Source organism: Janthinobacterium salmonicoloratum, assembly GCF_051380845.1.
GTDB lineage: Bacteria > Pseudomonadota > Gammaproteobacteria > Burkholderiales > Burkholderiaceae_D > Janthinobacterium > Janthinobacterium lividum_F.
Genome location: NZ_JBNYXV010000004.1, coordinates 283,746 through 339,205, shown reverse-complemented (window position 1 = coordinate 339,205; position 55,460 = coordinate 283,746). Strand labels below are relative to the sequence as shown.

55 protein-coding genes (2 of these 55 cut by a window edge) are annotated in these 55,460 nt (G+C 62.4%); 30 read left to right on the top strand and 25 right to left on the bottom strand.

The window, feature by feature from the left end; translation table 11 throughout:
* The 4 genes from ACQ4WY_RS21195 to ACQ4WY_RS21180 form a co-directional block, all read right to left on the bottom strand.
* A protein-coding gene (locus ACQ4WY_RS21195; RefSeq protein ID WP_436505762.1) for a formylglycine-generating enzyme family protein crosses the window boundary here: on the bottom strand, positions 1-830 show its 5' portion. The gene continues 196 nt to the left of window position 1, outside the view; only the first 830 of its 1,026 coding nucleotides appear in the window; the start codon lies at positions 828-830; the stop codon falls past the left edge of the window.
* Complete coding sequence (locus ACQ4WY_RS21190) at positions 827-2,833, bottom strand: arylsulfatase (RefSeq protein ID WP_436505761.1); 2,007 nt, start codon at positions 2,831-2,833, stop codon at positions 827-829. The genes ACQ4WY_RS21195 and ACQ4WY_RS21190 overlap by 4 nt, the downstream gene beginning before the upstream one ends.
* Positions 2,834-2,848: 15 nt before the next feature.
* Positions 2,849-5,026, bottom strand: coding sequence for a TonB-dependent siderophore receptor (locus tag ACQ4WY_RS21185; protein ID WP_436505760.1), 2,178 nt, complete (start codon positions 5,024-5,026; stop codon positions 2,849-2,851).
* Between the two features lie 340 nt (positions 5,027-5,366).
* Positions 5,367-6,365 carry an LLM class flavin-dependent oxidoreductase gene (locus tag ACQ4WY_RS21180; RefSeq protein ID WP_436505759.1) on the bottom strand — a complete coding sequence of 333 codons (999 nt, stop codon included), beginning with the start codon at positions 6,363-6,365 and terminating at the stop codon, positions 5,367-5,369.
* 785 nt (positions 6,366-7,150) lie between these two features.
* Here ACQ4WY_RS21180 and ACQ4WY_RS21175 point away from each other — a divergent pair.
* Positions 7,151-8,278: a M24 family metallopeptidase gene (locus ACQ4WY_RS21175; RefSeq protein ID WP_436505758.1), complete on the top strand. Its 1,128-nt coding sequence runs from the start codon at positions 7,151-7,153 to the stop codon at positions 8,276-8,278.
* Between the two features lie 179 nt (positions 8,279-8,457).
* Entirely contained in the window at positions 8,458-8,745 is a 288-nt protein-coding gene (locus ACQ4WY_RS21170; protein WP_436505757.1) for a hypothetical protein, read from the top strand.
* A 21-nt stretch (positions 8,746-8,766) separates the two neighbouring features.
* On the opposite strand, the gene ACQ4WY_RS21165 is transcribed toward ACQ4WY_RS21170, so the two are convergent.
* From ACQ4WY_RS21165 to ACQ4WY_RS21145, 5 genes are all read right to left on the bottom strand, one after another.
* Complete coding sequence (locus ACQ4WY_RS21165) at positions 8,767-9,192, bottom strand: VanZ family protein (protein ID WP_436505756.1); 426 nt, start codon at positions 9,190-9,192, stop codon at positions 8,767-8,769.
* A 549-nt stretch (positions 9,193-9,741) separates the two neighbouring features.
* A complete protein-coding gene (locus tag ACQ4WY_RS21160) occupies positions 9,742-10,506 on the bottom strand; it encodes an SDR family NAD(P)-dependent oxidoreductase (RefSeq protein ID WP_436505755.1) in 765 nt (254 codons plus the stop codon).
* An 87-nt stretch (positions 10,507-10,593) separates the two neighbouring features.
* Positions 10,594-11,115: a TPM domain-containing protein gene (locus tag ACQ4WY_RS21155; RefSeq protein WP_436505754.1), complete on the bottom strand. Its 522-nt coding sequence runs from the start codon at positions 11,113-11,115 to the stop codon at positions 10,594-10,596.
* Entirely contained in the window at positions 11,115-11,948 is an 834-nt protein-coding gene (locus ACQ4WY_RS21150; RefSeq protein ID WP_436505753.1) for a TPM domain-containing protein, read from the bottom strand. The genes ACQ4WY_RS21155 and ACQ4WY_RS21150 overlap by 1 nt, the downstream gene beginning before the upstream one ends.
* Position 11,949: 1 nt before the next feature.
* Positions 11,950-12,564 (bottom strand): LemA family protein, encoded by a 615-nt coding sequence (locus ACQ4WY_RS21145; protein WP_436505752.1) that lies wholly within the window; start codon positions 12,562-12,564, stop codon positions 11,950-11,952.
* 167 nt (positions 12,565-12,731) lie between these two features.
* On the opposite strand from ACQ4WY_RS21145, the gene pyrF reads away from it, so the two are divergent.
* Positions 12,732-13,556, top strand: coding sequence for an orotidine-5'-phosphate decarboxylase (gene pyrF, locus ACQ4WY_RS21140; RefSeq protein WP_353658617.1), 825 nt, complete (start codon positions 12,732-12,734; stop codon positions 13,554-13,556).
* Positions 13,557-13,599: 43 nt separating this feature from the next.
* Here the strand turns inward: pyrF and sbcB are convergent, their stop codons facing one another.
* Positions 13,600-15,048, bottom strand: coding sequence for an exodeoxyribonuclease I (gene sbcB, locus ACQ4WY_RS21135; protein ID WP_436505751.1), 1,449 nt, complete (start codon positions 15,046-15,048; stop codon positions 13,600-13,602).
* Positions 15,049-15,194: 146 nt separating this feature from the next.
* On the opposite strand from sbcB, the gene ACQ4WY_RS21130 reads away from it, so the two are divergent.
* Positions 15,195-15,824 (top strand): DUF5610 domain-containing protein, encoded by a 630-nt coding sequence (locus ACQ4WY_RS21130; RefSeq protein WP_436505750.1) that lies wholly within the window; start codon positions 15,195-15,197, stop codon positions 15,822-15,824.
* 1 nt (position 15,825) lies between these two features.
* Here ACQ4WY_RS21130 and ACQ4WY_RS21125 read toward each other — a convergent pair whose 3' ends face one another.
* The 5 genes from ACQ4WY_RS21125 to ACQ4WY_RS21105 form a co-directional block, all read right to left on the bottom strand.
* Positions 15,826-16,791: a GGDEF domain-containing protein gene (locus ACQ4WY_RS21125; RefSeq protein WP_436505749.1), complete on the bottom strand. Its 966-nt coding sequence runs from the start codon at positions 16,789-16,791 to the stop codon at positions 15,826-15,828.
* A 259-nt stretch (positions 16,792-17,050) separates the two neighbouring features.
* Positions 17,051-17,428 (bottom strand): HPF/RaiA family ribosome-associated protein, encoded by a 378-nt coding sequence (locus ACQ4WY_RS21120; RefSeq protein WP_436505748.1) that lies wholly within the window; start codon positions 17,426-17,428, stop codon positions 17,051-17,053.
* A 201-nt stretch (positions 17,429-17,629) separates the two neighbouring features.
* A complete protein-coding gene (locus ACQ4WY_RS21115) occupies positions 17,630-18,295 on the bottom strand; it encodes a DUF1345 domain-containing protein (RefSeq protein WP_436505746.1) in 666 nt (221 codons plus the stop codon).
* A 38-nt stretch (positions 18,296-18,333) separates the two neighbouring features.
* A complete protein-coding gene (locus tag ACQ4WY_RS21110) occupies positions 18,334-19,584 on the bottom strand; it encodes an MFS transporter (RefSeq protein WP_436505744.1) in 1,251 nt (416 codons plus the stop codon).
* Between the two features lie 83 nt (positions 19,585-19,667).
* The gene (locus ACQ4WY_RS21105; protein WP_436505743.1) at positions 19,668-20,693 is read right to left on the bottom strand and encodes a CDP-6-deoxy-delta-3,4-glucoseen reductase; all 1,026 of its coding nucleotides are present in this window, start codon (positions 20,691-20,693) and stop codon (positions 19,668-19,670) included.
* Positions 20,694-20,705: 12 nt separating this feature from the next.
* Here ACQ4WY_RS21105 and ACQ4WY_RS21100 point away from each other — a divergent pair, with 12 nt between their 5' ends.
* The 4 genes from ACQ4WY_RS21100 to ACQ4WY_RS21085 all read left to right on the top strand — a co-directional run bounded on the left by ACQ4WY_RS21100 (position 20,706) and on the right by ACQ4WY_RS21085 (position 22,933).
* Positions 20,706-21,623, top strand: a complete 918-nt coding sequence (locus ACQ4WY_RS21100) for an SDR family oxidoreductase (protein WP_436505741.1) — start codon at positions 20,706-20,708, stop codon at positions 21,621-21,623.
* 83 nt (positions 21,624-21,706) lie between these two features.
* Positions 21,707-21,967: a hypothetical protein gene (locus ACQ4WY_RS21095; RefSeq protein WP_070257479.1), complete on the top strand. Its 261-nt coding sequence runs from the start codon at positions 21,707-21,709 to the stop codon at positions 21,965-21,967.
* 214 nt (positions 21,968-22,181) lie between these two features.
* Complete coding sequence (locus ACQ4WY_RS21090) at positions 22,182-22,451, top strand: hypothetical protein (RefSeq protein WP_436505739.1); 270 nt, start codon at positions 22,182-22,184, stop codon at positions 22,449-22,451.
* A gap of 242 nt (positions 22,452-22,693) precedes the next feature.
* Positions 22,694-22,933 carry a hypothetical protein gene (locus tag ACQ4WY_RS21085; protein ID WP_029496207.1) on the top strand — a complete coding sequence of 80 codons (240 nt, stop codon included), beginning with the start codon at positions 22,694-22,696 and terminating at the stop codon, positions 22,931-22,933.
* 87 nt (positions 22,934-23,020) lie between these two features.
* Here the strand turns inward: ACQ4WY_RS21085 and ACQ4WY_RS21080 are convergent, their stop codons facing one another.
* The 3 genes from ACQ4WY_RS21080 to ACQ4WY_RS21070 form a co-directional block, all read right to left on the bottom strand.
* Positions 23,021-23,794 (bottom strand): glycine-rich domain-containing protein, encoded by a 774-nt coding sequence (locus ACQ4WY_RS21080; protein ID WP_436505737.1) that lies wholly within the window; start codon positions 23,792-23,794, stop codon positions 23,021-23,023.
* Between the two features lie 187 nt (positions 23,795-23,981).
* On the bottom strand, positions 23,982-25,829 hold the full coding sequence (locus ACQ4WY_RS21075) for a CHASE domain-containing protein (protein ID WP_436505736.1): 1,848 nt from the start codon (positions 25,827-25,829) through the stop codon (positions 23,982-23,984).
* A 200-nt stretch (positions 25,830-26,029) separates the two neighbouring features.
* Positions 26,030-27,796 carry a glutamine--tRNA ligase/YqeY domain fusion protein gene (locus ACQ4WY_RS21070; protein ID WP_436505734.1) on the bottom strand — a complete coding sequence of 589 codons (1,767 nt, stop codon included), beginning with the start codon at positions 27,794-27,796 and terminating at the stop codon, positions 26,030-26,032.
* 162 nt (positions 27,797-27,958) lie between these two features.
* On the opposite strand from ACQ4WY_RS21070, the gene ACQ4WY_RS21065 reads away from it, so the two are divergent.
* The 4 genes from ACQ4WY_RS21065 (at position 27,959) to ACQ4WY_RS21050 (ending at position 30,543) form a co-directional block, all read left to right on the top strand.
* Positions 27,959-28,252 carry a DnaJ domain-containing protein gene (locus ACQ4WY_RS21065; RefSeq protein ID WP_096234166.1) on the top strand — a complete coding sequence of 98 codons (294 nt, stop codon included), beginning with the start codon at positions 27,959-27,961 and terminating at the stop codon, positions 28,250-28,252.
* 105 nt (positions 28,253-28,357) lie between these two features.
* Complete coding sequence (locus ACQ4WY_RS21060) at positions 28,358-28,870, top strand: hypothetical protein (protein ID WP_436505732.1); 513 nt, start codon at positions 28,358-28,360, stop codon at positions 28,868-28,870.
* Entirely contained in the window at positions 28,860-29,651 is a 792-nt protein-coding gene (locus ACQ4WY_RS21055; RefSeq protein WP_353658604.1) for a hypothetical protein, read from the top strand. The genes ACQ4WY_RS21060 and ACQ4WY_RS21055 overlap by 11 nt, the downstream gene beginning before the upstream one ends.
* A 19-nt stretch (positions 29,652-29,670) precedes the next feature.
* Entirely contained in the window at positions 29,671-30,543 is an 873-nt protein-coding gene (locus ACQ4WY_RS21050; RefSeq protein ID WP_436505730.1) for a hypothetical protein, read from the top strand.
* A 30-nt stretch (positions 30,544-30,573) separates the two neighbouring features.
* Here the strand turns inward: ACQ4WY_RS21050 and ACQ4WY_RS21045 are convergent, their stop codons facing one another.
* On the bottom strand, positions 30,574-31,476 hold the full coding sequence (locus tag ACQ4WY_RS21045) for a LysR substrate-binding domain-containing protein (protein WP_436505728.1): 903 nt from the start codon (positions 31,474-31,476) through the stop codon (positions 30,574-30,576).
* A 109-nt stretch (positions 31,477-31,585) separates the two neighbouring features.
* Here ACQ4WY_RS21045 and ACQ4WY_RS21040 point away from each other — a divergent pair, with 109 nt between their 5' ends.
* The gene (locus ACQ4WY_RS21040; protein WP_436505726.1) at positions 31,586-32,860 is read left to right on the top strand and encodes an MFS transporter; all 1,275 of its coding nucleotides are present in this window, start codon (positions 31,586-31,588) and stop codon (positions 32,858-32,860) included.
* Positions 32,861-32,865: 5 nt separating this feature from the next.
* Here the strand turns inward: ACQ4WY_RS21040 and ACQ4WY_RS21035 are convergent, their stop codons facing one another.
* A complete protein-coding gene (locus ACQ4WY_RS21035) occupies positions 32,866-33,513 on the bottom strand; it encodes a hypothetical protein (RefSeq protein WP_436505725.1) in 648 nt (215 codons plus the stop codon).
* 167 nt (positions 33,514-33,680) lie between these two features.
* On the opposite strand from ACQ4WY_RS21035, the gene ACQ4WY_RS21030 reads away from it, so the two are divergent.
* Positions 33,681-34,007 (top strand): hypothetical protein, encoded by a 327-nt coding sequence (locus ACQ4WY_RS21030; protein ID WP_353658598.1) that lies wholly within the window; start codon positions 33,681-33,683, stop codon positions 34,005-34,007.
* A 19-nt stretch (positions 34,008-34,026) separates the two neighbouring features.
* On the opposite strand, the gene ACQ4WY_RS21025 is transcribed toward ACQ4WY_RS21030, so the two are convergent.
* Both ACQ4WY_RS21025 and ACQ4WY_RS21020 read right to left on the bottom strand, forming a co-directional pair.
* Positions 34,027-34,896 carry a LytR/AlgR family response regulator transcription factor gene (locus ACQ4WY_RS21025; protein ID WP_436505723.1) on the bottom strand — a complete coding sequence of 290 codons (870 nt, stop codon included), beginning with the start codon at positions 34,894-34,896 and terminating at the stop codon, positions 34,027-34,029.
* On the bottom strand, positions 34,893-36,008 hold the full coding sequence (locus ACQ4WY_RS21020; RefSeq protein WP_436505721.1) for a sensor histidine kinase: 1,116 nt from the start codon (positions 36,006-36,008) through the stop codon (positions 34,893-34,895). Before ACQ4WY_RS21020 ends, ACQ4WY_RS21025 begins: the two co-directional genes overlap by 4 nt.
* 199 nt (positions 36,009-36,207) lie before the next feature.
* Between ACQ4WY_RS21020 and ugpQ the strand changes: the two genes are divergently transcribed.
* Positions 36,208-36,948: a glycerophosphodiester phosphodiesterase gene (gene ugpQ / locus ACQ4WY_RS21015; RefSeq protein ID WP_436505719.1), complete on the top strand. Its 741-nt coding sequence runs from the start codon at positions 36,208-36,210 to the stop codon at positions 36,946-36,948.
* A 100-nt stretch (positions 36,949-37,048) separates the two neighbouring features.
* Here ugpQ and ACQ4WY_RS21010 read toward each other — a convergent pair whose 3' ends face one another.
* A complete protein-coding gene (locus ACQ4WY_RS21010; protein ID WP_436505717.1) occupies positions 37,049-39,100 on the bottom strand; it encodes a TonB-dependent receptor domain-containing protein in 2,052 nt (683 codons plus the stop codon).
* Between the two features lie 157 nt (positions 39,101-39,257).
* On the opposite strand from ACQ4WY_RS21010, the gene ACQ4WY_RS21005 reads away from it, so the two are divergent.
* The 6 genes from ACQ4WY_RS21005 to ACQ4WY_RS20980 all read left to right on the top strand — a co-directional run bounded on the left by ACQ4WY_RS21005 (position 39,258) and on the right by ACQ4WY_RS20980 (position 46,777).
* A complete protein-coding gene (locus tag ACQ4WY_RS21005) occupies positions 39,258-39,716 on the top strand; it encodes a Fur family transcriptional regulator (RefSeq protein ID WP_436505715.1) in 459 nt (152 codons plus the stop codon).
* A 121-nt stretch (positions 39,717-39,837) separates the two neighbouring features.
* Complete coding sequence (alaS, locus tag ACQ4WY_RS21000) at positions 39,838-42,450, top strand: alanine--tRNA ligase (protein WP_436505713.1); 2,613 nt, start codon at positions 39,838-39,840, stop codon at positions 42,448-42,450.
* 235 nt (positions 42,451-42,685) lie between these two features.
* The gene (locus ACQ4WY_RS20995; protein ID WP_010395510.1) at positions 42,686-42,913 is read left to right on the top strand and encodes a sulfurtransferase TusA family protein; all 228 of its coding nucleotides are present in this window, start codon (positions 42,686-42,688) and stop codon (positions 42,911-42,913) included.
* 256 nt (positions 42,914-43,169) lie between these two features.
* Positions 43,170-43,919, top strand: coding sequence for an electron transfer flavoprotein subunit beta/FixA family protein (locus ACQ4WY_RS20990; protein WP_099379460.1), 750 nt, complete (start codon positions 43,170-43,172; stop codon positions 43,917-43,919).
* A 42-nt stretch (positions 43,920-43,961) separates the two neighbouring features.
* Positions 43,962-44,894, top strand: coding sequence for an electron transfer flavoprotein subunit alpha/FixB family protein (locus tag ACQ4WY_RS20985; protein WP_436505711.1), 933 nt, complete (start codon positions 43,962-43,964; stop codon positions 44,892-44,894).
* A 92-nt stretch (positions 44,895-44,986) separates the two neighbouring features.
* On the top strand, positions 44,987-46,777 hold the full coding sequence (locus ACQ4WY_RS20980) for an acyl-CoA dehydrogenase (RefSeq protein WP_436505709.1): 1,791 nt from the start codon (positions 44,987-44,989) through the stop codon (positions 46,775-46,777).
* Between the two features lie 183 nt (positions 46,778-46,960).
* Here the strand turns inward: ACQ4WY_RS20980 and ACQ4WY_RS20975 are convergent, their stop codons facing one another.
* Positions 46,961-47,587, bottom strand: coding sequence for a glycine zipper 2TM domain-containing protein (locus ACQ4WY_RS20975; RefSeq protein WP_353658590.1), 627 nt, complete (start codon positions 47,585-47,587; stop codon positions 46,961-46,963).
* A 136-nt stretch (positions 47,588-47,723) separates the two neighbouring features.
* Positions 47,724-48,158 (bottom strand): NINE protein, encoded by a 435-nt coding sequence (locus tag ACQ4WY_RS20970; protein ID WP_436505708.1) that lies wholly within the window; start codon positions 48,156-48,158, stop codon positions 47,724-47,726.
* 277 nt (positions 48,159-48,435) lie between these two features.
* Here ACQ4WY_RS20970 and rpsP point away from each other — a divergent pair, with 277 nt between their 5' ends.
* From rpsP to ACQ4WY_RS20925, 9 genes are all read left to right on the top strand, one after another.
* Positions 48,436-48,687: a 30S ribosomal protein S16 gene (gene rpsP, locus ACQ4WY_RS20965; RefSeq protein WP_010395524.1), complete on the top strand. Its 252-nt coding sequence runs from the start codon at positions 48,436-48,438 to the stop codon at positions 48,685-48,687.
* 13 nt (positions 48,688-48,700) lie between these two features.
* Entirely contained in the window at positions 48,701-49,258 is a 558-nt protein-coding gene (gene rimM / locus ACQ4WY_RS20960; protein ID WP_058051091.1) for a ribosome maturation factor RimM, read from the top strand.
* A gap of 50 nt (positions 49,259-49,308) precedes the next feature.
* Complete coding sequence (trmD, locus tag ACQ4WY_RS20955) at positions 49,309-50,055, top strand: tRNA (guanosine(37)-N1)-methyltransferase TrmD (RefSeq protein WP_035825412.1); 747 nt, start codon at positions 49,309-49,311, stop codon at positions 50,053-50,055.
* A gap of 132 nt (positions 50,056-50,187) precedes the next feature.
* Positions 50,188-50,571 (top strand): 50S ribosomal protein L19, encoded by a 384-nt coding sequence (gene rplS, locus ACQ4WY_RS20950; protein WP_010395528.1) that lies wholly within the window; start codon positions 50,188-50,190, stop codon positions 50,569-50,571.
* A gap of 77 nt (positions 50,572-50,648) precedes the next feature.
* Positions 50,649-51,308 carry a CoA pyrophosphatase gene (locus ACQ4WY_RS20945; RefSeq protein ID WP_436505706.1) on the top strand — a complete coding sequence of 220 codons (660 nt, stop codon included), beginning with the start codon at positions 50,649-50,651 and terminating at the stop codon, positions 51,306-51,308.
* A 97-nt stretch (positions 51,309-51,405) separates the two neighbouring features.
* Positions 51,406-52,365, top strand: coding sequence for a CobD/CbiB family protein (locus ACQ4WY_RS20940; RefSeq protein WP_353658586.1), 960 nt, complete (start codon positions 51,406-51,408; stop codon positions 52,363-52,365).
* A gap of 225 nt (positions 52,366-52,590) precedes the next feature.
* Complete coding sequence (locus ACQ4WY_RS20935) at positions 52,591-52,926, top strand: DUF3579 domain-containing protein (RefSeq protein ID WP_029496213.1); 336 nt, start codon at positions 52,591-52,593, stop codon at positions 52,924-52,926.
* Positions 52,927-53,199: 273 nt separating this feature from the next.
* Positions 53,200-54,018: an AraC family transcriptional regulator gene (locus ACQ4WY_RS20930; protein ID WP_436505704.1), complete on the top strand. Its 819-nt coding sequence runs from the start codon at positions 53,200-53,202 to the stop codon at positions 54,016-54,018.
* 2 nt (positions 54,019-54,020) lie between these two features.
* Positions 54,021-55,460, top strand: the 5' portion of a protein-coding gene (locus ACQ4WY_RS20925) for a nitrilase-related carbon-nitrogen hydrolase (RefSeq protein WP_436505703.1). The gene runs 27 nt beyond the window's last position; the window shows 1,440 of its 1,467 coding nt (coding positions 1-1,440); it begins with the start codon at positions 54,021-54,023; its stop codon lies off the right edge, out of view.

Here is a 55,460-nt window from a genome sequence, read left to right as displayed (position 1 = left end):
CCATTCGCGTGCGCCTGGTGCGCGCCGCTGTAGGCGTCGCGCGTCCATTCCCAGGCATTGCCGATCATGTCATACAAGGCAAAGGCGTTGGCCTGATAGCAGCCGACGGGCGCCAGGCCCGCGTGATGGTCTTGCTGTGTATTGAGCAGCGGAAAGGCGCCTTGCCAGTAATTGGCCGTGGGTTGGCGCTGGCTGTCGACGGGCGCCTTGTCCAGCTCGGCGTCGCTGCGGCCCGCCTTGGCCGCGTATTCCCATTCCGCTTCAGTGGGCAGGTCGCGCCCGAGCCAGCGCGCATAGGCCAGCGCATCGGCTTGCGTCACCATGGTGACGGGCGTGTTGCCTGCCGGCGCGCCAGATGCCGGACCGGTGGGATGGCGCCAGTCGGCGCCCTTCACATACGTCCACCATGCGTAGGGCCGCCGGGCCAGTTCTTCCTGCGTGGGCTGGTGGAAGACGACGGCGCCGCCTTCCTGCTCTGCCTGCGTAACGTAAGCGGTGGCCTGCACGAAGGCGGCGAACTGGGCGTTGCTCACTTCCGTCTGGTCCATCCAGAAGCCGGCCACTGCCTGCGACGCGCTGGCCGGGCGCTCATCGGCGTAGCCTTGCCGGCTGCCGAGGGTAAAGTTGCCCGATGGTATCCAGGCCATGCCCGCCTGTTTCTGGCGGCCCCAGCCTGCAGGCAAGCCCGTGCCGGCCGCGCACAGCGCTTCGCTGCCCAGCGCCGCGGGCACGGGCCGAGCGGCGGCCTGAGCGGCAGGCAGCCGGTCGCAGCCGGTCAGTGGCAGGCTGGCCAGCAGCATGGCAGCCAGGCAGACGGCACGCAGCCTCATGGGCGGCCCGCCGCGGCGGCCTTGCCATCCTTGGGTTCGGTGGGGAACTTGATGCCATAGAAGCCGCCCGGACGCAGCGGTTCGACGCCGCCCACTTGCTGCATATAGGTCTTCCATTGCGCCACCAGTTGCGCCGTCAGTGCCGCATGCTGGCCCGCCACGTCATGGTTTTCACCGCGGTCCGTGTGCAGGTCGAACAGTTGCCAGGCGCCGGAGACGGGGCCTTGCGGCGGTTCCGCCCAGACGGCTTTCCAGCGGCCATCGGCGCTGAACAAATAGGCGCGGCCATACGACTCGTCGCCGAACGGCGCCGTGTGCACGGGACCGGCGTGGCGTTCCTGCAGCAGCGGCAGCAGCGACTTGCCCGTGATGGGGTAGACATGGCGCGCGCCATACACGACCTTGCCCAGGTTGCGGTCGCGTCCCGTCTTCGCATCGATGTCGGCCGGCGCCGGCTGCGAGGGTGCGGTGATGCCGGCCAGGTCGAGGAAGGTGGCCGTGTTGTCGGTAACGAAGGTAAACGCGTGCAGCGGCGTGGCGCCCTGCTGCTGGCCCGGCAGGCGCACGATCAGCGGCGTCGAAACCCCGCCTTCGTGGAAATTGCCCTTGACGTTGCGAAACGGCGCCGCGCTCACCTCGGCCCAGCGCAAGCCGTATTGCAGGCGCTGCGCGCTGGCCTTGCCATTGTCGCGGCCCAGTTGCGCATAGGCTTCGGGCTGGGCGTTGGCCTCGTCGGTGAGTTTCGGATCGTCGCCGCCATTGATGGGCCAGCCTTCGGCACCGTTATCGGACTGGAACATGATGAAGGTATTCTCGTACTCGCCGATATCCTTCAAATGCTGGATCAGCAGGCCGATGTTGTGGTCGAGGTTATCCACCATGCCCGCGTAGATTTCCATGTAGCGCGCCTGGGCTTTCTTCTCTAGCGGCGTCAGGCTGCTCCAGCGTTTGTTGACATTGCCGGGGCCATGGTCGACATAGCCCAGTTCCGCGCCATGGTTGGCGTTCACGTAGCGCGCCTGTGGCGTGTCGTTGTTGGCGCTGGCCGGCGTGCGCGTGGGCAGGTCGGGCACGCCGCCGAACGGCGTGAAGTCGGCGGGGATGATGCCCAGCGCCTTCATGCGCGCGATGCGCGCGGCGCGCACCACCTCGTAGCCCTGGTCATAGCGGCCCTTGTACTTGCTCAGATAGGGTTCCGGCACTTGCAATGGCCAGTGTGGCGAGGTGTAGGCGGCGTAGGCAAAGAAGGGCTTGCCATCGCCGCGCCGGGAATCGATGTAGCTGATCAGCTTTTGTGTATAGAAATCGGTGGAGTAAAACGCTTCCGGGCTGCCGCCCTGCGTGCTGGGCTCGCCGGGGCGCACATAGCGGCCATCTTCCGTGTAGTTGCGCGAATCGGCCGGCTCGTGGCCGAAGTGATTGCGCGCTGCGCCAGGCAACAGGGCGTAGCTGCGCTCGAAACCCCACTGGTCGGGTGTCTTGCCCTGGTCGGCGGCGCCGCCGGCGATACTGGAACCCAGGTGCCATTTGCCGGCCATGTAGGTATGGTAGCCGCCATCCTTGAGCAACTGCGCCAGCGACAGGGCGCTGTCGTTCAGGTAGCCTTCGTAGCCGGGCAAGCCGCGTCGCTCGTCGCGCGGCGCGCCCATCGTGCCTTCGCCCACCAGGTGGTGGTCGGTGCCGGAAATGAGCATCGAGCGCGTGATGGCGCAGACGGTGCCCGTATGGTGGTTGGTCAGCAGGCGCCCGCCGCGCGCCAGGGCGTCGAGGTTGGGCGTCTCGATCTCGCCGCCAAAGGCGCCGATGTCGGAATAGCCGAGGTCATCGGCCATGATGTAGAGGATGTTCGGCCTTTTCGCCACCGGCGCGGCGGGCGTGGCGAGAATGGTGGTGGGCGTCACGTCCAGCGCGCCATACGCGCTGAACGTGGCGGCCAGGCTGCTCAGGGCCAGGATGGCGCCGATCTTGCGGCCGTGGCGGCGGGGGAGAGGGGGAGTGGTCATCTCAGTTTTCCTTGATTAAAGATCGATGCGGGCGTTCAGCGAAATGGTGCGCGGCGCACCGGGCTGCAGGGCGTTCGAGCCGGTGGAATTCCAGTAGGCGCGGTTGGCCAGGTTGCTGATTTCCAGGCGGTAACTGACGGCGTTTTCGCCCAGGCGGCTGCGATAGGCGCCGCCCGCGCTGGCCAGGGTGACGGCCGGCACGCTCCAGGCATTGGCGCTGTTGGCTGACTGCGCGCCCACATAGCTGGCGTTGGCATGCAGCGACAGGCCGGGCACGGCGCGCACCTTGGCGATTACACCCAGCGCCGCCTGGAAGCGCGGCGTGCTTTCGATGCGGTTGCCGACGATGGCGGGACTGGTGGCCTGGTAGGTGGCGTCGAGCCAGGTGGCGCCGGCCGTCGCTTCGAAGTCGCGCGTGAGGTCAGCGCGACCGTTGAGCTCCAGCCCCTGGTAGCGCAGTTCGCCGCCCTGCACGTAAATGCCTTGGCTGTTGCTGCTGTAGTCGGCGTATGCGGCGCCGCGCTTGATGCGGAACAAGGCGGCGCTGGCGCCCCATTTCGCGTGATCGGCCTTCAGACCGAATTCCACCTGCCGGCTTTTCAGCGGGGACAGCACGGTATTCGCATTCGCGTAGACATTCGATACGGTGCCGCCGTCTTCCAGCGCTTCCACGTAATTGCCGTACACGGTCAGCGTGTTCGTAGGCTGGTACAGCAGGGCCACGGTGGGCGTCAGGGGTTTCTTGTGATAGTTGCTGGTGCGCGCGCCGCTGGCGGCGAAGTTGTTGTTCTCGTAGTCCATGTAGCGCAAGCCCGCCAGCAGCGACCAGTGCGGCGCGAATGCCACCGTGTCGCTGAGGAAGACCGATTTCTGCGTGTAGTCGGAAATGGTGTAGAAGGCCCGGCGGTTGACGTTCGAGGTATCGACCAGCACGGGTGGCGCCTGGTACAGATTGCCCGTGGTCTTGCCGCTGAAAATGCTCAGCGACGGCGTCACGTTGAGCGTGCGGTCCAGCGTCTGATAATTGAAGCCGGCGGCGATCTTGTGCACGATGGCGCCTGTGTGGAAGGTGCCTTCGAGCATGCCTTGCAGTGAGTCATACGTCAGCGTCGGTGCGTAGAACGGGTTCAGGCGGTTGCTGTAGCCGCCCGATTGGCTCGTCAGGTACAGCGTTTCATAGGAACTGTCGATGCGCTTTTCCGTATGGCCATAGCTGACATTGGCTTGCCAGTCGCTATTGATCTTCCACGCCAGCGCCGTGCTGGCCAGCCACATGGTCGAGTCATAATAGGTGCTGGCATAGGCGCCCAGGTCGCGCTTGCCGCTGACGGGAGCGGGCAGGGCGCTGCGCACGGGAAACACGGCCAGCGACATGGTCGGCACGCCGCCTTGCAAGTCGCGCTCCTGGTACAGCAGCTGTGCGCTCCAGGTCAGGCCGGGCTGCAGGCGCGCATCGACGGCCAGCGCGCCCGCCTTGCGGCGCAGATAGGCGCCGTTGTATGTTTCGCCCTGTTCGTGCGACAGGTTGACGCGGTAGCCATAGCGGCCATCCTCGCCCGCGCGGCCGCCCGCATCGATATGCTGGCTGAACACGCCGCTGTCCGTGTAGCCGATGTCGGCGCTGAACAGGGCCTGCTCGACAGGCTTTTTCGAAGCGTAATTGATGATGCCGCCCGGCGCGCTGAAGCCGTACAAAAACCCCGTGGCGCCTTTCAGCAGCTGCACCGATTCGAACATTTCCAGCGGCAGTTCGACGCCATACATCTGGAAGGGCTGGCCATCGATCTTGTAGCCGTTGGTGAAATCGAGGGTCAGGCCGCGCACGCTGACGGCGTAGGCGCTTTGCGTGAAGGTGCCGCCTTTCGACGCCACCGAGGCGTCGCCGGCAAACAGCGTGCCCAGGCTCTTGATCTGCCGGTCCTCGATCTGCGCGCTGCTGACCTGGGCTGTGGAAAACGGCGTTTCCAGGTCCGAGCGCGCACCGAGGGCACCCGCTGCCAGCCGTTCCGCCGGGGCGCGGTCGCCGTTCACGGTGATGACGGCGACTGGGCCAGCCGCGGCTGCAGCGGCGGCCGATTCCGCCGCCGCGTCTGCCGTATCGCCTGCCGCCTGCGCCTGCAGGCCCGCACCCAGCATCAGGGTGGTGAAGAGGCTCAGTGTCCGGTAGCCTTGCGCTGCCTGTCGTTGCTTCATTGCGTCTGCTTTCATGAAAAGGGCTGTCAGGTCATGCGGACAGGCGTGTCGCGGCCTGGCCGGCGTGGCCATGGAAAATGGAGAGGGTGATGCTGCGTGGTGCCCGGTGCGGGTAGCAGGGGCGGAGATTCAGTGCGCCGCCAGGGCGCGCCATGGCGGTCCAGCCGTGGTAACGGCTGTTTCAACGAGAAACATCATAGAGGCCGCCTTATGCCGATGGAACGACTGATTTCGTATAAGGTAAGCCGCTAAATGTTGCAGGCAAAAAAAATCCCGGCGATCGTTGCCGATGGCCGGGAAAAGGGTATAGGGGGATATACCGAGGGAGAAAACCTTGCAGTTACTGTTGCTGCGCCAGCTCCGCATGCACCTGCGCCGTGATTTCATACGAGCGCAGACGGTGCTGGTGCTCAAAGATCTGCGAGGTGATCATCAGCTCGTCTGCGCCCGTCTCGGCGATGAAGGCGGCCATCTTGGCCTTGATGGTCTCCGGCGCGCCGATGGCCGTGCAGGACAGGACGGAATCGAGCATGGCGCGTTCCTGCGGCCCCAGCTGTTCCAGATAGCCGGGCACGGGCGGCTGCAAGCGCGACGGGCGGCCCGTGCGCAAGTTGACGAACGCTTGTTGCATCGACGTGGCGCGCAGGTGCGCCTCCGCATCCGTGTCGGCGGCAAACACATTGAAGCCCAGCATCACGTACGGTTTGGCCAGCTGCTTTGATGGCTTGAAATGTTCGAGGTAATAGGCCACGGCTTGCATCATCATTTGCGGCGCGAAGTGCGAGGCAAACGCATACGGCAAGCCCAAGTGGGCGGCCAGCTGGGCGCCGAACAGGCTCGACCCCAGTATCCACACGGGCACTTTCGCGCCTTTGCCGGGCACGGCCAGCACGCGCTGGCGCGGCTCGTCGGACATATAGTCGATCAATTCCAGCACGTCTTGCGGAAACTGTTCCGCGTCGGACTGCAGGTCGCGGCGCAGGGCGCGCGCCGTCGTCTGGTCGGAGCCGGGCGCGCGGCCCAGGCCCAGGTCGATGCGGCCCGGATGCAGCGCTTCCAGGGTGCCGAACTGTTCCGCAATGACCAGCGGCGAGTGGTTCGGCAGCATCACGCCGCCGGCGCCCACGCGGATGGTTTTCGTGCCGGCCGCCACATGGGCGATGACGACGGCCGTGGCGGCGCTGGCGATGCCGGGCATGCCGTGGTGTTCGGCCAGCCAGTAGCGCTGGTAGCCCCAGCGTTCGCCGTGCTGCGCCAGGTCGAGCGTGTTCTTGAACGACTGGCTGGCGTCGCTGCCTTCGGCGATGGGGGCCAGGTCGAGTATGGAAAATGGAATCATGGTAGCGATATCGGGACGTGGTGGAAAATCACAATGGACGATTTGTCTATCCCCTGACGCTGGCAGGGTCACCCATGACAGCATGGCGGGGAAGACAGGCTGTGCACATGATAATGCGAATCGGGAATTTGCGTACTGATCGGTAAAAAACTCATGCCGATTGGAAATCGGTGCGCCCTTCAGCTTGCAGGTGCCGGAAACGGCCAGCTACGCGTTGGCCACCTACCCTGAATCGCTGATCATCGGCATGGGGAACGGCAGCAAACGGGGGGCGTCATCACGCATGGCGACGTGCAGCTCGTAAACCCCGCCAAATGGACCCGTTCGCCGTTCGAACTGGACCGTACCAGCAAACCTGGAAAACTGCTGCGACGGGGCACGGAAGACGATAAGGGACCGATTGCCACGTGGCCGTGTTGCAGCAGCAGGTGACGGCTGCCTTCGACGGCTGGAAGGCGCGCCGTCAGCTTTGGCCCGGCCATGCCGCACACCGTGTACACGGGGCATTCCGAACATGAGTTCATCACGGAAAAGCAGCTGCTGCTGAACTTGCAGATGTACACAGCCGTGCTGATCGAACTGGCGAAATAGCCGCTTGCAAAAATAGACGGAAGTCATAGACTGCAAGCCTGGGACGAGTCCGGGCGTTGAACTTTTTCTGCGCATGCTGGTCTTATGTTTCCATGTAGGAAGGGAGCAGCTATGCATGAGCAACAGGATACCCGGCTGGCGCCAGGCAGGGCAGGTGGAGTGGCGCCACGCTTGAACCCGGACGAGGGGCCGTCATGAACTGGCCGCTGGAACGGGAGGTGGGGCACAAGCTGGCGCAGATGCGGGGCTGGCTGGAACAGGAGCGGGCCGGCGCCGTGCGCCTGCGCGGCGTGGACTGGTTTGCGTGGGCCACGGCGGGCGCGTCGAACAGCCATTGCCATACGGCCGAGTGCGGCTGCGCGGAAGTGCTGGTGACGCGCGACGCCGCCTACATCCTGACGGACGAAGCTGAAGCCATGCGCATGCGCGAAGAAGAAGTGCGCGGGCCATGGACATGGCAAGTGTCGCCCTGGATGCAGCCGCAGCTGTATGAATTGCGCGAGCATTTCGTGCAGCATGTGGCCGGCGGCGCGCCGGTCCTGTCCGACCGGCCAGGCTTGCACGAACGCAGCTTGCCCGTGGCCCTGCGCGAAGAGCGGCTGGTGCTGCTGGAATCGGAGCAGCAGCGTTACCGGCAGGTGGGGCAGCTGGCTGCTGGCGCGGCCGCGGATGCATTGCGCCTTGCGCGCCCCGACTGGAGCGAGCTGGAGCTGGCCGCCGCGTGCGTGCGCGCGCTGTGGCTGCGGGGCTTGCAGGCTGTGCATGTGCTGGTCAGCGGCGAGGAGCGCCAACAGCGTTATCGGCGCGCGCCGCCGGCGCAGGTGGTGCTGGGCGCGCAAGCCGTACTGGCCCTGTGCGCGCGGCGTTTTGGCCTGTGCGCCAGCCTCAGTCGTCAACGGCGCTTCAACCCGGCGCAGCATCGCGCCGATGGCACGGCGGTGGTGATGGACGATGCCGATGCGGCCATGCTGGCGCTGGAAGCGGTGGCGCTCGACGCTTGCGAAACGGGCCATGCGCTGAGCATGGTGTATCACGCGCTCGACAGCGCCTACGCGTATGCAGGCCAGCCCGATTCCGTGCGCACCAGCCGGCAGGGCGGCATACATGGCTACCTGGCGCCCGAAGTGGCAGCCGGCGCGCACACGGAAATCATCCTCAAGCGGGGCATGGCGCTGGCTTTCCACCCCAGCCTGCCTGGCAGCACGGTGGAAGACACGTTTCTGCTCGACGGCAACCAATTGCACAACCTGACGCACGACCCGGCCTGGCCCTCGGCCGTGGTGCAGGGACGCACTCGGCCGTTGACACTGGCGATGGATTGAGCCTGGCCGTCTGCTAGCGCGAGCCGCCGTACCGCCTGCGGCTTTGCAGGGATGTTCGGCGGCCGTCATTGCCGATTGAGCCAGATCAAGCGTCTAATTGCCGTGCTTGGTATAAACGATGCTGGCAAGCACCATTTTGTACGTCCGCACGTTTCCTCACTGTTAAATCGGGAGAAAAAATGTCATCTGGCCCTACCGCAAAACTGATCGATGAGTTGGTGCTGGCCGTCGTCGGCACTGCGCACGATGCCCGTGCGCGCCATGTCCTGGCCCAGGCCTTGCATGGCCTGGTGCGGCTGGCGCGCTCGGAACAGTTGCTGGACATGCAGCGCGATGCGGCACGCGCCATGGGGGCAGGCAGCCGGCGCGAAACGCGCGCCCTGATGCGGCGCCTGGGCAAGCCCAGCGCGCGCAGCCAGGGGCAATTGCGGCTGGAATTGCAAGATAGCGTAGCGGACCGCGCCTGACGGGCGCGAGTCATCCCCCGTTCAGGCCTCGGGCAGCGGCGCGCCCTTGTCCAGGGCAGCGGCGACCATTTTCGGCCAGAGGAAATACAACGGCAGGCAGACCGCCGCTGCGGCCGTGATATCGACCACCCAGTCGCTGACGGCGCCATGACGGTAAGGCAGGAAACTCTGGATGAATTCGTCCAGCGCGCCCATGGCCGCCACCATCAGCATCGACAGCAGCGCGCGGCGCGCCATGCCGCCGCCCGTGCCGCTGAACAGGATCAGGGCCAGCACGCCATAGCCGAGGGAATGCAGCACGCCGCCCGACGCATATTGGCCCACGTCCGCGCGCACGCCGGGAATGTCGCCGATCAAAATCACCAGGGCATACAACAGCAGCGCGGTGCGGTAGCGCAGGCGTTCGTAGCGGTCGGCAAAACAGAGTTCGGGCAAGGGTGCAGGCATGAGGCGTCAGGACAGATGGAAAGATCGTCACAATATCATGGGCATGGCGGGCCGCCGTGTTTTTGCGCAGGAGCTTGCCGTGCAGGCAAAAAAAAGGCCCGCGGGGACGCGGGCCAAAAACCCAAATGAAATGGGTCAAGAGTTGAGAGTTGCTCGGTACTCACCATGTCGCGCTCCTTGCCGGCGCCCGCCACGGTCATGAAAGGGGAGTGGTGTGCCATCGCGGCACACCTGTCTGTAGTCAGGCATATCGGTTGCCTGTACAGCAGATGAAGCAAGTATAGGGGGCGAACATGACGGGCTGATGACACGCCGCAACATTTTTTTGCGACAGGCAGAATGCCTGGAAAGATTATGCATCATGGCAAGAATGGCCATGTTTCAGCAGTGACAGCAAAAAAAAAGCCCGCTGGTGAAAGCGGGCTTAAAACTATTTTCTTGGAGGAGAATAGTGGAGACAGGTGCATTATGCTGCGTCGCACGATATGTGTCTAATGGTCTTTTCAGATAACCATTATCGTTTTTTGATATAACTGTCTGATCCTGCCTTCACTCCTTCACGGCCACCGTGTAGTTGAGCGCCATGCGTCCGCCATCGACATAGATGGTCTGGCCCGTCATGTAGGTGGCGTCGTCGCTGGCCAGGAAGGCGGCGATGCCGGCCACTTCTTCCGGTTCGCCGCAGCGGCCCAGCGGCGTGCGCGACAAGATCGTGTGGCGCGCCTCCGGGCTCGACAGCACCGCCTGCTTGGCCAGTTCCGTCAGGATGGTGCCCGGGCCGATGCCGTTCACGCGCACGCCGTGCGATGCCAGGTTCAAGGCCATGACCTTGGTCAGCTGGTTGATGGCGCCTTTCGACACCACGTACGGCACCTGGTTCGGAATGGCCAGCTCCGCATTCACACTGGACATGTTGATGATGCAGCCGCTGTTGCGCTTGACCATCTCGCGCGCCACGGCCTGGCCGCACAGGAACATCGATTTCAGGTTGATGCGCATGACCCTGTCGAAATCGTCTTCGCACACGTCGAGGAAATCGGCCGCATGCGTGACGCCCGCATTGTTGACGAGGATATCGATGTGGCCGAACTGCGCCAGGGTTTCCTTCAGCATGGCATCGACATCCGCCTTCTGGCTGACGTCGGCGCAAAAGAAGCGCGCCTGCGGGCCGAGGGCGGCGGCCGCCTGCGCGCCTTCTTCCTTGATGTCGACCAGCATCACTTGCGCCCCTTCGGCGATCAGGCGGGTGGCGCAAGCCAGGCCGATGCCTTGCGTGGCGCCCGTGACGATGGCGATTTTATTGTTCAGTTTCATGTGGGTTCCTCGGCGGGGTGTGGGGGCCGCTCTGCCCAAGCCACAGGCTTGCGCGGCAATGGGCAGATTTTAATCCCTGGGCAGGAATCAGAGGAGGATGGGTTCGTTCGGCAACTGGTTGCCGCGCGTGCCATCGGCGGGGAAGTGGCTTTGCAGCAAGGTATTCAGCTGCTGTAAGGCATCGAGCGTGCTGTCGTGATAATTGCCATCCTTGAACCCTTTCGTCATGGTCCGGCACACTGCTTGCCACTGTTCCGGCGTCACGCGCCGGCCCACGTGGCGGTCGGCGACGATATCGACCTGGTGCTCGGCCAGGTTGATATAGATCAGCACGCCAACGTTGTCTTCCGTATCCCACACACCATACTGAGCGAACAGTTCGCGCGCCCGCTCGCGGTTGCTCACGCCCTGGTAAGCCATGCCCGGGGTCAGGGCCGCTTCGACGATCAGGCGCACTTCCGCCTGGTGCATCACTTCACCGTCGGCGATGGCCGTTTCGATGGCTTTCAGGGTGCGTTCGGGAAAGGCATTGCGCGCCGTCGCGGGCGTGCCCCGTAAATGTTTCAGGGCGCGTCCGCAGCGTTGTCCGAATGTCAGTTGTTTCGTCATTACCAATCTCCCGAGGCGCCGCCGCCGTCAAAACCTCCGCCGCCGCCACCGAAACCTCCGCCGCCACCGCCACCGCCAAAACCACCACCGCCGCCGAAGCCGCCGCCGCCGCGGTTGTTCAGCGCCTGGCTGAGGATGCTGCCCAGCACGACACCGGTGGCGCCGCTGGACCAGTTGCTGCCGCGCTGCAGCCGGGTAGGCCCGCCGCGCGAGCGGAACAGGGTCAGCACGACGAGGAAGCCGAAGAACAGCAGCGGCAGCCAGAAGGTCAGGCCGCCCGCTTCCACGGTGGCCGGCGCTTTCTGCTGTGCAGGTGCGGGGAATTGCTCCTGGTTCAGCAGGGTGGAGATGGCGCCCACGCCAGCTACCAGGCCGCCGTAATAGTCATTTTGCTTGAAATGGGGGGCGATGACGTCTTGCAGGATGCGTTTCGATTGCGCATCCGTCAGCACGCCCTGCACGCCACGGCCCGCTTCGATGCGCAGGCGGCGCAGGGACGAAGGGTTGTCCTTTGCCACCATCAGCAGCACGCCGTCATCGACGCCCTTGCGCCCCAGCTTCCAGGCATCCGTCACGCGGATGCTGTATTGCTCGATGGCTTCCGGTTCCGTGCTCTTGACCAGCAGCACGGCGATCTGGCTGCCCGTCTTGGCTTCGTAATCGGCCAGCACGCCTTCCAGCGCCGCTTTTTGCTTGGCGTCCAGCATGCCGGCGTCATCCGTCACGCGCGCCGCCAGTGGCGGCACGGGCAGCAAGCCCTGCGCGCCGGCCGGTGGCATCGTCCACAGCAGCAGCGCCGTCGCCAGCGCCGCCAGAGAAGACCAGGCTTTCATCTTATTTGCCAAAGTTGACGGTTGGCGCGGTCGAGATGGCTTTTTCATTTTCCACCGTGAACGATGGCTTGACCTTGTAGCCGAAGACCATGGCCGTCAGGTTGTTCGGGAAGCTGCGCGCATGCACGTTGTAATCCTGCACGGCGACGATGTAACGCTGGCGCGCCACGGTGATGCGGTTTTCCGTGCCTTCCAGCTGCGACTGCAAGTCGCGGAAACTCGTATCGGCCTTCAAGTCAGGGTATTTCTCGGACACCACCATCAGACGCGACAGGGCCGACGACAGCTGCCCCTGTACTTGCTGGAATTTTTCGAAGGCGGCCGGGTCGTTCAGCACTTCGGGCGTGATCTGGAAACTGGTGGCGGCGGCACGCGCCTTGGTCACCGCTTCCAGGGTTTCGCGCTCATGCGTGGCGTAGCCCTTGACGGTGTTCACCAGGTTAGGGATCAGGTCGGCACGGCGCTGGTACTGGTTGACCACTTCGCCCCAGGCGGCCTTGGTGGCTTCGTCCTTTGTCTGGAAGTCGTTGTAGCCGCAGCCTGTCAGGACGCCGGCCAGGACGGTGACGCTCAGCGTCAGGCGCAGCCATTTGGTGAATTGATTGGTGATTTGCATGATGGGTTCCGTGCAGAGTAAGGGAGGTGAGGCAAATATACCTGAAACGGCCCGCGATGTCGGTTTAATAAGCGCTGGCCGCCGCTCCTGACTGCCTTGAGACGCCGTGGCAAGCCTGCGCCGCGTTACAATACGGGGTTTGCAACTGAATATAGAGAAGGTGTGCCGTGAATTTCATCAATAAATTATCCGCCGCGTGGACGGCCAATAATTCCCTGCTGTGCGTGGGCCTGGACCCGGACCTGGCGAAATTGCCGGCCGAACTGCGCGATCTGCCTGATGGAATCACCACCTTTTGCACGCGCATCATCGATGCCACGGCCGATCTGGCTTGCGCCTTCAAGCCGCAGATCGCCTATTTCGGCGCGCTGGGCGCGGAAAAGCAGCTGGAAGACATCTGCCGCTACGTGCGCGAGAACTACCCGCACATCCCGCTGATCCTCGACGCGAAACGAGGCGACATCGGCGCGACGGCCACGCAATACGCGCGCGAAGCGTTCGAGCGCTACGGCGCCGACGCCGTCACCGTGAATCCGTATATGGGCGAGGATTCGCTCGATCCCTACCTGGCGTGGCAAGACCGCGGCGTGATCATCCTGTGCCGCACTTCGAACCCGGGCGGCTCGGACCTGCAATTCCTCGACACGGACGGCGTGCCCCTGTACCAGCGCGTGGCGCGCCTGGTGGCCGAGAAGTGGAACAAGAATGGCCAGTGCGCGCTCGTCGTCGGGGCCACCTTCCCTGAAGAACTGGCGCAAGTGCGCGCCATCGTCGGCGACATGCCGCTGCTGGTGCCCGGCATCGGCGCCCAGGGCGGAGACATCGCCGCCACGGTCGGCGCGGGCCAGACGGCGAACGGCATGGGCATGATGATCAGCTCTTCACGCGCCATCATCTACGCCACGCCGCAAGCTGGCGAAGATTTCGCCGACGCAGCGCGCCGCGTGGCGATCGAGACGCGCGATGCGATCAATCAACATAGAGCTGTTTAAGTCTCAGCCATGAAAAATGCCGGGCTAGCCCGGCATTTTTCATTTAGTCGCGCTGCGGCGCGACGATCTCCGCGTAATCGTAGAGCTCGCCCAGAATTTCCTCTCCCCGCTCATCCACGGACTCCGACAGCACGTCGATCTCCGTAAACAACATTTCGATGGTGCGGGCGCCACCGTCGCCATCGAACAGGCGGGCGGCGCGGTGTTGTTCCCAGCGCAGGCTTTCCGCTTCGCTCAGGGTGTGCGGGAAATTGCGGGCGCGGTAGCGGAACAGCAATTCCTGCAGGCGTTCGTCGGAAAACGAGGGGCGGGCCGTGGCCAGCTTGGCCGGCGTATCGCGGCGCAGCGATTCGAGCAGGCGGCGGTCGTCGTTGCTGACGAAGCCGTTGTATAAATCTTCATCCACGTCCAGGGCGACATTCGCGCCCGGGCGCTGGAAGACTTCTGCCCAGATCGCATCCATGTTCGGCGCCGTGGCGGCCAGCTGCGCGTTGACCTTCGCCGCATCCAGATCGATGCCCCAATGCGCGGCCATGGCCGGCGACAGGGTTTTTAGATTGCCGACCAGCATGGGCGACTTGTTCAGATGCACGCTTTTCACGGGCAGGCGCGTCATGCCTTCCGGCATGGCCTCCTTGCGCGTGAACAAACGCGTGCGGATGGTGTCCGCGTCCAGGCTGAACAGTTCGCGTGGATCGTAGGCGCAATCCCAGACGAGGATTTCATTCTTGTTGCTCGGGTGCGTGGCCAGCGGCCAGACGACGCCCAGGCAGCCCCGTTCAGCGGGGAACATGCCCGACACGTGCAGGAAGGGCTGGCGCTCGCTGGCGGCCAGGTGCATGCCCATCTCGCTGGCGACCCGGTCCTTCTTGTGCAGCGCCAGGCAGAATTCGAACAGTTTTGGCTGTTTCTGCTTGATCAGGCGCGCCAGGGCGATGGTGGCGCGCACGTCGGACAGCGCATCGTGCGCCGCTTCGTGGACCAGGCCATTGGCCTTGCTCAAGTGTTCCAGTTTGAAGCTGGTCTGGCCATCGTCGCGCTTTGGCCATTCGATGCCTTCCGGGCGCAGCGCGTGCGTCATGCGCACCACGTCGAGGATGTCCCAGCGGCCGCAATGGTTCTTCCATTCACGCGCATACGGGTCGATCAGGTTGCGCCAGAACAGGAAACGCGTGACTTCATCGTCGAAACGGATGGTGTTATAGCCCACGCCGATGGTGCCCGGTTCCGAGAAGGCCGCCTCGATGGTGGCGGCGAACTGGTGCTCAGGCACGCCCAGCTGCAGACATTGCTGCGGCGTGATGCCCGTGATCAGGCACGATTGCGGGTCGGGCAGGAAATCATTGGCAGGCTGGCAATACAGCATGATCGGCTCGCCGATCTCGTTGAGGTCGGTATCCGTGCGGATGGCGGCGAACTGGGCCGGGCGGTCGCGGCGCGGCTGGGCGCCAAAGGTTTCGTAGTCGTGCCAAAGAAAGGTCTGCTTAGTCATTGATGGTCGTTACTTGATTGGTTGTCCGGGCCGGTAAAAGCGCCACTGCTATAGTTTTCTGAAAACCTGCCGATACTACACGAGAGGATGGCCATCATCGCGTTTCCCGCATGGTGGCATACATTGCCCGTTCAAGGAGGTCTATCGTGTCAATTCCCATCGCCGCAAGCGGCAATTCCACCCCTTCCGTGACTTCCGTCAGTACGGGCGTTGCCGGCAAGGACGATAAAGTCCAGCAAAAGGACGGCGTCAAAACTGAAATGAGCGTTAACGACCGCAGCAAGCTGCAATTGAACGCTTCCATCATGCAGGCCTCGCTGAACGTGTCGATCGGTTCCGAGAACGAGCCGCTGGCGCTGCTGTACAAGACGGCCATCACCAACATCAATGAAGCGTTGAAGGGCCAGTACGGCGAGGACGCGATCCAGAACGCGGCATCGCAGGATAACAGCGCCGAAGCGACAGCGAGCCGCATTGTATCGCTGTCGACCGGTTTTTTTGACGCCTACAAGAAACAGAATCCCGGCATGGACGACGATACGGCCCTGACCAAGTTCATGGACACCATCAGCGGCGGCATGGAAAAAGGCTTCAAGGAAGCGCGCGATATTCTGGGCGGCTTGAAAGTGTTGCAAGGCGATATCGCCGGCAACATCGACAAGACGTATGAGCTGGTGCAGAAGGGCTACGCGGATTTCATCGCCGCGCACAGCAGCAAGAAGGATGACGCTGCCAAGCCGGATGCGACCAAGCCGGCCGACAGCAAGGCTGCCTGAACTACAGCATGACCTTGTTGCGACCGCTGGCCTTGGCCCGGTAAAGGGCCGCGTCGGCCGCGGCGATCAACGCATGGTCGTCCTGTTCCGCCGCCAGGCTGGCCACGCCGAAGGAACCCGTGATGTGCGGCAGCGCGCTGCGCATGTCGGCGAAGATGACGGCTTGCTGCATGCGTTCGCACAGGCGCTCGGCGACCCGCAGGGCCACGTGTTCGTTAGTATCGGGCAAGATCACCATCATTTCCTCACCACCATAGCGCACGGCAAAATCCGTGGGCCGCAGGGCTGCGCCCAGCACTTGCGCGGCGATGCGCAGTGCCTGGTCGCCTGCCTGGTGGCCGTGCGTGTCGTTGAAGCGCTTGAAATGGTCGAGGTCTATCATCACCAGCGACAGCGGCGAGGCGCTGGCGTGGGCCGTGACGATCATGTTTGGCAGTAAATCGGTGAGCCAGGCGCGGTTGTACAAGCCCGTCAGGCTATCGACCATCGACAGCTGGCGGTAGAATTCCCCCAGTTTCTGGCGGCGGCGCAGCAGGGCATTCGCGGCGCGGATGCGGAAGGACAGCAGCCGCAGCAGGTTGCGCGCCAGGCCGTTCGATTGCTCGATCAATTCCCAGACAATGGCCGCGTCGATCACCAGTAAATCGGTTTCTTCCAGGGCCGAAATGGCGGCCAGGTTGCTCGCTTCATCGAGTACCGATTGTTCGCCCACGCTTTCGCCGGGCAAGACCTTGCTGACGGTGCCGTCATCCATGCCCGTGTGGGTGTCGGCGGCCACGGCCAGTGAGCCGCGCAGGACGATGTACAGGCTGGCGCCTTGCGTGTCGGCAATAGCTTCGCCCGCTTCGAGGCGCATGACGGGGCAGGGTGCCAGCATGGCTGCCGTCTGGCTGTCCGCCCCATCGCGAAATAGCTGTAAATCGCCGATGTTGCAGCCTGAAGCGCCAAAGTTGCCGATCTGTTCCACAATCACACTTTCAAAAAGCCGGCGCGCGAGCAGGGAGCCGGTATCTTCATGATAGCGTAAAGCGGCCTAGACCGTAACGGCAAAGGCTTGCTTGATGTCACTTACTGTGAGAAATACGACAATTATTTCAATGTCGCGTTAATAAGCTGAAATGATGATTGTTTTAGTATTGTTATTGCCGCGCGCAAAAGGCGGGCCAGATGTGCAAAGGCAGCCTTGAACGGCTGCCTCAGTCTCTGGAAATCTTGCGGGTGGGGAATTACTCGGCGGTTTCTTCCGCTTCGGCCGTATCGATTACGGCATTTTTGCCGGTGGCGTGGCGCTTGCTGTCTTGCAGGCGGCCCAGGGCGCTATCGATGGCGCGTTTCAGTTTGTCAGTGGCGCCGGCAACGGATTGATGCACGGTGGCGCTCTGTTCGGTTACGGCAATTGCTTGATAGCCAGCAACGCGTGCTTCCATGACGCAGCGAATATCGTCGGCGCCGCCTTTCGGGCCATTCGTGTCGCTGATGTGGACTTCGATGCGGGTCAGGTTGTCGCGGAAGCGGTTCAGTGCGCTTTCAAGTACGGATTGCACATGTTCGTTCAGTCCAGCGGTGTTGGCGATGGTGCTGTCGGTATGAATATTGATTTGCATATGCTTACTCCTGTCAATTCAAAAAAAACCCATCTCAGGCGTGTTGAGGCCTGGTTGCTGCCACATGCACAAGACCTCTGTGCATGGAACTTATCTTACTCCTCTTTCCAGTATTTCAAGAGGGTGCGCACGATTAAGATGAGCTTAACCCTTCAGCCAGGTCAAGTTTCCTCATGGAATTTTTTCGGTTCGCCGTCAGCCTTACCCATTAATGAGACCGGCGGCAATATTGATCGACAGCCCCAGCACGACCAGGTTGAAGAAAAAGCTGAGCACGGATTGTCCCAGCACGATCTGCCGCATCAATCTCGTCTGCACGGAAACGTCCGACGTTTGCACGGCGACGGCGATGGTGAAGGCGAAATATAGAAAATCCCAGTAATCGGGGTTTTGCTCGTCGTCGGGAAATTTCAGGGGGCGTAGCGTGGGGTCGGCCTGGTAATACAGGTGGGCATAGTGGAAGCAGAACAGGGTGCCGACGAGGAACCAGGAACCGACCAGCGTCAGGATCGTCAGGCAATAATGCAGCGCGCGCTCGTCCGGCGCCAGGTCTTTCATCGACGATAGCTGCGAGACGATGGCTACCAGGCTCATCACGGATGCGACGGACAGGGCCGACAGCACCGTGGCGGCCCGCTCATCCTGGCGCTGCGCCATCACCTTCACCTTGTGATGGTTGGCGTGCATCATCATCCAGGCCATCGTCGCCAGGTAGAACCAGACGGCCACGTTCCACGCCGTCAGCAGGCGCGTCATCTGTTGCCAGGAGGAGGGCAGCAGCAGGCCGGCCGCCACGCCGACGGCCGTGGCCATGCTCAGGTGGGGGCGGCTGCGGATGAAGCTGTGGAAGGGAAGCGTGATTTTCATGGTGCGTGTTCGTCAGTGGCGATAGCGCATCTTAGCGCTTAGTTTGCGCTCGCGGTGGCCGTCCTGGCGGCCGCTTCCTTCTCGTGGTGGGGAAAGCGGTCCATGCGCGACAGCACGGGGAACAGGACGGCCCAGATGCCCGTCACGGCCAGGGTGGCGGCGCCGCCGAAGAGCACGGCGCGCACCAGGCCGAACCAGCCGGCCGTCAAGCCCGATTCGAATTCGCCCAGCTCGTTCGAGGCGCCGATGAAGACGGCATTCACGGCGCTGACCCGGCCGCGGATCTCGTCCGGCGTCTCGAACTGCACCAGCAGGTGGCGGATGTAGACGCTGACCATGTCGCCGGCGCCCATCAGGAACAGCGCCGCCAGCGCCAGCGGGAAATAGCTGGTGCTGCCCAGCACCAGGGTGCCCAGGCCGAAGACGGCCACGCCGCCGAACATCCACGCGCCCACGCGGCGCGTGATGGGGAAGATGGCCAGCGCGATCGAGCACAGGGCCGCGCCGGCGCCCGGCGCCGTGCGCAGCAAGCCCAGGCCGCTGGGGCCGATATGCAGCACGTCGTGCGCGAGCGCCGGCAGCAGGGCCGTGGCGCCGCCGAACAGCACGGCAAACAGGTCGAGCGAAATGGCGCCCAGCACGATGGGTTTCGACCAGACGAAGCGCAAGCCTTCGAGCAGGGTATGCCAGCTGACGGGTTCGCGCTTGACCACTTGCGGCGCAGGCGTGGTGGCGCGCATCAGCAAGACGGACACGACCAGCAGCGCGGACGAGATCAGGTACACCACCTTGGGACCGAAGTAATACAGCAAGCCGCCCAAGGTGGGCCCCAGGATGATGGCCACGTGCGAGCTCGACGAGCTGAGCGCGACGGCACGGCTGAAGTGTTGCGTGGGCACCATGTTGACCAGCACGGCTTGCGTGGCCGGCATCATGAAGGCGCGCGCGCTGCCGAACAGCACCAGCACGGCGAACACGGGCCAGACGATGGCGAGTCCACTGAGCGTAAAGGCCAGCAGGGCCAGCGCGCAAGCCAGTTGCGCCGCCAGGCACCAGGCGATGATGTTGCGCCGGTTGTAGCGGTCGGCCACGTGGCCGGCTGGCAGGATCAATACGAGGAAGGGGGCGAACTGCGCCAGGCCGATCAGGCCCAGGTCAAACAGGCTGCCCGTGATCTGGTACACCTGCCAGCCGATGGCCACGCTTTGCATTTGCACGGCCACGGTGCCCAGCACGCGGGCGGACAGGTAACAGGCGAAGTTGCGGTGACGCAGGATAGCGAGAGGCATGAAATTTCCAGGAAGCAGCGGGGTGGAGCGGTGGCGGCAGCGGGCGCCGCGCCAGCCGCGCCCCGCTGTCTGGAAGGTAACGCTTACTTTGCCAGGTCGGCTTCCGTGGTGAAGGCGTCGGCGTAGAATTCGTCGGCTGGCAGCTGGCACAACTGCACGAAATCGCGGTTGGCCGACTCTACGACGATCGGTGCGCCGCAGGCATACACTTGATAAGCGGACATATCTGGCAAGTCGGTGATGACGGCCTGGTGCACGAAGCCCGTGCGGCCGCTCCAGGCGTCTTCCGGCAAGGCGTCCGATACGACGGGCACATAGGTGAACTGCGGCAAGTCGGCGGCCCACTGGCGGCATAGCGCGTCCATGTACAGGTCGTGCGGACGGCGGCCGCCCCAGTACAGGGTGATCGGGCGCGGGGATTGCTCGTTGATCATGTGCTCGACGATGGCTTTCAAGGGGGCAAAGCCCGTGCCCGAGGCCAGCAGCACGACGGGCTTGTCGGAATCTTCGCGCAGGAAGAAGGTGCCCATCGGGCCTTCGAAGCGCAGGATGTCGCGCGCTTTCATGGTGCCAAAGACCTGGTCGGTGAACAGGCCGCCCGGCATATGGCGGATGTGCAGGCTCACGGGGCCGCCTTCAACGGGTGCGCTGGCCATGCTGTAGCTGCGGCGCTTGTTGTCGCGCAGCATGATTTCGATATACTGTCCGGCGCGGTAGTGCAAGCGCTCGCTGGCTGGCAACTGCAGGGTCAGCACGACGACGTCGGGCGCGACTTTTTCGATGGTGGTCACGCGCGACGGCATTTTCTTGATCGGATAGTCGCTGCTGCCCGCCACTTCGCGCGCCTGCACCACCAGGTCGCCCTGGGGCACGGCACAGCACAGCAGCGAGTAGCCGGCGGTCGCTTCATCTTCCGTCAAGGAGCGGGCTTGGTATGGCTTATGCTGTACGCTGCCGGACACGATCTTGCCCTTGCAGGAACTGCAGGCGCCGCTTTTGCAGCTATACGGCAGGCCGACGCCTGCGCGTATCGCCGCCGACAGGACGGTTTCGTCCGCTTCACAGCTGAATTGGTGGCCGCTGGGCTGAACAGTAATTTGAAAAGTCATACAATCCTTGAGATGAAAAATATGTTAATGCACTCTTTGCGCAAGCCGTCAGGCTTGCCGCGCCTGCTGATCCTGGGCTGCGGCGACGTAGGCATGCGGCTGCTGCCCTTGCTGCGCACGCGTTTTCGCGTCTTTGCCGTCACCAGCCAGCCGGCGCGCTGCGCGCAGCTGCGGGCGGCCGGCGCCGTGCCCATCGTGGCCAACCTCGATGACCGCGCCAGCCTGAAACGGTTGGCGGGACTGGCGACGATGATCGTGCACCTGGCGCCGCCCCGGTCGTCGGGCTTGCTGGACCAGCGCACGCGCAATCTGGCCGCCATTTTACCCGAGCATGCACGCATGGTGTATGTGAGCACCAGCGGCGTGTATGGCGATTGCGCTGGCGCCTGGGTCGATGAAACGCGGCCGACGGCGCCGGCGAATGCGCGCGCGAAGAGGCGCGTCGATGCCGAGCAGGTCTTGCGGGGCTGGGGCGTGCGCCGCGGCGCCAGCGTGGCCATCCTGCGCGTGCCCGGCATCTATGCGGACGACCGCCTGCCCCTGAAGCGCTTGCGCGAGGGCACGCCGGCCCTGGCCGCGGGTGACGATGTCTATACCAACCATATCCATGCCGATGACCTGGCGCGCAGCATCGAGCGGGCCTTGTGGCGGGGCAAGCCGGGACGCGTGTATCACGCCAGCGATGACAGCGAACTCAAAATGGCGGAGTATTTCGATGCCGTGGCCGATACATTTGGCCTGCCGCGCCCGCCACGCCTGCCGCGTGCCGAACTGCAGCAAGTGGTCACGCCGATGCTGCTGTCGTTCATGTCCGAATCGCGCCGCCTGCACAATACGCGCCTCAAGCGCGAGCTGGGCGTGCGCCTGCGCTACGCGCGCGTGGCCGATGCCTTGCGGTCGTTGTCCGCCGATGGCGCCGGCATCGGGTAAAATGACCGGTTATCTGCGCACTTTGCTGGGCCGGCGCGCAGCGCGCCGTTGCGGCGGTGCGCCATTCACTTAAGGACTACAGCATGAGCACCCTCACTTACGAAGAATACCTGGACGAGGTCACCACCGTCCTGACGGAACTGTATGACCTCGACGACGACGCCGCCATCAAGCTGGTCGTGGCGGCGCAGGACGCGGAATTTTTTGTCCCGCACGATGCACATGAGGAAATGCGTACCGCCGAGCAAGCCAAGAAAGATGCGGTCACCCTGTTCGAGCGCAAGCAGAACCGCCAGCAAACGCAGGAAAAACAGCAACAGCGCGTGCGCCAGCAAAAGAAATAAGAGCAGGCTATCGGCCGCCAGGCCGCTGGTGACGTGAACATGGAGCATGGGGCAGTGCAGGCTTCGGTGCAACACCGGGGCTTTGCTACTTGATGCAGCGCAAACGCGCCATGGCACGCTGACGATATGGTGAGCAATGTCGTCACGCGTTTCAGCTACTTGTGGCGGGCTCTACAAATAGAGCGACGCTGTTTCCCGTCAGCAGGAGCGAGCCATGCAAGCGAAGAGTCACCCCAGCAAGGAACAGGTGCGCGCCTATATGCGGCGCCGCGAACATGCGCTGCAGCCGCCACCACCACCCGATGAAATTCGCCGGCAACTGGCCTGGTGCCGTGGTGATGCCATCCTTGGCACTTGCCTGCTTGCCGCCCCGGCCGGCGTGGCCGCGCAAGGTTGGCATTTATCAGCAGAAATGGCCCGCCTGGGCACGCTCATGACGATTGCCTGGCTCATGCGTAGCGGCGTCCCTCATTGTAAAAATTGATGACGTGCAGCAAATTTTTCCGATTTGAGTTATCCTCTAGCACATTCCAAGTGCGTCAATTCTCTTCAATTATCACAATTTTGCTTTAAGTTACGCAAAAATCAACAATAGCGTGTATTATATTGTTTGCGGCGTAAAAGCCGCATAAGTGATGGCGCTTTTTAGTGTGTTTACCCTGAATTATTGCAGAAGAGACATTCGGTTTTTTCTTGCTTTAATACAACAAGTACGGATTTTTGATCATGTCTCTCAAACAAATTACCTCTTTGCCTACCTACAACCCGAATCGCGTCCTCGATGCGATCATCGACAAGCTGCAACTGAAAAATGATGCCGCCTTGTCGCGAGCTCTGGAAGTGGCGCCACCTGTTATCAGCAAGATTCGTCATAACACCTTGCCGATCGGCGCCACGATCCTCATCCGCATGCATGAAATCAGCGATTTCAGCATTCGTGAATTGCGCGAGTTGATGGCTGCCTAAGAACGCCTGACAGACGGTAAACTGAGAGGTGCCGTCTGGGTAAGTCAGGCTTGCCGCGTGCGGCAGCCACATCTGTTTTCCGCTTTTCTATTGCGGGTCGCGGTTCAGTACCGGACGATCGACATAGAAACGCCCCATTTCCTGTCCAGTCGAGGACGACTTGACCACCGCTGCGCTCAGTGAGGCAGGCGCGCTGGAAAAGGCGGTGTTGGCAGCCCCGGTCGCGCGGCCCGAATACGCCGTCGCCTGTACCGCTGCACTGGAAAACGCCGTTTGCACGGCCCGGCCCGAGTACGCTGTCGCCTGTACCGCGGCACTGGAAAACGCCGTTTGCACGGCCCGGCCCGAGTACGCTGTCGCCTGTACCGCTGCACTGGAAAACGCCGTTTGTACAGCCCGGCCCGAGTCTGCCGTCGCCTGCACCGCCGCACTGGAAAACGCTGCTTGTACGGCACGTCCCGAATACGCCGTTTCTGCGCGGATATAATCTTCCCCGAACGTTTGCTCATACAACTGCTTCATGCGCTCGCCCACGCGATGGTGCGCCGCTTCGTCGTCTTCGCCGCGCAGGCCGATGTACGGGAAGTGATGCAGGAAGTAACCGAACACCTGTTCGCAGTCCGCCGCATATTTCAGGGTATCGAGGATGTGGTAGTGCCAGAAGGTATCGACGTCCATCAGTGGCGCCGTTTCTTCTTGGGGAAACTGCTTCATCAGGATCAGGAAGCGGCGGTATTCGAATTCCACCGCATTCGCTTTTTCCAGGCTCCATCCTTCGCCTGACTCCCGGTGCATCAGCTTGACCTTGATCGCGTCCAAATTCAAATCGGCAATTGCCTTGAAACTATCGTTCGTATCCATGAATGTCCTTTGGTAAAGAGCGTTGTGGGAAATACGGTGAAACAAGGGATAGCGGTCGGTGTGTACTCCTGGTAAGTAGTCGAGGGATGCCTGACCCATGGCGGGCGGGCGCTGAGTTGTTCTACATTAATATTGCATCTTATTACAAAATATGCAAGCTGAGCTTGCTTCAAGTGGGGCGCGCCTGTCAGGCGCTGGACCTGCTTTCTTCCTGGTAGGGAAACGCGGTGGCGTCCGCGCCCAGCGGCACGCTGACGTGCACGCTCATGCCGGCGCCGGGGCTACTTTCGATGTAGAAAGTGCCGCCCAGCAACTTGATGCGCTCCTCTATCCCCACCAGGCCAAACGAGCCCAGCTTGTTGCGCCCGTCGATGGCCGCGCCCACGCCGTTGTCGCTGATGCTCATCGACACCGTATCGCGGCATTTTTCCAGCTTGACTTGCACGCGGCTGGCATAGGCATGCTGGGAAATATTGCTGAGTGACTCTTGCAGGATGCGGAACAGGGCCGTCGCACACTGGTCGCTGAGGCAAATGTCGTCATGGCTTTCGCTCACTTCGCAGGCGATGCCCGTGCGCTGGCGGAATTGCGCCACCTGCCATTCGACGGCCGCATTCACGCCCAGGTCCAGCACGGTAGGGCGCAAGTCGTTGATGATCTGCCGCACGCTCTTGATGGTGGCGTCGATCTGCTCCAGGGTCGAGCGGGCGCGGGCGTTCAGGCGCGGGTGGCGGCGCTGCGTGCGCGAGGCCAGCATGTCGGCATCGATGCGCAGCACCAGCAGGTTTTGTCCCAGGTCGTCGTGAATTTCGCGCGCGATGCGCTTGCGCTCTTCTTCCTTGATCTGGTCGGCGTGGGCCGCCAGGCGGCGCAGTTTCTGATGCGACAGCTGCAGGCGGATCTGGCTGGCGCGCAATTCCTCCGTCATGCCCGTCGCCATCTGGATGGCGCGCCGGCGCGACGACGCCAGGGTATGGAACAGCACATACAGCAGCATGGTGCTGGCAAAGCCGATCAGCAGGGCCAGCCAGGGCAGAAAGGCACCGAAGCGCGTATACAGGTCGCTCTTGCGCACGCTGAACAGCGCTTGCCACATGCGGCCATTGTGTTCGATCAGCATCGTGCTGCTCAGGTAACGCCCCGAGTTGCCGGGCAGCCACCATGGCGCATGCATGCCTGCCGTCGTGCTGTCGAAGATGGGGCGCATGTCGCGCGGCAGTTGCAGCGGTTCGCGCGCCTGCGGACCGATATCGAACAGGGTCAGGCGGACGTTGCGTACCGGCATGTCGGCCAGCGCACTGCGCATCATCGTCACCAGATCGTAGCCGATGCCGACGGAACCCTGGTAGGCCGCGCGCCTTTGCTCCATCGTGTCGATCGGCATGCCGGAGCGGAACACGGGCAGGCGCATGGCCATGCCCGTCAACTGCGGCCGGTCGTCCATCGGCACGGGCGCGCCGGAATTACTGATCTGTCCGGAATCGCGTGACTGCGCCAGCGCTTCGGCGACCAGGGGCCGCGAGGCGATGTCATAGCCATACTTTTCCGGGGCGCTGGCAATCGGCTCGATGTACACCAGCACGGAGTAATGGGCGCGCGGGGCGGGCGGATGGATGGCAAACGCCGGATAGCCGTCGCGCCCGGGCGGATGGCCGCGCTGCATGGCTGCTTCGAAGGTGTTGCGCTGCGCATCGTCCAGTTCCTGGCTGTAATTGAGGTTCATTACGCCCGGGTAGTTCTGTTGCAGGGCCATGTTCGCCACGTAACGGTGGAATTGCTCGCGGCTTACGTGTTCGTTGGCGCGGAACAGGCTGGCTGTGCCGCGCAGCAGGTTGGCATACGACTTGACGCGCGATTCGATGTTTTTTTGGGTATTGCGCGCCAGATTGTTGAACAGGTCGCTGGCATCATTTTCGATCGATTGCGAAGCGGCCATGTAGAACAGCACACCCACCATCATCGACATCACAAAGCCGAGCAGCCACAGCGGTCTTTTTGCAGCAGCTAAGGGGTGTTCGCCGGCAGTAGAAGACATCGCCATTCGCATCAGGTAGAGGAATCGGGTGCCGCCTGGTGGCGGTGGCTGGGCTGCGTTGCACAAGCACTATTTAAATTGCAAATTGCTCAATAGCTGCCTAATATACAAAATTATCGTGAATATAGTCAACAGGCAATATTTCCCGCTGAAATGAAAAAAAACCGCCGCAGCGGTTTTTTTGTGGATCGTCCGAAGTCTTACTTGGCGGGCTGCCAGCTGTCTTTCAGGGTGACGATACGGTTAAAGACGGGCTTGCCCGGCTGGCTGTCGACCCGGTCGGCCGCGAAGTAGCCATGGCGTTCGAACTGGAAGCGCTGTTCTGGCTGGGCCAGTTCCGCGCCCGGTTCCAGCCACGCTTGCACCACTTCCTTGGCCAGCGGGTTCAGGGCCAGCTTGAAGTCCTTGCCGCCCGCGTCCGGCTGCGGGTCTGTAAACAGGCGGTCGTACAGGCGTACTTCGGCGGGAATCGCCGTCGGCGCGCTGACCCAGTGCATATTGCCCTTGACCTTGTAGTTGGCGCTGCCTTCCGTGCCCGACTTGCTGTCCGGGAAATAGGTGCAATGCACGGCGATGACCTTGCCGTCCGCATCCTTGTCAAAGCCCGTGCACTCGATCACGTAGCCGTAGCGCAGACGAACCTTGCTGCCCGGCTTGTCGTCGATCGGCGGATACAAACGGAAATAGCCTTTGTTTGGCACTTCCATGAAGTCGTCTTCCTCGATCCACAGCTCGCGCGAGATGGGGAAGGTGCGCAAGCCCCGTTCCGGGAAGTGCGGGTGCACCGGCGCCGTGCATTCCACGCTCTCGTTTTCAGGGAAATTGTCGATGATCAGTTTCAACGGACGCAGCACGGCCACCGTACGTGGTGCTTTCGGATCCAGGTCTTCGCGCAGGCAGCCTTCCAGCACGCTGTAGTCGATCCAGCCGTCGGACTTGGTCACGCCCGTGCGTTCGCACATCAGCTGGATCGCTTCCGGCGTGTAGCCACGGCGGCGCATGCCCACCAGGGTCGGCATGCGCGGGTCGTCCCAGCCATCGACGATTTTTTCTTCCACCAGCTGGCGCAGTTTGCGCTTGCTGGTGACGATATAGGTCAGGTTCAGGCGCGAGAATTCGAACTGGCGCGGCACCGGCTGCTGGAAGAAGCCGCCAGCCGACAGGGTTTCCAGCAGCCAGTCGTAGAACGGGCGGTGGTCCTGGAATTCCAGCGTGCAGATCGAATGCGTGATGTTTTCCAGCGCGTCCGAAATCGGGTGCGTGTAGTCGTACATCGGATAGATGCACCAGGCGTCGCCCGTGCGGTGATGATGCGCATGGCGGATGCGGTAGATGGCCGGGTCGCGCAAGTTCATGTTCGGCGAACTCATGGCATCTTCGCTCATCTTCGCGCGCAGGATGTGCTCGCCATCCTTGAACTGGCCCGCCTTCATGGCGCGGAACAGGGTCAGCGATTCGTCGCGCGGACGGTCGCGGAACGGCGAATTCTTGCCGGCCTGGCCGAAATTGCCGCGGTTGGCGGCCATGTCTTCGGCGCTCTGGCTGTCGACATAGGCAAAGCCGGCCGTGATCAGGTACTCGGCCATTGCGTACAGCTGGTCGAAATAGTCGCTCGCGTAGTGCAGATGGCTCTGGCCATCGTCATTCTTCGGTTCCCAGTCAAAGCCCAGCCATTTCACGCTGTCCATGATGGTGTCGACGTATTCCTGCTCTTCCTTCGCCGGATTGGTGTCGTCGAAGCGCAGGTTGCACTGGCCGGCGTAATCGCGCGCCAGGCCGAAGTTGACGCAGATCGACTTGGCGTGGCCCACGTGCAGGTAGCCGTTCGGCTCCGGCGGGAAACGCGTGATCACCTGGGGCAGGCCGGGACGCACGTGGGCGCCGGCAGCCAGGTCGGCTTCGATGATGTTACGCAAGAAATTGGGCGCCAGCGCTGGCGCGGCGGTATTCGGTTTATCGTTGCTCATTGATCAATGCGGAAGAGTGACAGTAAAAAGCATTTTACCGTACCGCAAGCGCTTTATAAGCACGTATTTGCCCCCATATCCCAGCATGCAAGCGACGCGGGCGCCGTTCTATAGGATAATTCGCCTTTAATTAGCAAACAAAACGTGACCCCGGAGCCATTTATGGAAAATTTATATAACGTCCTCGGTGTCGCACCCAATGCCAGCGACGATGAAATCAAGAAGGTTTACCGTTCGCTGGCCATGCGTTTCCACCCCGACCGCAACCAGGCCCCCGGCGCCGAGGCGCGCTTCAAGAGCGTCACCAAGGCGTATGAAATCCTGGCCGACCCGGTCAAGCGCGCCGAATACGACCAGAGCGTGAACCACCGCATCATTATCGACCCGGAAGCGGAAGCGTATGCCCTGTGGTGCGGCGTGTTCCGCCTGCATGGCACCGTCCTGCCGGCAGATTAAGCCTGCTGGCGGCTGCCCGGCCAGCCTGAATGATTTAAAAAACAACAAACAATGGTGCTTTTGCTTTTATGTAAAAGTACCGCGCATCACATTGGAAAGCACAGCATGAGAAGAGTACACCCTGAATTTGCGTACCAGTCGCGCGAGCTGGAAGGCCAGATCGATGGCATCCTCGGCGACCCGCCGAACCGCAAGAACTACAAAAGCATGGTAGACGCACTGGTGAGCGAGTACGCCAGCGGCGGCGGCATCGAAGACGTGAACATGCTGGCCTTCGCGCTGGTCGACCACATCACCTTCAGCGACCCGAAAGGCTTGCTGGCCGAAAGCGAAGACTACGAGTTCGGCGACCCGGCCCGCGTGTTTTCCATGGCCACGTGCGCCGCGCCGGAAGCGGCGAAGATGTACGCCGCCATCGAAGAGAGCTTCCCCGACCTGGCGCGCCAGGCCATCATCACGGCCTTTTTGCACAAGAATCCGCGCCTGTGGGACGACGACGACCAGTCGCTCGACCAGCTGGCCGCCAATGACGACGGCGACGACGAGCGCGACGAAGACGAAGCCACCGACGATTTCGCCCAGATGTTTGACCAGGATGGAGATGACCATGGCCGATAATAAGGATGATCAAAAGAGCAATCTTCCCGCGCTGACCAAGCAGGTCACGGAATTGGTGCTGTCCGGTTCACTGGGCCACGCCGAGCAGGCGTTTGCCGACGCGGCCGACCAGTATGGCGACCTTGCCGTGGTGGAAGTGCTGAGCGCCATCCCGCCGCAAGTGACGGCCCTGCACCTGGCCGGCTTTGACGGCGGCAAGATGTCGCTGGCAACCTTGCTGGTGCCGCCGAAAGCCTGGGCCGACAGCCTGGCCTTCATCGCAGCCACCTGGAGTGACGACCAGATCGAGGATGATCCGGAGCGCATCGCCGAGTCGCTGTTCGCGCACATCCACGGCGTGGTGTTTTCCACCGACGACGCCGAGCGCCGCCGCGAGCTGCTGCTGGAAGCGTCCGCCACTGACTGGGGCGCCACGGCGTTCGCCATCCTGTTCTCGATGGCGCCGAAGGAAATCCTCGAAGTGGCGGGAGAGATCGTCATCAAGGGACCGTACGTGACGGGCGTGACTTCGTCCGACAACGACGTCGTGCCGCTGGCCATCGAGCTGGCGCAAGCCAATGAAGACGGCTGGGACCGCTCGCTGTTCGAACTGTTCCCCGACTTCCGCCACAGCGCCGACCTGGCCGATGCGGAATACTCGGACGACCCGGACGAAGAACCGACCATGTTGCAGCGTAGTACCAAGGAATTGCTGTACCGCCTGCGCAAGCAAGTGCCGAGCACGCGCAGCGCGCCGCGCTCCAGCACGCGCCGCAGCCTGGGCACCGGCATTTTCTCGTAATGAAAGCAGGGAACGTCTAATGCTGCCAGCAATTGTTGTAGAGAATCTTCCGCGCCTGGTGCGCGCCATCAAACTGTTGCCGGGCGACTCGCGCGAAGACGCGGCGCTGAACCTGGCCGATGAATTGACGGGCATCACGGCCATGGTGGCCGAGAAGTTCACGAATGAACGCACGGCCGACGGCATCCAGAAAGCGTTGTATTTGACGGTGGGCGGCGTGTCCCTTGGCCTGGAACAGGCCGTCACGCATGAAGGCGACCAGGCCGCGCTCGACTTCCTCGTCGAGCATGGCGCCGAGCACGCATTCCAGGTGGGCTTTCGCCTGATCAAGGAGCTGTCGCAGTTGCCGGAAGACGCCCTCGTCGGTGAATATGACCAGGACCCCGTCTACCTTGCGCGCCGCCTGCGCGAGCTGTTCATCGATATTTGCCAGGCTGACCCGAACCAGAACTGGGCCGGCTATGAAAAGTATGCGGTGCAATTGCAACAGCGCAAGGAAGTGCAAGCCGTGGTGCGCCTGGCCGGCTGGCTGCGCCGTCACCATGACAACGGCCCCGTCAGCGACAGCGACTTGAATGCCGAGGGCGTCATCGCCCTGGCCATCATCTTCGCCATCGAAGGCGGCGGACGCATCATCGCGCGCACGGGTCAAAAGGAGTTTGAACGCTTTGTGCGTTCCGTGCGCAAGAACAAGCCCGATTTCGAGGAAGGCTGGGCCGCCCTGGTGGCCAAGGTGCCCGTGCAGCATCACCCGGTGCTGCTCGACCGCATCGCTTCGTACCGGCGCAGCTGCACCGTCGTGCATAAAATCCTCACGCGGGCCAGCATGAAGAGCCTGTTCGAGGACCTGGAAAATTATGCCGGTTCCGAGCTGGATGCGGATTACTCGTAACGCAGTTCACGTGGGCCGGCGTCTGCCGGTCTACGCTCCCCCTTCCAGTGCCGCTTCCTCGGCCAGTTTCACGAACGCCGCCACCAGCGGCGACGTCTCTTCTTCCCTTTGCGCCAGTAACAGACTGGTCGTCGCCAGCGGGTCGGCGATCGGGCGGTAGCACACGCCATCCATGCGGATGCGGTCGAACGAGGAGGGCAGCACGGAAATGCCGCAGCCGGCCGCCACCAGGCCGATGATGGTCGACGCTTCGCCCGCTTCCTGCGCCACCTGGGGCACGAAGCCGGCCGCCTTGCACAAACGGAAGATCTGCGGATAAATCCCCGTGCCCGCATCCCTGGGATACATCACAAAGCCTTCGCCCGCCATGTCGGCAATGGCAATGGCGTCCTTGGCCGCCAGCGCGTGGGCGACAGGCAGCACGAGGAACAGCGGGTCCTTGCGCAGTTCCGTCAGGCGGATATCGTCCGGATACGTCGTTTCCGGCGGGCGCACGAAGCCCAGGTCCATCGTCCTGCCCGAGATCGCTTCCAGCTGATGCAGGGTCGCCATTTCATGCAAGGTCAGGGTGACATGCGGGAATTGCTGGCGGTAGCGGTTGATGACGGTGGCGAAATACGGCGTAAACGGCGTGGAAAAGGTAAAACCGATACGCAATTCGCCCGCTTCGCCCCGCTGCGCCCTGCGCGCCGTGACGGCCGCCTGTTCCGACAGCGCCAGGATGCGCCGCGCATCGTCGAGGAAAAGGCGGCCTGCTTCCGTCAGGCGCACGGAGCGTTTGTTGCGCTCGAACAACTGCGCATCCAATTCCCTTTCCAGCGCCTGGATTTGCTGGCTCAGCGGCGGCTGGCCGATGTGCAGGCGCTCGGCCGCGCGCGTGAAGTGCAGCTCTTCGGCGACGGCGACAAAGTAACGCAGGTGGCGCAGTTCCATGTTGATCCAGTAATCGTTTTAAAGTATGAGTTGGGCCTTGAATATATATTGGACGATATGAGTTGGCAATCCTAAGATGAAGACTCGCTTCCTCTTTCGAAACATGGCCATGTCTGATTCATCGCTCGCGTATGCCTCCGCCACCACCCCGGCGCTTTCACCTGTTGCTCCTGCTCCCCGCTCGGCCATCGCCAAAGGTTCCATCGAATTCAAGCGCAGCAACCGTGCGCTGTTCTTCGGCGGCTTTTCCACCTTCAGCCTGCTGTATTGCATCCAGCCCCTGTTTCCCCTGTTGTCGCAGCAGTTTCATTTGACGCCGGCGCAAAGCAGCTGGTCCTTGTCCGTGTCCAGCGGCTTGCTGGCCATCTCGCTGGTGCTGCTCAGCGCCGTCTCCGACAGGGTCGGGCGCAAGCCGCTGATGGTAGCGTCGATGTTTTCCGCCGCGATGTTGACCATTTTGTCCGCCTTCGCGCAGGATTACGCGCAATTGCTGGCCATTCGCGCCGCGCTGGGCGTGGCCTTGGGCGGCATGCCGGCCGTGGCCATGGCCTATCTGGGCGAAGAAATCGAGGGGCCATCCTTGGGCCTGTCGATGGGTCTGTATATTGCCGGCAGCGCGTTTGGCGGCATGTCGGGACGGCTGGTGGCATCCATGCTCAGCGATTTCCTGTCGTGGCGCTGGGCCCTGGGCGTGCTGGGCGTGGCTGGCGTGCTGGCGGCGGCGGAATTCTGGCGCAGCCTGCCCGCATCAAAAAACTTCGTGCCCAGCACCAAGGGCTGGAATGCGCTGCCGCATGCCATCAAGCAGCATTTTTCCGACCAGGGCTTGCCGTGGCTGTTTTGCCTGGCGTTCGTGCTGATGGGCTGTTTCGTCAGCCTGTATAACTACATCGGCTACCGCCTGCTGGCCGCGCCATTTGGCTTGCGTCAGAGCACGGTCGGCTTGCTGGCCTTTTTGTACCTGATCGGCATCTTCAGTTCCGTCTGGGCGGGCCGCCTGGTGGACCGTCTGGGGCGCCGGGGTGTGCTGTGGATCATGCTGTCGGTGATGCTGTCCGGCATTTTATTGACCCTGTTCGATTCCCTGCCGCTGATCGTCATCGGCATGGCGCTGGCCACCTTCGGCTTCTTCGCCTCGCATTCGATTGCCAGCAGCTGGGTCAGCCGCCGCGCACGCGCGCCGCAGGCGCTGGCCTCGGCCTTTTATCTGCTGTTCTACTACCTGGGCTCGAGCCTGATCGGTTCCGCCTCGGGCATGATGTGGGGCTTCGACGGCTGGACGGGCGTCATCATCATGCTGGGCCTGTGCCTGGGGGGAGGCGTGCTGATCGCCTTGCGCCTGCGCCATTTGCAGCCGCTGGGGGCGCGCGAAGCCGTGGGCTGAAGCGGCTATTTGGGGCAGTTGCCGATCATCGTTTCCCCATTCTTGCCTGCGCGCGTGGTCACGCACAAGGTGCCCAGCGCGCTGGTGATCTTGTAGGTGCGGCTGCCTTTGGCCGCATTCGCGCCCACTTCCTCGATTTTTGACGCTTCATACCATTTTGGCGGCACGGCGGCGTAGGCCTCGGCAAAGCCTTGCTGCATGCGCTTGAACGCGGTGTCATCCAGTTTTTGCTCTCCCCGCTGCGGGAATTCCTTGCGCAAGTCCCTGTCGATCTTGCCCACGTCGCGCTTGGCTTGCGCCAGGATGTCGGCGGCGCTGGGTGGCGCGACGACCGTGATCGCTTCTGGCGTTGCTGGCGCTGGCGCCTGTTCGACGGTGGAAGGGGGCACGGGCCGGCTGATGGGTGCCGGCACAGACAGGCGCGGCACTCTTGCGGCGGCTGTGCTGGGCAACGGTACGGGTACTGGCTTGGGCGGCGCCGGGGTGGTGTAGCGCAGCCAGGTGATGGCCGGACCCCGCGGCAGGTTTTCGTCGGTGGCAAGGCGGGGGCGTGACTGCACGATGACATATGCCAGCCCCGCATGCAGCAGGACGATTAGCAGCAGGCCGGGAGCGCGGCGGGGCAGGATGGGCAACGAGGTCATGGATGGCATGGTGGTTCAGGTACGCCAATGTATCTGAGGGATTTGATAATTATCTAAAATGTCACACGTGCTTACAAAAAAGTGCCACACGGAAATTTCGATGCCCTGGCCGTGAGCAGGGAACCCAGTGCCAGCTTGGCGATCCAACCCGGATACCACGCGAACAGGAGATCATCATGATGCAAGTAAAGGAAGTGGCACGGCGCTTTGGCGCCATTGAACACGCGATCGGCCAGGCGGCCCAGCTGTGCGGCAAGCAGCTGGGCATGCCCATGGACTTGAAGGATTGCATCAACCAGCTGGACCAGCAAAAGAGCGCCGTGCGGCAAGCCATCGACACGCAAGACGATGCGCGCATCCGACAAGCCGTCGACCAGATGGAGTCCTTGGGCGACCGTGCCAAGCGGGCATGCGGCACGGCGTCCAGCGTGACGCCAGAAATGAAGAGCGCGGTGCTCAAGGTCCACGATGAGCTGTCGGACCTGAAGCACCATCTGCACTAGGTCTCACCTCTTGAACGTTTTACATCTGGCGGAACAGATGGGCATATAAAGGACTGACGCGCAGCTGCGCCGGGTGCTGGCGCAGGGTCAGTGACAGCTTGCCCGCCTCGTCGCGCACGGCCGTGGCGATGGCGCTGGCGTTGACGATGGTGCCCCGGTGGATTTGCCAGAATTGTTGCGGGTCCAGTTGGGGCAGCAACTCCTTCAGGCTCGTGCGTATCAGCGCTTCGCTGTCCTGGCACACGACGTTGATGTATTTGTCCAGCGCTTCGAAATACACGACGTCGGCCAGGGCGATCATGCGCACGCTGTTGCCGACGGCCGCCCGTATCATTTGCAGGCGCGGGGCGGGCGGCAGCATGGCTTGCAGCTGGCTCAGCAAGCGGGCCATGTTGTCGTCGCTGACGGACTCTGCTGCCGGCGCCGTAGGCGGCACTGTCGCGGCTGGCGCTGGGGTTGCCGTAGCGGCGCCGCTGCCGCCGGCGCTGTCGCGCAAGCGCTGCTGCAGGCGTTCTACGGTCTTGCCCAGGCGCGCATCGTTGACGGGTTTTAAGACGTAATCGGCGGCCGCGTGCTCGAAGGCGGCCAGTGCGTATTCATCATAGGCGGTGACGAACACGATGTGGGGAAACGGAATGCCGTCGGGCCACTGTTCTGCCAGTTCCTCGGCCGCTTCCAGCCCCGTCTTGCCTGGCATTTTGATGTCGAGGAATAGGATGTCGGGCTGCAGCGCCAGGCCTTGCCGCAAGGCGTCCACGCCGTTGGGGCAAGTGGCGACAATGTCGAGTTCCGGCCACAGCCGCTGCAAGGCGTGCGCGAGGGCGGCGGCGAGGATGGGTTCGTCTTCGGCGATCAAGGCGCGTGGTGCGCGCGGGGTGTGTTTGCTCATGCGAGGGGACTCGTGATGGTGGGTGGAAAAGGGAGTGTCAGGCGGGCGGTCGCGCCGGCCGGATGGTTGGCGGCCAGCGACAGGCTGGCGGCATCGCCATGCATGCCGCGCAGGCGTTCACGGATATTTGCTACGCCCAGATGCGTGCCCTTGGTCTGGCCCGGATGGTCGAGGCCCAGGCCATCGTCGCTGACGGTGAGGATGAGGACGCCAGCGTCCGTGGATGCCTGCACGTGGATGTGGCCGCCTTCGATCTTCGGTTCCAGGCCGTGCTGGATGGCGTTTTCCACCAGCGGCTGCAGCAGCATGGGCGGCACCTTGACCGGGCGCAAGGCCTCGGGCAAGTCCAGCGTAAAGCTCAGGCGCGCGCCCATGCGGATGGACATCAGGCCCAGGTAGGCTTGCATCAGGGAAAATTCCTGCTCCAGGGTGGTGGATTCGGCGCGCGAGGAACTCAGGGTGGCGCGCAAGTACTGGATCAACTGGTCGAGCAGCAATTGGGCGCGGTCCGGGTCAAAGCTGATCAGGCCCTGCAGATTGGCCAGCGTGTTGAACAGCATGTGCGGTTCTATTTGCGCCTGCAGCAGCTGCAGCTGGGCCTGCATAGCCTGGCGCGCCACGGATTCGGCGCGGGCCTTTTCCTCGGCAGCCATCATTTGCAGGCGAGCAATCTTTTCGCGGCTGGAGAAAAACAGCACGGCGCCGCCCGTGGCCAGCAGGGTGAACACGAGCGTGCCCATCATTTGCGTGGGCAGCATGTTCTCGACGCCGCCCACGTCCACGCCCGTCAGCCAGCCGAACAGGATCAGGCCCAGCATTTGTGCCGCGGGCACGGAAAGCAGGATGATGAGCATGAAGGGCAGGAATCTGGGCCGTTGGCCTTCGCCCCATAAAGTCAGGCGCATGCCGTCGATCAGCAGGAAGGCGATCGTGCCGATGCACATCGAGGCTACCAGGTTTTGTCCAAAATGGCTGCCCGGGTTGAGGATGAAGGTAATGACCAGCGCGCAGATCACGTTCAGCACCACCGCATAGCGCGCATCGAGCAGCATGCGGTAGTAGGGGAAGCGGCGCTTGGCGGGCGCTTCGGCGGAGGGGGCGTCTGATTTCATGGCGGTGTCTGCTGGTAGCGATGGGGCATTGTGTGCCAGCGCAGGCAAGCGTGCAACAGGGCTGCGACGAAACGGGGCTGGTGCATCGCCATTCGCAGCGGCGCGTCGCCAAACGGGGTCGCTTTACTTTTCAGGAGTGGCGCGCGATAGTGTGGCAAGACAGCCTTGAACCGGTAAATTTGCAATAAAGGAACCCCCCATGTGGCCCTATCCACGTACCCTGGCGCACCGCGGCGGCGGCACTCTGGCGCCTGAAAACACCTTGGCTGCCCTGCGCTGCGGCCTGGCCTATGGCTATCGCGCCGTGGAATTCGACGTCATGCTGGCGTCCGACGGCGTGCCCGTCGTCGTGCATGACCCCGAGCTGGGCCGTACCGTGGCTGGCAGCGGCCATATCAATGATTACACGGCCGCGCAGCTGGGGGCCATGGAGGCGGGCGTCTGGTTCGGCCCTGAATTCGCCGGCGAGGGCGTGCCCACGTTCGAGGCCGTGGTGGCGTATTGCAAGGCGCAGCGCATCTGGATGAATATCGAAATCAAGCCGGCGCCCGGCTTCGACGTGCAGACAGGGACGGTGGTGGCGCGCGCCACGCGCGATTACTTTGCGCAAGAAATCGCGGCTGGCGAATTGTTGCCGCTCTTGTCTTCCTTCAGTATCGCAGCGCTGGGCGCGGCGCACCATGCGGCGCCGGAACTGGCGCGCGGCTGGCTGGTCGAACAGATACCGGATGACTGGGCGCGGACAGCGAAGGAATTGGGCGTGGTGGCGATCCATTGCGACCACCAGCAACTGACGCCGGAGCTGGCGCGAGAGGTAAAGGACGCGGGATACGGGCTGTTCTGCTACACCGTCAACACCCCGGAACGGGCCAGCGAGCTGCTGGCCTGGGGCGTGGACGGTTTTTGCACGGACCGGATCGATCTGATCAAGTCAAGCTGACAAGCTCTCGGCTCAATCTCAGCTTGACAGCGCCTGACAGAAGCGTAGCGAGCATCGCAGGCCGTATATCACGACGCGCAGTAGCTTATGTCAGGTGCTACTAGAAAGTCACGCGCATGCCTACCGTGACATTGCGCCCCGTCAAAGGCGCCGCGTTCTTGATGAACGAGGTGTGGCTGTACGCCAGTTCATTCGTCAGGTTGTTGGCCTTGATGTAGAACTGGGCCGGCGTCGTGCCGATGCGCGTGTCGTAGTTGGCACTGAGGTTCAGCATGTTGTAGCCCGGCGTTGCCGTCTCGAAAGCGGCGACCTTGTCCTGCTTGCCCACGCGGTAGAACTCGGCCACGCCGCTCCACGCCTGCCAGTTGGCATCGAACTTCACGCCGACGCGCTGGGCAGGGATGCGCGGCAAGTTGCCGCCACCGTCGGCCAGCTTGGCCCTGACGTAATCGCCGAACACGCTGGCGCCAAACATGGGATTCAGCTGCTGGCGAACCTGTCCTTCCACGCCCGTGAACGTGGCATCGCGCTGGGCGTACTGGATCAGCTGGAAGCCTTCGTGGTTGTCCAGCGTGCTGCCGAAGATGTAGTTGTCGACCTTGTTGCGGTAGGCGCTGGCCGAGAAGGTCGTGGCGCCCGCATATTTGCGCAAGGTCAAGTCAATATTGTTCGACGTTTCCTTGCCCAGGTTTTGATTGCCCAGCTCATACGTGGCGGTGGCCATGTGCACGCCGTGCGCATATAGTTCCTCGGCGCTGGGCAAACGGTGCGTGCGCGAGATGGTCGAACCGAGCGAATACTGGGGCGCGAATTTCCACACGGCGCCCAGCGAGATCGAGGTGCCCTTGGCGCTGCGGTCCTGCAAAGTGGCGCTGTCGACCGTGATGTCTTGCCATTCGTGGCGCAAGCCCGCTTCGAAGCGCCATTGGTCGAGCTTGTATTCTTCCACCAGGAAAGCGGCGTGTTTCTTCGTTACCGTCGGCGCCACGTACGCTTCCTCGCCCAGGGCCGAGAAATCGCGCTTCGACGTTTGCAGGCCCACCACGCCGCGCCAGCCGAAGACGGGATGGTGTTCCATTTCCAGGCGCGCATCGTGGCCCTTGTTCTTGAAGGTGGTGGCGATTTCCGTGCCTTCGATTTCGTCGTGCTTGTAGTCGGTGAACGCGGCGCGCAGGCGCAGCTTGGCGAAGCCTGGCACGGGATCGCGCAATTCGCCGCGCACGTCCCAGCGTTCGCTTTTGAGTTTCACGTACGGCACGCTGCCGTGCTCATGGTCATGTTCCGCCTCATCGCCATGGTCGTGGCCTTCGTGGCCGCCGCAATGCAGGTGGGCGCCATGCGGGTGGCAGCTCTCGAATTCATGGTTGTGGCCGGGCAAGCCGTATTCCGCATGCTGGCTGGTGAAGGCCAGGCCCAGGAAACCGCGCGATCCCACCCACGACACGCCCACGCTGCCCGTGTCGGTCTTGTTGTAGCTGCCGGCTACCCTGGAGCCGCCTTCCCAGCCGCTGCCGACCTTGTATTCTTTCGCGTCGCGCTTGACGCCTTCCGCGTGGAAGGCGATGTTGCCGGAGCCGCCAGTCACTTCAAAGGCGCCCGCCTTTTCGCGCGCCGCCGAGTTGGCGCGCACTTCCGCGCTGCCTTCAATACCTTTCGCCGGCACGCGCGTGGGTATTTTCTTGTCGATCACATTGACGACGCCACCGACGGCGCCGCCGCCATACGCCAGCGCGGACGGGCCGCGCAGCACTTCAATCTGTTCCGACAGCATCGGTTCGGCCGCCACGGCATGGTCTGGGCTGATGGTCGACGCATCCTGCACTTCGGCGCCATCGGCCAACACTTTGACGCGCGGGCCATCCATGCCGCGAATGATGGGGCGGCTGGCGCCGGCACCGAAATGGCTGGAGGTGATGCCGGGCTGGCCAGCCAGGGTTTCGCCGAGGGTCGCGGCCCTTGCCAGCACCAGTGCTTCGCCTTCCAGTACGGTAACTGGTGTGCTCATGTCGTCGCTGCCCAGGGCCAGGGCGCTGGCCGAGACGGTGACGGCAGGCAATGTGGCCGCCTGCTGCGCCAGTGCGCTGGCGGGGGTAGCAAAGGCCAGCATGATGGCCAGCGCGAGGGGAGTGGGTTGGTGAGGACGGACGGACATGGGCAAGAATTCCTTATCGGCTATCGGTGTTGGCAGGGTTGGGGCAGCGCGTGGAAGGTAAATTCCTGCCCTAAGATGATAATGATAACCCATTATCATTACTGTGTGACAGTTTTTCCGGGCGGTAGATACAGGCGGATGGTGTATTCTGTTGGCTATGGAACGCACAACACGTCAAAAAACCGCTATTCAAGCCGCTATCGAGTCGGCCCAGCGCCCCTTGTCGGCGCAGGAAATCCTCGAACAGGCCAGCTTGCAAGTGACGCAACTGGGCATCGCCACCGTTTACCGCAACTTGAAGTCCTTGGTGCTGGAAGAAAAGGTGCACGTGGTGACCTTGCCGGGTGAAAACCCGCGTTATGAGTCAAACACGGCCGCCAATCACCACCACCACCATTTCCAGTGCACCACGTGCCAGCGCGTGTTCGACGTGCATGATTGCCCGGGCGACTTGAAGCGCATGGCGCCGCAAGGCTTTGTTGTCGAGCGCCACGAACTGACTCTGTACGGCCGCTGCGCCGACTGCAATGCCGCCGAAGGCGCCACGGCATCCGCTGCTGCTGCCAAGGTCTCGCCTGCACCACATACCTGCGCCAGCCAGCACGACCCGGCCTGAGCGGGCAGGGCAGCATTGCTGGGCAGGCTTGCAACAATGCTGCCCGCCCGGCGTCAATTCCCGTACCCATATCACGTATAATCTTTCCTTTAAAGCTGCCGCCACTCTTTGCCAAAAAAACATGAAATCAACTGAAATCCGCGACAAGTTCCTCAAATTTTTCGAGTCCAAGGGCCATTCCATCGTCCGTTCCAGCTCCCTGGTGCCAGGCAACGATCCGACCTTGCTGTTGACGAACAGCGGCATGGTGCAATTCAAGGATGTGTTTACGGGTACGGACAGCCGTCCGTACACGCGTGCCACCTCGGTGCAGCGCTGCGTGCGCGCCGGCGGCAAGCACAACGACCTGGAAAACGTCGGCTACACGGCGCGCCACCATACTTTCTTTGAAATGCTGGGCAACTTCAGCTTTGGCGACTATTTCAAGCGCGATGCGATTCAATACGCGTGGGAACTGCTGACCAAGGTGTACGGCTTGCCGGCCGACAAGCTGACCGTCACCGTGTACATCGAAGATGACGAAGCGTATGACATCTGGGCGAAAGAAATCGGCGTGCCCGTCGAGCGCATCATCCGCATCGGCGACAACAAGGGTGCGCGCTACGCGTCCGACAATTTCTGGCAGATGGCTGACACGGGCCCATGCGGTCCGTGCACGGAAATTTTCTACGACCACGGCGCCGACATTCCTGGCGGCCCGCCGGGCTCGCCAGACGAAGATGGCGACCGTTTCATTGAAATCTGGAACCTGGTGTTCATGCAATTCAACCGCGACGAAGCGGGCGTCATGCACAAGCTGCCGAAGCCGTGCGTGGACACGGGTATGGGCATGGAGCGTCTGGCCGCCGTGCTGCAGCACGTGCATTCGAACTATGAAATCGACCTGTTCCAGCACCTGATCAAGGCTGCCGCGCGCGAAACAGGCGCCACGGACCTGGAAAACAAGTCGCTGCGCGTGATCGCCGACCACATCCGCGCCGCCGCCTTCATGATCGTCGACGGCATCATTCCGGGCAGCGAAGGCCGCGCGTATGTCTTGCGCCGCATCATCCGCCGCGCCTTGCGCCATGGCCACAAGCTGGGCCAGACGAAACCGTTCTTCTACAAGCTGGTGGCCGATCTCGCCATCGAGATGGGTGGCGCCTATCCGGAGCTGGAAGAAGCGAAAGAAAACGTCGCCAACATGCTGAAAGCCGAGGAAGAGCGTTTCGGCGAAACCCTGGAAACGGGCATGAAAGTGCTGGAAGCGCAGCTGGCCAAGGATGCCACGGGCATCGACGGTGCCACCGCCTTCACCCTCTACGAAACCTACGGCTTCCCGCCAGACCTGACGGCCGACATCTGCCGCGAACGCAATATCACGTTCGACCAGGTTGGCTACGACGCGGCCCTGAAGGAAAGCCAGGAACTGTCGCGCAAGGGCGGCAAGACGCACAAGGACAGCAAGGTCGAGTACACGGGCGAGAAAAATACCTTCGTCGGCTACGATCAACTGACGTTCAGCAGCAAGGTCGTGGCGCTGTACGCAGCCGGTACGCAGGTAGCTGAACTGAAAGCGGGCCAGGATGGCATCGTCGTGCTCGACACCACACCGTTCTACGCGGAATCGGGCGGCCAGGTGGGCGACCAGGGCGTGATCTCCTCGGGCGCGGGCAGCTTTGCCGTCAGCGACACCCTGAAAATCCAGGCTGACGTGTTCGGCCATCACGGCGTGCTCGAGTCGGGCGTGTTGACGGTAGGCGACGCCGTCTCGGCGCAAGTCGACACGGCCAAGCGCGCGCGCACCATCCGCAACCACTCGGCCACGCACTTGATGCACAAGGCCTTGCGCGAAGTGCTGGGCAGCCACGTGGCGCAAAAGGGTTCGCTGGTTGACCCGGACAAAACCCGTTTCGATTTCAGCCACAATGCGCCGATGACGGCCGAGCAAATCGCCGCCGTGGAAACCATCGTCAACAAAGAGATCCTGGAAAACCGCGCCACGCAAGCCCACCTGATGTCGTTTGACGATGCCGTCAAGCATGGTGCGATGGCCCTGTTCGGCGAGAAATACGGCGACGAAGTGCGCGTGCTCGACATCGGCAGCTCGAAAGAACTGTGCGGCGGCGTCCATGTGCAGCGCACGGGCGACATCGGCCTGTTCAAGATCATCGGCGAAAGCGGCGTTGCCGCCGGCATCCGCCGCGTCGAGGCCGTGACGGGCGAGGGCGCGCTGGCGCTGGTGCAAACCATCAACCGCCGCCTGGTCGAAGCGGCCAACGCGCTGAAGGCGCAGCCGGAAGAGCTGACTGCCCGCATCGTCCAGGTGCAAGACCATGTGAAGGCGCTGGAGAAGGAACTGGCCGCGCTGAAATCGAAACTGGCCTCGGGCCAGGGCGATGAACTGGTCACGCAAGCCGTCGATGTCAACGGCATCAAGGTGTTGGCGGCCGTGCTGGAAGGCGCCGACGTGGCCCGTTTGCGCGAAACCATGGACAAGCTGAAGGACAAGCTGAAAACGGCTGCCATCGTGCTGGCCAGCGTAACTGATGGTAAGGTCAGCCTGATCGCCGGCGTGACGGCGGACGCGACTTCCAAGGTCAAAGCGGGTGAGCTGGTGAACTTCGTTGCACAGCAAGTGGGCGGAAAAGGCGGCGGACGCCCCGATATGGCGCAGGCGGGCGGCACCGATGCTAGCGGCCTGGCGAACGCCCTGGCTGGCGTGCTGGCCTGGGTCGGCGAACGCGCAAAATAAGGCGTAAGCTAGGGGGCATGCGGGGTTTTCGCCCCACAGCCCCTTGAAAACGGCCCGCAGACACTGTTTGTGGGCCGTTTTGCCGTGTGGAATCTCGTTGTGACACCACAACAGCCGATGAACTATTTTGGTGCAGCGCGTCAATGCCCCTGATTTAGAGTAGTATGTCGAAAATCAGTACAACAAAAATGGCGGGATATTGATGATGAGCGACACACTACTTGATACCGAGATTATGGAATTTCACAAAGAACTCGACGCGCGCGGCTTGAATTGCCCCTTGCCGATTCTGAAGGCGAAAAAGGCTTTGTCAGAGCTGCAGAGCGGGGAAGTGCTGCGCATCATGGCAACCGATCCCGGTTCCGTGCGCGACTTCCAGGCTTTCGCCAAGCAAACGGGCAATGCCCTGCTGTCGCACGTGCAGACGGGCACCGAATTCGTCTTCCTGATGCAACGCAAATAATTCTGCCAGCCGGGGCCGCCGTGGCGCGGCCTGGTGAATACCCTGGCGTGTGCGTCACTTTCACGCCCTTTTGCTGCCCTGCAGCGTAGCGGCAGACTCCCCTGAAATCCTCAAAGCTGGACAATTTAGACGGATTGCTCTAACAAAAAATCGCACGCTCGTGCTTAAATTCGGTTCAGGATTCAAATTTCTCTTATAATCGAACGCACAATCAGCACTTGATCCGTCATTTTTATAATTTCCCAAAGGCATAGCTATGAAAGTCTTGGTACCCGTCAAACGCGTGGTCGACTATAACGTCAAAGTCCGCGTCAAGAGTGACGGCACTGGCGTCGATACCGCCAACGTCAAAATGTCGATGAACCCTTTCGATGAGATCGCGCTGGAAGAAGCGATGCGCCTGAAAGAAGCTGGCAAGGTCACTGAAGTGGTCGCCATCTCCTGCGGCGTGACGCAGTGCCAGGAAACCCTGCGCACGGCCATGGCCATCGGCGCCGACCGCGGCATCCTGGTGGAAACGACGACCGAACTGGAACCGCTGGCAGTGGCCAAGCTGGTGAAAGCCCTGGCTGAGAAAGAGCAGCCGCAACTGATCATCCTGGGCAAGCAAGCCATCGATGACGACAGCAACCAGACCGGCCAGATGCTGGCAGCCCTGCTGGGTTGGCCGCAAGCCACGTTCGCTTCGAAAGTCGTGCTGGAAGACGGCAAAGTCACGGTCACCCGCGAAGTCGACGGCGGCCTGGAAACCCTGGCATTGACCTTGCCAGCAATCATCACCACCGACCTGCGTTTGAACGAGCCACGCTATGTGACCTTGCCAAACATCATGAAGGCAAAGAAAAAGCCGCTCGAGACCGTCAAGCCGGAAGACCTGGGCGTCGACGTTGCGCCACGCCTGAAGACTCTGAAAGTCGTCGAGCCAGCCAAGCGCTCGGCCGGCATCAAGGTCCCGGACGTCGCCACGCTGGTCGCCAAGCTGCGTACCGAAGCTAAAGTCATCTAAGCGCGGCCTCGCCGTTTATCCAGAACAATTACAGGACACATCATGGTCGCATTAGTTATTGCTGAACACGACAACGCTACCTTAAAGGGCAGCACCCACCATACCGTGACCGCGGCTGCCCAGTGCGGCGGCGACGTGCACGTGCTCGTCGCTGGCTCGAACGCTGCGGCTGCCGCCGCTGCCGCAGCGCAAATCGCCGGCGTGACGAAAGTCATCGTGGCCGACGCGCCATACTTTGCCGACGGCCTGGCCGAAAACGTGGCCGAGCAAGTGCTGGCCATCGCCGGCAATTACAGCCACATCCTGGCGCCAGCCACCGCCTACGGCAAGAACATCCTGCCGCGCGTGGCCGCCAAGCTGGACGTAGCGCAAATCTCGGAAATCACCAAGGTCGATTCGCCCGACACGTTCGAGCGCCCGATCTACGCCGGTAACGCCATTGCCACCGTGCAATCTGGCGACAAGATCAAGGTCATCACCGTGCGCACCACCGGTTTCGACGCGGCTGCCGCCACCGGCGGTTCGGCTGCCACCGAAACCGTCGCCGCCGTTGCCGATGCCGGCAAATCGGCCTTCGTGGGCCGCGAACTTGCCAAGTCCGACCGTCCTGAGCTGACCGCCGCGAAAATCATCGTGTCGGGCGGCCGTGGCATGGGTTCGGCCGAGAACTTCCACATCCTGGAACCTCTGGCCGACAAGCTGGGCGCCGCCATGGGTGCTTCGCGCGCCGCCGTCGACGCCGGCTTCGTGCCGAACGACTGGCAAGTGGGCCAGACGGGCAAAATCGTCGCGCCATCGCTGTACATCGCCGTCGGTATCTCGGGCGCGATCCAGCATCTGGCCGGCATGAAAGACTCGAAAACCATCGTCGCCATTAACAAGGATCCGGAAGCGCCGATCTTTGCCGTGGCCGACTACGGCATCGTGGGCGATCTGTTCGAGATCGTGCCGCAACTGGTCAAAGAACTGGGTTAAGTCACACCCCTTCCGGTTTTGTTACTGACAAAGCCACGCCGGCCCGCCCCACACGGCGAGCCGCGCGTGGCTTTTTTCTTGGAGAAAAGAAGATGAGCTATCAAGCCCCGCTGAAAGACATGTTGTTCGTGATGAACGAACTGGCCGGCCTGGCCGAAATCCACACCTTGCCAGGCTGCGAAGACGCCACGCCGGACACGGCAGAAGCCGTTCTGGAAGAGAACGCCAAGTTCTGCGGCGGCGTGGTGGCCCCCCTGAACGGCCCCAGCGACAAGGAGCCCAGTTTCTGGCACGACGGCCAGGTCACGACCTCGAAAGGCTTCAAGGAAGCGTTCAAGGCTTACGGCGAAGCGGGCTGGCAGGGCGTGCAGCATCCGACGCAGTTCGGCGGTCAGGGCTTGCCCAAGCTGCTGGCCACGCCCTGCATCGAAATGCTCAACTCGGCCAGCATCTCCTTCGCTTTGGTCGCCCTGTTGTCGGACGGCGCCATCGAGGCGCTGCTGACGGCCGGCAGCGATGAGCAAAAGGCGGTCTACCTGGAAAACCTGGTGTCGGGCAAGTGGACGGGCACCATGAATCTGACGGAGCCGCAAGCGGGGTCGGACCTGGCCGCCGTGCGCACGCGCGCCGTGCCGCAGGGCGACGGTACGTATAAAGTCTTCGGCACGAAGATTTTCATCACGTACGGCGAACACGACATGGCGGAAAACATCGTCCACCTGGTGCTGGCCCGCACGCCGGACGCGCCCGCTGGCGTAAAAGGCATTTCGCTGTTCATCGTGCCGAAATTCCTCGTCAACGCGGATGGCAGCCTCGGTGAGCGCAATGACGCGCACTGTGTTTCCATCGAGCACAAGCTGGGCATCAAGGCCAGCCCGACGGCCGTGCTGCAATTCGGCGACCACGGCGGCGCCATCGGCACCCTGGTGGGCGAGGAAAACCGTGGCCTCGAATACATGTTCATCATGATGAACGCCGCCCGCTTCGGCGTCGGCTTGCAAGGCATCGGCCTGGCCGAGCGCGCCTACCAGCAGGCCGTGGCGTTCGCGAAAGACCGCGTGCAGTCGCGCGACCTGGCCGGTTCGCCCGGCCCCGTGTCCATCATCCACCACCCGGACGTGCGTCGCATGTTGATGTCGATGCGCTCGCAAACGGAGGCGGCGCGCGCGCTGGCCTACGTGGGCGCGGCCATCAGCGACGTGGCGCACCACCATCCGGAGGCGGACGTGCGCGCGGAAAGCCTGGCGACCTATGAATACCTGGTGCCCGTCATCAAGGGCTGGTCCACGGAAATGTCGCAGGACGTCACGCGCGATGGCGTGCAAGTGCACGGCGGCATGGGTTTTATTGAGGAAACAGGCGCCGCCCAGCATTACCGCGACGCCAAGATTCTCACCATTTACGAAGGCACGACGGCCATCCAAGCCAACGACCTCGTGGGCCGCAAGACGGTGCGCGACGGCGGCGCCGTGGCGAAAGCCATCATCGCCCAGGTGCGTGCCACGGAAGCCCAGTTGGGCGAGCTGACCGGCGCCGACTTCCAGGCCATGCAGCGCCACCTGGCCGAAGGCAGTGCCGCGCTGGAAGCGGTGGTGGAATACGTGGTGGCGAACATGAAGACGGATATCAAGGCCGTGTTTGCGGGCAGCGTGCCGTACCTGAAACTGGCCGGCATCGTGCTGGGCGGCTGGCAAATGGCGCGCGCGGCCGTGGTGGCACAGCAAAGGCTGGGGGAAGGCAGCGGCGACGCCTCGTTCTACAAGGCAAAAATCGCCACGGCGCGCTTCTTTGCCGACCACATCCTGTCGCAAGCACCGGGCTTGCGCGCCACCATCATCGACGGCAGCGCCGGTGTGATGGCCTTGTCGGAAGAGCAGTTTTAAGTTGAAACTTGGCCAGCTCAAGCTGGCCGAATGCAAAAAAAGCGCTGGAGAGTGATCTCCAGCGCTTTTTTTATTTCTATCAAGAGTGCTTGGGAAAGCGTTCAGGGCAAGGCGCCTTGTCGCAGACAGCACGCTAGTGCGACAAGACAATGCAACGCCGCCATGGACGCTTTGCCTGCGTTCTTAACGGCGGGCGATGCCGTTGCCCGAATTGCGTACCAAGTCGCCAGCGGCGAGGCCAGGGTCTTGGTCAAATGCGAAATCGGCCTTGGCGCCCGTTTCATATTGCACGGTGACGGTCCACGTCTTGGCGTTCTTCATGTGGCCTTCGACTTGCTTGCCGGCATACGCGCCGCCAGCGGCGCCGGCCAGGGTGGCCAGGTCCTTGCCGCGTCCGCCGCCGACCTGGCGGCCCAGCAGGGCGCCGGCCACGCCGCCGCCGATCATGCCAAGGGCGCCGCCTTCGCCCGCTTTTTCAGCGACGTTGACTGCCAGCACTTTGCCGCAATCGGCGCAGATCTGATGTTGTGGCTGCTTGGAAGGCTGGCTGGCGTAGGAATTGCCCGCTTTTTGCGCGGCCTTGGCGTTGATGATGGCCTGGTCGTATTCGCCCTTGGCGTCGCGCAGGCACTGCATGCGGGCTTTCGAGCTGGTTTCTTCTGCGCACAATTTCTTGTCGTCCGCATAGCGGGTGCTGGCTTGCTTCGTATCGTAGGCGTATTGCGCCTTCGGCGACAGGTTTTGCGCGAAGGCGGAGGTGCTGAACAGGGCCGTGACGGCGACTGCGAGGATGAGTGGGCGACGAATCATGATCTTCTCCTAGGGGGTGTGGAATGTGCCAGTAATGTTGGCATTGTGAATGCAGTATAGAGGAAAATCATGATTGCTTACCAACACTTACATGTGCGTGCGGCGGGCGTCATCTGATGTCATGCCCGCATGGAAATTAACCGTAGGCACCGCCTGTGTACAGCAAGTCGAACAGGCGCGCCATGGTGGCGATCAGCACGCCTGCGCCTAGCATCAAGGTAGCGACCAATACCACGGCCAAGGGCCAGCCCGTGTCCGACAGGCGGCCAGAGGCGGCGTTGTAGCGCGCATCCCACTTGTCGTCCGGCATCAGGCCCAGGACCAGCGCTTCCAGGAAGCCGCCCAGGGCGGACAGGGTCAAGGGCAGTATCTGGTAAAACCAGTCGGCCTCGGGAAACAACTGGCGCAGCAGCAAGCTGGCAGGCAGGGCGGCCAGGTGTAGCCAGCCCCAGCGGTCTTTGGCGCCATGCAGGTAGAAGCGGTGCGCGCCCAGCATGCCCAGCAGGAAGGCCAGTAGTGTCGTGAAGGCCTTGTTCTTGTGCGACTGTTGCAAAATGGTAGCGGTGGTCATGGAACTCCAGAGTTGCTCATCGTTAAAGATTGCCAGTATCGGTCATCGTCTCGCACAACGATAGCATTTTCCTGTGGCGTTTATGTAATGATTTCGCCTGATTCCAAGCCATGGGCGGCACGATAGACGCACGCGCCTATTGCGTCTTCGGCCATGACTGGTCATAATGTTTGATTAGCCCAAATTACACGCCCGTCATCATAACGCTTGCTGCCTGGCGGTAAAGCGCGCTATAATTTGCGGCTTTTTCCGCCTCAGCACACTTTTTGGAAATATTATGGTCGTTATTCGTTTAGCTCGTGGAGGCGCCAAGAAGCGCCCGTTCTTCAACATCGTCGCTACTGATTCGCGCAATCGCCGCGATGGTCGCTTCATTGAGCGTATCGGTTTTTACAACCCGATGGCGCAAGGTGGCGAAGTTCCACTGCGTATCACCGCAGACCGTCTGGCCTACTGGCAAGGCGTTGGCGCACAATTGTCGCCAACCGTTGCTCGCCTGGTAGCTAGCAACAACAAAGCAGCAGCTTAATTAGATCACTGGTTTGACGGTCAAGACTGCATCCGGGGTGAAAGTCCCCGATGACCTGGTACAGGTAGGCTATGTCTCCGGTGCTTATGGCATTGCTGGCGGAGTCAGGATCACTCCTTTCTCCGACGACGCGGATGCATTATTAAGCGTCAAAACCTGGTGGTTTGATAAACCGACCTTGCATGATGTTCAAGTCAGGCAAGCGAAGTTACACGGCGGCGACGTCGTGGCCCAGCTGGTGGGTGTGGTCGGGCGGGATGCCGCAGAAGCGCTGAAAGGCGTCTCTGTGCAAATTCCGCGTAGCCATTTCCCGACGCTGACGGCCGATGAATTTTATTGGTCCGATCTGATCGGACTGACAGTCGAGAATTTGCAAGGCGAGTGCCTCGGCACAGTGCATGACATGATGAGCAATGGTCCGCAGTCGATCTTGCGCGTCACCCCCGTCGCCACTGCCGATGAGACCGTTGAAAAGGCGCCTGAGCGCCTGATCCCGTTTGTTGGCCAGTTTGTCATTAATGTTGACAAGGCTGCCAACAAGATCACGGTCGACTGGGGCCTCGATTATTAAACCGCCTGCGCTTAACAATGCGCCGGGCAAACGTTGCAGGATGGTGATCGATGCAATTTGATGTCGTGACCCTGTTCCCGGAAATGTTTGCCGCGCTGACGCAGTCGGGTGTGACCCGGCGCGCCTTCGAGCAGGGGAAATGTGGCTTGTCGCTGTGGAATCCCCGTGATTTCACCACCGACAATCACCGTACCGTGGATGACCGCCCGTATGGCGGCGGCCCCGGCATGGTGATGATGGCCCGTCCCCTTGAAGCGACAATTAACGCCGCGAAGCAACGCCAGACCGAATTGGGACTGGCGGCGCCCCGCGTGGTGTTCATGTCGCCGCAAGGCCGTCCGTTGACGCACGAGCGCGTCACGCAGCTGAAAGCCGAACCTGGTTTGGTGATCCTGTGTGGCCGCTATGAAGCCGTGGACCAGCGTTTGCTGGACCGTTGCGTCGACGAAGAAATTAGTGTCGGCGACTTCGTCCTGTCGGGCGGTGAATTGCCTGCCATGGCGCTGATGGATGCGGTGATCCGCCTGTTGCCGGGTGTCTTGAACACCGAGGCATCGGCCATCGAGGACAGCTTCGTCAATGGCTTGCTCGATTCGCCGCACTACACGCGACCGGAAACATATGAAGGCATGGCCGTGCCGCCCGTCTTGATGGGTGGCAATCATGCCGAGATCGTCAAGTGGCGCCGCCAGCGCATGCTGGAAGCGACCGCGACAAAGCGGCCTGACCTGCTGGTCAGTGCGCGCGCCGCCGGCTTGCTCAGCAAGACAGACGAAAAATTCCTGGCCAGTCTGTAAGCCGTTTTCGGACGGCAAGCAGGGTGGCTTTGCAGTGCCGGGCATGTTGCCCAAATTGGTAATACCCATCCTCTACCGGGCGGATACTTGCTATCCACAGTGCGCCGGCATGATGGTTTTCGGAGTTATAAAATGGACTTGATTCAACAATTAGAGCAGGAAGAAATTGCTCGTCTGGGTAAAACCATTCCTGAATTCGCACCAGGCGATACCGTTATCGTCAGCGTCAACGTAGTCGAAGGTACGCGCAAGCGCGCCCAGGCTTACGAAGGCGTCGTTATCTCCCGTCGTAACCGTGGCCTGAACTCGAACTTCATCGTTCGTAAGATCTCGTCCGGCGAAGGCGTTGAGCGTACGTTCCAACTGTACTCGCCGCTGATCGCTTCGATCGAAGTGAAACGCCGTGGTGATGTTCGCCGCGCCAAGCTGTACTATCTGCGTGAGCGTTCGGGTAAATCGGCGCGTATCAAAGAAAAATTGCCAAATCGCCGCGTTGTGGCGAAAGCAAGCGCGTAATATCAGCGTCTGCGTTGGGAAAAGGGTGCCTTACGGCGCCCTTTTTTTATTCTGAATTGCTATTGAGGCAAGCTGCCATGGCCACTATCGCATTTGATCCAAAACAACTAGCCATTGATTCGATCGCCGGCGAGGCGGCGCTGGACGCCGTGCGCCTGACGCCCGGCTGGCTGCGCCAGCGCCTGGCCGAACAGCCTGACTGGCAGCCCGAGATTACCCAGGATTTCCTCTCCGCCCGCGCCGTGCCGGTGCGCGCCGCCGTGCTCATTCCGCTGGTGCAGCGCCCGCAGGGCTTGACCATCTTGCTGACCATGCGCACGGATCATCTGAGCAGCCATGCGGGCCAGGTCAGCTTTCCCGGCGGGCGCAGCGAAGCCTTCGATGCGTCGCCCATCGCGACGGCCCTGCGCGAAACGGAAGAAGAAGTCGGCCTGGCGCGCGAGCACATTGAAGTGCTGGGCTGCCTGCCCGACTACCTGACGGGCACCGGCTACCAGGTTACGCCCGTGGTGGGCCTGGTGACGCCACCGTTCGAATTGCGCGCCGACCCGTCCGAAGTGGCGGAAATCTTTGAAGTGCCGCTGGCCTTTCTTATGGATGGCCTCAATCATCAGCGCCTGTCGGTGGAATTGCCCGGCGGACGGCGCTCGTTCTACGCGATGCCGTATGAGCGCTTCTACATTTGGGGCGCCACCGCCGGCATGCTGCGCAATCTGTTTCACCTCTTGCGCGCGTAAAATGGTGCCCCGCACGTAATAAGTTTGATTCCAGCACTGCACTGCGCTATCGTAGCGGGCATTGCGGTATTGCTGAAAAAGACAAAAAGGACGTTTGATGACATTTCTCTCCATACTTTGCGCATTGCTGATCGAGCAGCTCAAACCTTTGCGCGCGGACAATCCGATCTACGCCGAAATCAAGAGCCTGGCAATGCGCATGGAGACCTGGTTCAATGCCGGCCACGCCAACCATGGCCGCATGGGCTGGTTCCTCATGATCGGCGTGCTGATGGTGCCGACGGCTGGCATTTACTGGCTCTTGCAGCATTATCAGCTGACCCTGCTGGCCTTTGCCTGGAACGTCCTCATCGTCTACCTGACCCTGGGCTTCCGTCATTACAGCCATTACTTCACCTCGATCCAGCTGGCCTTGAGCGCCGGCGACGAAGCGACCGCGCGCACCTTGCTGGCAGACTGGACCAAGCTCGACACGGTGGGCATGGAAGCGAGCGAAATTGCCCGCATCGCCGTGGAAAAAGCCCTGGTCACCACGCATCGCAATGTCTTTGGCGTGTTCTTCTGGTTCCTCATGCCGCTGGGCCCTGCCTGCGCCGTGATGTACCGCGTAGCCGAATACCTAGCGCGCGCCTGGAACGAGCCCGAGCACATGCGCAATGAAGCCTTCGGCCAGTTCGCCGCGCGCGCCTTTTACTGGATCGACTGGATCCCCGTGCGCCTGACGGCCGTGGCGTTTGCCGTGGTCGGCAATTTCGAGGATGCCATCTACGCCTGGCGCAATTTCGCCCAGCGCTGGGAGGACGAGGCCATCGGCATCATCCTGACGGCCGGCGGCGGCGCCATGGGCGTACGCCTGGGCACGCCAGCGGAAACGGCGGCGCGCGTGCTCGTCACGCCCGACATGGCCGTTGATGACAGCGACAGCGAAAGCGATATCCTGCCAGGCGAAGAGCCCGGTGCGCGCGCCTTGCAGAGCACGGTCGGCCTGGTCTGGCGCGCCTTGCTGCTGTGGATGCTGTTGCTGCTGTTGATGTCGGGCGCCGTTTTCCTCGGCTGACGGGGGCGTACACGTGCCATCCATGCGCCTTGCGCGTGGAACAAGGTTAAAATAGGGGCTGGTGCGCAAGGCGTGCCGGCCCCTGTTTGCATAGTCAGGGCAGATCGAGGTAGAACCCAAGTCTTCTATAAGATATAATACTGGCTTACCGCAGCAAACGTAGTTGAATTACCAGCCCGGCTTACCCGCCGGGGCCATTCACGCAATCCAGTCCCGACAAGCCACATGGCCGAGTTATCTCAAAAAACAGGGGAACTCTCAGATGAGTTCTTCATCCTTGGTCTCACCAGCAATGGCAAGCAATTCCGACCCAGCGATTGGGCCGAGCGCCTTTGTGGAGTGATGTCCTGTTTCAATCCCGAAGGTGGCGGACGCAATGCGCACCTCCAGTATTCGCCCTACGTGCGCCCGACCGTCGTCAATGGCGTCAAGTCGGTGGTCGTCAACACCAAATTGCGCGAAATCGAACCGATGGCGTTTCACTTCGTGCGCGAATTTGCCAAGGATAACGACCTGCAGATCGTCGAAGCCTGCTTCCTGCCGCCCCCCGAAGAAAAGTAAGATCCGTTTCACTGATCTGCATCAAACCCGCCACCGCGGGGCAGCGTAGCGTGGGCACTCTGCCTCAAACGGAGTGGTGACATCTGTACCCTGCAAACCATTGCCAGCGATACATCGGCGTGCAGGATGCGGCGCTGCTGATTGGCTCGGATCAGCAGCGGCCAGCTCGTGTGCGAAAAGCGCACGCGCAAATATGCCCGCATTGCGCAATTTCAATCAAATCCCCGTCACCCGAAAATGCTACAGTCGCTGCTCGTTCAACGGGAAGCGTTCATGCACTATCTTGCCAAGGCACTCTGGTATATCGAATCGCATTATGCGGAGAATATCTCGCTCGGCGATATCGCCCACGTGGGCGGCGCCTCGCCGTGTCACCTGACGCGCGCGTTTGGCCTGGCCACGGGCCACTCCGTGATGCGCTATGTGCGGGCGCGCCGGCTCAGCGAGGCGGCCCGCGTGCTGGCGCAGGGCGCGCAAGACATTCTTTCGGTCGCGCTGCAGGCCGGTTACAGTTCCCACGAGGCATTTACGCGGGCCTTCCGCGAGCAGTTCCAGCTCACGCCGGAAAAGGTGCGGGCCCAGCGCCACGTCGCCAACCTCGCGCTGGTGGAGGCCATCAAAATCGATGTGGCGCCGGGCGTGGTCCTGGAGCCACCCCGTTTCAAGCAGGGGCCCGCCTTGCTGGTGACGGGTTTGGCAGAACGTTATCGCGCGGAAACGTCTACCGGCATTCCCGCCCTGTGGCAGCGCTTCCTGCCCCATATGGCGCCTGGCCAGCTGGTGTATGGCGTGTGCTGCAACAATGACGATGCGGGCAATTTCGATTATCTGTGCGCCATGCCGGTGAGCGACTTTTCCCAGGCTCCCGACGGCTGGACGCGGCTGCGCATCGCGCCGCAGCGCTATGCCGTGTTTCACCACCGCGGGCATATTTCCACCATCCGCACCACCTGGCATACGGTGTGGAACGAGTGGCTGCCCCAGTCCGGGCTGGAAGTGGCCGACGCGCCCGATTTTGAACGCTACGACCAGCATTTCGATCCTGCCAGCGGCATTGGCGGCGTGGGAATCTGGCTCCCCTTGAAGGCATGACCATGCTCAATACCTTGTCTGCGCCGGCTGCCGGCAGTACCGCGCTGCGCCAGCGCCTGTTGCAAATCGCCGCCGCATTGGCTGCAGGCTTGCCCCTGTACTGGGTGCTGGGGCCACAGCCGCTGGGCTGGCTGGCCTGGTGCGCGCCGTTGCCCGTGCTGTGGCTGGCCCTGCGCTCGTCGCGCCGCGATGCGGCCTGGATGACGTTCCTGGCCGCCATGCTGGGCCTGTCATCCAATTTTGCCTATTTCCGCTTGCTCATGCCCTTGCCGGCAGTGCTGGCCGTGATGCTCGTCAAGGCACTGCTGTGGCTGCTGGTGGTGCTGGCCACGCGGCGCCTCGTGCTGCGCTACCGCTCCGGCTGGACAGTGCTGGCCTATCCCGTGCTGTGGGTAGCCATCGATACCTTGATGGCGGCCTTGCTACCGGACGGTAACTGGGGCAGCCTCGCGTATTCGCAAGCGGATAACGTTGCCGTACTGCAAGTGGCGGCCCTGGCGGGCGTGCCTGGCTTGCTGTTTTTGCTGTGCCTGGCGCCATCCGCGCTTGCCTTGCTGCTGGCGGGCGGCCGTGCGTATGCGCCGGCGGCGGGCGTGACTGTGTTGTTGCTGGCGGCCGCGTTCGCTGGTGGTGCCTGGCGCGTGCACGGCGTGTCGGCATCAAGCGAGCCGGCACCGGACGGGCCGCTGGCGGGGCTGGTGGCCATCGATGACTTTATCGGCCCGGCCACGCCGCCGGCGCGCGCGCAAGCCATCTGGGACCAGTACGCGCGCCACGTCGAAGAGCTGGCCGGGCAGGGCGCCAGTCTGGTGTTGTTGCCGGAAAAGATAGCCGTGCTGGCGCCGGCGCAGGCGGACGCCGTGCGGCAGCGTTTCCAGGCGCTGGCGCGCAGCGCGGGCGTGTGGATCACGCTGGGCCTCGGCGTGCAAGACGCTGCCGGCCGGCGCAACCTGGCCTGGCTGTTCGCGCCCGATGGCGCCGCGCCTGTCAGCTATCAAAAACATCATCTGGCCCCGCCCGAGCGCGACTTTCTTGCTGGCAGCGCGTATGCCGTGCAGCCTGTGGCGGGGCAGGCCATGGGCCTGGCCATCTGCAAGGACATGCATTTCGCGCCCTTGGGGCAGGCGTATGGCGCGGCCGGGGCGCAGGTGATGCTGGTGCCGGCCTGGGATTTCCAGCTTGACGCCTGGATGGGCGCGCGCATGACCGTCGTGCGCGGCGTGGAAAACGGTTATGCGGTGCTGCGCGCGGCGCGCGAGGGTGTGCTGACGGTCAGCGATGCGTATGGACACGTGCTGGCGGAGCGGGCCAGCAGGGCCATGCCGGGCAGCACCTTGCTGGCGCCGCTGCCGGCCCACCCGTCTATATCCACCTGGGCCGGATGGCTGGGGCCGTTGTTCGGCTGGCTGTGCGTGGCGCTGAGCGTGATTTTGCTGTGCCTG

Bases quoted from the DNA above. Each gene is read 5' to 3' on its own strand.
- ACQ4WY_RS21160 (WP_436505755.1), bottom strand. From the start codon at position 10,506: ATGAAACTGAACAATAAAATCGCCATCGTCACGGGCGCCACGCAAGGC.
- ACQ4WY_RS20935 (WP_029496213.1), top strand. From the start codon at position 52,591: ATGGCCGAGTTATCTCAAAAAACAGGGGAACTCTCAGATGAGTTCTTC.
- rpsP (WP_010395524.1), top strand. From the start codon at position 48,436: ATGGTCGTTATTCGTTTAGCTCGTGGAGGCGCCAAGAAGCGCCCGTTC.
- sbcB (WP_436505751.1), bottom strand. From the start codon at position 15,048: ATGACTAAGCAGACCTTTCTTTGGCACGACTACGAAACCTTTGGCGCC.
- ACQ4WY_RS21100 (WP_436505741.1), top strand. From the start codon at position 20,706: ATGAAAAATATGTTAATGCACTCTTTGCGCAAGCCGTCAGGCTTGCCG.
- ACQ4WY_RS20975 (WP_353658590.1), bottom strand. From the start codon at position 47,587: ATGATTCGTCGCCCACTCATCCTCGCAGTCGCCGTCACGGCCCTGTTC.
- ACQ4WY_RS21060 (WP_436505732.1), top strand. From the start codon at position 28,358: ATGAGAAGAGTACACCCTGAATTTGCGTACCAGTCGCGCGAGCTGGAA.
- ACQ4WY_RS20970 (WP_436505708.1), bottom strand. From the start codon at position 48,158: ATGACCACCGCTACCATTTTGCAACAGTCGCACAAGAACAAGGCCTTC.
- ACQ4WY_RS21180 (WP_436505759.1), bottom strand. From the start codon at position 6,365: ATGATTCCATTTTCCATACTCGACCTGGCCCCCATCGCCGAAGGCAGC.
- ACQ4WY_RS20995 (WP_010395510.1), top strand. From the start codon at position 42,686: ATGGAATTTCACAAAGAACTCGACGCGCGCGGCTTGAATTGCCCCTTG.
- ugpQ (WP_436505719.1), top strand. From the start codon at position 36,208: ATGTGGCCCTATCCACGTACCCTGGCGCACCGCGGCGGCGGCACTCTG.
- ACQ4WY_RS21040 (WP_436505726.1), top strand. From the start codon at position 31,586: ATGTCTGATTCATCGCTCGCGTATGCCTCCGCCACCACCCCGGCGCTT.
- ACQ4WY_RS21170 (WP_436505757.1), top strand. From the start codon at position 8,458: ATGTCATCTGGCCCTACCGCAAAACTGATCGATGAGTTGGTGCTGGCC.
- ACQ4WY_RS21010 (WP_436505717.1), bottom strand. From the start codon at position 39,100: ATGTCCGTCCGTCCTCACCAACCCACTCCCCTCGCGCTGGCCATCATG.
- ACQ4WY_RS21085 (WP_029496207.1), top strand. From the start codon at position 22,694: ATGTCTCTCAAACAAATTACCTCTTTGCCTACCTACAACCCGAATCGC.
- ACQ4WY_RS21150 (WP_436505753.1), bottom strand. From the start codon at position 11,948: ATGAAAGCCTGGTCTTCTCTGGCGGCGCTGGCGACGGCGCTGCTGCTG.
- ACQ4WY_RS21115 (WP_436505746.1), bottom strand. From the start codon at position 18,295: ATGAAAATCACGCTTCCCTTCCACAGCTTCATCCGCAGCCGCCCCCAC.
- ACQ4WY_RS21025 (WP_436505723.1), bottom strand. From the start codon at position 34,896: ATGAGCAAACACACCCCGCGCGCACCACGCGCCTTGATCGCCGAAGAC.
- ACQ4WY_RS21155 (WP_436505754.1), bottom strand. From the start codon at position 11,115: ATGACGAAACAACTGACATTCGGACAACGCTGCGGACGCGCCCTGAAA.
- ACQ4WY_RS21165 (WP_436505756.1), bottom strand. From the start codon at position 9,192: ATGCCTGCACCCTTGCCCGAACTCTGTTTTGCCGACCGCTACGAACGC.
- ACQ4WY_RS21065 (WP_096234166.1), top strand. From the start codon at position 27,959: ATGGAAAATTTATATAACGTCCTCGGTGTCGCACCCAATGCCAGCGAC.
- ACQ4WY_RS21175 (WP_436505758.1), top strand. From the start codon at position 7,151: ATGAACTGGCCGCTGGAACGGGAGGTGGGGCACAAGCTGGCGCAGATG.
- ACQ4WY_RS21190 (WP_436505761.1), bottom strand. From the start codon at position 2,833: ATGACCACTCCCCCTCTCCCCCGCCGCCACGGCCGCAAGATCGGCGCC.
- ACQ4WY_RS21080 (WP_436505737.1), bottom strand. From the start codon at position 23,794: ATGGATACGAACGATAGTTTCAAGGCAATTGCCGATTTGAATTTGGAC.
- ACQ4WY_RS20980 (WP_436505709.1), top strand. From the start codon at position 44,987: ATGAGCTATCAAGCCCCGCTGAAAGACATGTTGTTCGTGATGAACGAA.
- ACQ4WY_RS21105 (WP_436505743.1), bottom strand. From the start codon at position 20,693: ATGACTTTTCAAATTACTGTTCAGCCCAGCGGCCACCAATTCAGCTGT.
- ACQ4WY_RS21020 (WP_436505721.1), bottom strand. From the start codon at position 36,008: ATGAAATCAGACGCCCCCTCCGCCGAAGCGCCCGCCAAGCGCCGCTTC.
- ACQ4WY_RS21005 (WP_436505715.1), top strand. From the start codon at position 39,258: ATGGAACGCACAACACGTCAAAAAACCGCTATTCAAGCCGCTATCGAG.
- ACQ4WY_RS20930 (WP_436505704.1), top strand. From the start codon at position 53,200: ATGCACTATCTTGCCAAGGCACTCTGGTATATCGAATCGCATTATGCG.
- ACQ4WY_RS21030 (WP_353658598.1), top strand. From the start codon at position 33,681: ATGATGCAAGTAAAGGAAGTGGCACGGCGCTTTGGCGCCATTGAACAC.
- ACQ4WY_RS21090 (WP_436505739.1), top strand. From the start codon at position 22,182: ATGCAAGCGAAGAGTCACCCCAGCAAGGAACAGGTGCGCGCCTATATG.
- ACQ4WY_RS21050 (WP_436505730.1), top strand. From the start codon at position 29,671: ATGCTGCCAGCAATTGTTGTAGAGAATCTTCCGCGCCTGGTGCGCGCC.
- ACQ4WY_RS21055 (WP_353658604.1), top strand. From the start codon at position 28,860: ATGGCCGATAATAAGGATGATCAAAAGAGCAATCTTCCCGCGCTGACC.
- ACQ4WY_RS21145 (WP_436505752.1), bottom strand. From the start codon at position 12,564: ATGCAAATCACCAATCAATTCACCAAATGGCTGCGCCTGACGCTGAGC.
- ACQ4WY_RS20985 (WP_436505711.1), top strand. From the start codon at position 43,962: ATGGTCGCATTAGTTATTGCTGAACACGACAACGCTACCTTAAAGGGC.
- ACQ4WY_RS20945 (WP_436505706.1), top strand. From the start codon at position 50,649: ATGGCCACTATCGCATTTGATCCAAAACAACTAGCCATTGATTCGATC.
- alaS (WP_436505713.1), top strand. From the start codon at position 39,838: ATGAAATCAACTGAAATCCGCGACAAGTTCCTCAAATTTTTCGAGTCC.
- ACQ4WY_RS20940 (WP_353658586.1), top strand. From the start codon at position 51,406: ATGACATTTCTCTCCATACTTTGCGCATTGCTGATCGAGCAGCTCAAA.
- ACQ4WY_RS21185 (WP_436505760.1), bottom strand. From the start codon at position 5,026: ATGAAGCAACGACAGGCAGCGCAAGGCTACCGGACACTGAGCCTCTTC.
- rplS (WP_010395528.1), top strand. From the start codon at position 50,188: ATGGACTTGATTCAACAATTAGAGCAGGAAGAAATTGCTCGTCTGGGT.
- ACQ4WY_RS21035 (WP_436505725.1), bottom strand. From the start codon at position 33,513: ATGCCATCCATGACCTCGTTGCCCATCCTGCCCCGCCGCGCTCCCGGC.
- ACQ4WY_RS21070 (WP_436505734.1), bottom strand. From the start codon at position 27,796: ATGAGCAACGATAAACCGAATACCGCCGCGCCAGCGCTGGCGCCCAAT.
- ACQ4WY_RS21075 (WP_436505736.1), bottom strand. From the start codon at position 25,829: ATGTCTTCTACTGCCGGCGAACACCCCTTAGCTGCTGCAAAAAGACCG.
- ACQ4WY_RS21045 (WP_436505728.1), bottom strand. From the start codon at position 31,476: ATGGAACTGCGCCACCTGCGTTACTTTGTCGCCGTCGCCGAAGAGCTG.
- ACQ4WY_RS20990 (WP_099379460.1), top strand. From the start codon at position 43,170: ATGAAAGTCTTGGTACCCGTCAAACGCGTGGTCGACTATAACGTCAAA.
- ACQ4WY_RS21120 (WP_436505748.1), bottom strand. From the start codon at position 17,428: ATGCAAATCAATATTCATACCGACAGCACCATCGCCAACACCGCTGGA.
- ACQ4WY_RS21110 (WP_436505744.1), bottom strand. From the start codon at position 19,584: ATGCCTCTCGCTATCCTGCGTCACCGCAACTTCGCCTGTTACCTGTCC.
- trmD (WP_035825412.1), top strand. From the start codon at position 49,309: ATGCAATTTGATGTCGTGACCCTGTTCCCGGAAATGTTTGCCGCGCTG.
- ACQ4WY_RS21095 (WP_070257479.1), top strand. From the start codon at position 21,707: ATGAGCACCCTCACTTACGAAGAATACCTGGACGAGGTCACCACCGTC.